This window comes from Chromohalobacter canadensis (genome assembly GCF_029544075.1).
Classification (GTDB): domain Bacteria; phylum Pseudomonadota; class Gammaproteobacteria; order Pseudomonadales; family Halomonadaceae; genus Chromohalobacter; species Chromohalobacter canadensis_A.
Genome location: NZ_JAJQJH010000002.1, coordinates 228,881 through 286,254, shown reverse-complemented (window position 1 = coordinate 286,254; position 57,374 = coordinate 228,881). Strand labels below are relative to the sequence as shown.

The 57,374-nt window shown below is 60.2% G+C and carries 54 protein-coding genes (2 of these 54 running past the window's edge); 36 read left to right on the top strand and 18 right to left on the bottom strand.

Going from position 1 to position 57,374, the window contains the following annotated elements:
- The 3 genes from glyS to gmhB form a co-directional block, all read left to right on the top strand.
- A protein-coding gene (glyS, locus tag LUN51_RS04950; RefSeq protein ID WP_277810375.1) for a glycine--tRNA ligase subunit beta crosses the window boundary here: on the top strand, positions 1-619 show its end. It extends 1,448 nt beyond the left edge of the window; the window shows 619 of its 2,067 coding nt (coding positions 1,449-2,067); its start codon lies off the left edge, out of view; the stop codon is at positions 617-619.
- Positions 620-1,066: 447 nt separating this feature from the next.
- The gene (locus LUN51_RS04945; RefSeq protein WP_277810374.1) at positions 1,067-2,107 is read left to right on the top strand and encodes an SDR family oxidoreductase; all 1,041 of its coding nucleotides are present in this window, start codon (positions 1,067-1,069) and stop codon (positions 2,105-2,107) included.
- A gap of 138 nt (positions 2,108-2,245) precedes the next feature.
- A complete protein-coding gene (gene gmhB / locus LUN51_RS04940) occupies positions 2,246-2,800 on the top strand; it encodes a D-glycero-beta-D-manno-heptose 1,7-bisphosphate 7-phosphatase (protein ID WP_277810373.1) in 555 nt (184 codons plus the stop codon).
- Positions 2,801-2,955: 155 nt separating this feature from the next.
- Here the strand turns inward: gmhB and gyrB are convergent, their stop codons facing one another.
- The 4 genes from gyrB to dnaA all read right to left on the bottom strand — a co-directional run bounded on the left by gyrB (position 2,956) and on the right by dnaA (position 9,220).
- A complete protein-coding gene (gene gyrB / locus LUN51_RS04935) occupies positions 2,956-5,373 on the bottom strand; it encodes a DNA topoisomerase (ATP-hydrolyzing) subunit B (protein WP_277810372.1) in 2,418 nt (805 codons plus the stop codon).
- 19 nt (positions 5,374-5,392) lie between these two features.
- A complete protein-coding gene (gene recF, locus LUN51_RS04930; protein ID WP_277810371.1) occupies positions 5,393-6,478 on the bottom strand; it encodes a DNA replication/repair protein RecF in 1,086 nt (361 codons plus the stop codon).
- A 101-nt stretch (positions 6,479-6,579) separates the two neighbouring features.
- Positions 6,580-7,683 carry a DNA polymerase III subunit beta gene (gene dnaN, locus LUN51_RS04925; RefSeq protein WP_277810370.1) on the bottom strand — a complete coding sequence of 368 codons (1,104 nt, stop codon included), beginning with the start codon at positions 7,681-7,683 and terminating at the stop codon, positions 6,580-6,582.
- 49 nt (positions 7,684-7,732) lie between these two features.
- Complete coding sequence (gene dnaA, locus LUN51_RS04920; protein ID WP_277810369.1) at positions 7,733-9,220, bottom strand: chromosomal replication initiator protein DnaA; 1,488 nt, start codon at positions 9,218-9,220, stop codon at positions 7,733-7,735.
- A gap of 590 nt (positions 9,221-9,810) precedes the next feature.
- Here dnaA and rpmH point away from each other — a divergent pair.
- The 8 genes from rpmH (at position 9,811) to efeO (LUN51_RS04880) (ending at position 18,070) form a co-directional block, all read left to right on the top strand.
- Positions 9,811-9,945 carry a 50S ribosomal protein L34 gene (gene rpmH, locus LUN51_RS04915; RefSeq protein WP_040240205.1) on the top strand — a complete coding sequence of 45 codons (135 nt, stop codon included), beginning with the start codon at positions 9,811-9,813 and terminating at the stop codon, positions 9,943-9,945.
- A gap of 11 nt (positions 9,946-9,956) precedes the next feature.
- A complete protein-coding gene (gene rnpA / locus LUN51_RS04910) occupies positions 9,957-10,343 on the top strand; it encodes a ribonuclease P protein component (protein ID WP_277810368.1) in 387 nt (128 codons plus the stop codon).
- 83 nt (positions 10,344-10,426) lie between these two features.
- Positions 10,427-12,124: a membrane protein insertase YidC gene (gene yidC / locus LUN51_RS04905; RefSeq protein ID WP_277810367.1), complete on the top strand. Its 1,698-nt coding sequence runs from the start codon at positions 10,427-10,429 to the stop codon at positions 12,122-12,124.
- A gap of 100 nt (positions 12,125-12,224) precedes the next feature.
- Entirely contained in the window at positions 12,225-13,601 is a 1,377-nt protein-coding gene (gene mnmE, locus LUN51_RS04900) for a tRNA uridine-5-carboxymethylaminomethyl(34) synthesis GTPase MnmE (RefSeq protein ID WP_246894723.1), read from the top strand.
- 188 nt (positions 13,602-13,789) lie between these two features.
- Complete coding sequence (gene efeU, locus LUN51_RS04895) at positions 13,790-14,629, top strand: iron uptake transporter permease EfeU (protein ID WP_040240214.1); 840 nt, start codon at positions 13,790-13,792, stop codon at positions 14,627-14,629.
- A gap of 14 nt (positions 14,630-14,643) precedes the next feature.
- A complete protein-coding gene (gene efeO, locus LUN51_RS04890; RefSeq protein ID WP_277810366.1) occupies positions 14,644-15,795 on the top strand; it encodes an iron uptake system protein EfeO in 1,152 nt (383 codons plus the stop codon).
- A gap of 35 nt (positions 15,796-15,830) precedes the next feature.
- Positions 15,831-17,147, top strand: a complete 1,317-nt coding sequence (efeB, locus tag LUN51_RS04885) for an iron uptake transporter deferrochelatase/peroxidase subunit (RefSeq protein WP_277810365.1) — start codon at positions 15,831-15,833, stop codon at positions 17,145-17,147.
- Positions 17,148-17,233: 86 nt separating this feature from the next.
- A complete protein-coding gene (gene efeO, locus LUN51_RS04880; RefSeq protein ID WP_277810364.1) occupies positions 17,234-18,070 on the top strand; it encodes an iron uptake system protein EfeO in 837 nt (278 codons plus the stop codon).
- A 65-nt stretch (positions 18,071-18,135) separates the two neighbouring features.
- On the opposite strand, the gene LUN51_RS04875 is transcribed toward efeO (LUN51_RS04880), so the two are convergent.
- From LUN51_RS04875 to rdgB, 4 genes are all read right to left on the bottom strand, one after another.
- Positions 18,136-18,981: a 23S rRNA (adenine(2030)-N(6))-methyltransferase RlmJ gene (locus LUN51_RS04875; RefSeq protein WP_277810363.1), complete on the bottom strand. Its 846-nt coding sequence runs from the start codon at positions 18,979-18,981 to the stop codon at positions 18,136-18,138.
- A 108-nt stretch (positions 18,982-19,089) separates the two neighbouring features.
- The gene (locus tag LUN51_RS04870) at positions 19,090-19,770 is read right to left on the bottom strand and encodes an OmpA family protein (protein ID WP_277810362.1); all 681 of its coding nucleotides are present in this window, start codon (positions 19,768-19,770) and stop codon (positions 19,090-19,092) included.
- A 69-nt stretch (positions 19,771-19,839) separates the two neighbouring features.
- Positions 19,840-21,009, bottom strand: a complete 1,170-nt coding sequence (gene hemW / locus LUN51_RS04865; protein WP_277810361.1) for a radical SAM family heme chaperone HemW — start codon at positions 21,007-21,009, stop codon at positions 19,840-19,842.
- Positions 21,006-21,611: an RdgB/HAM1 family non-canonical purine NTP pyrophosphatase gene (gene rdgB / locus LUN51_RS04860; RefSeq protein WP_277810540.1), complete on the bottom strand. Its 606-nt coding sequence runs from the start codon at positions 21,609-21,611 to the stop codon at positions 21,006-21,008. Before rdgB ends, hemW begins: the two co-directional genes overlap by 4 nt.
- A gap of 430 nt (positions 21,612-22,041) precedes the next feature.
- On the opposite strand from rdgB, the gene LUN51_RS04855 reads away from it, so the two are divergent.
- Positions 22,042-22,725 (top strand): LuxR C-terminal-related transcriptional regulator, encoded by a 684-nt coding sequence (locus LUN51_RS04855; protein ID WP_075368550.1) that lies wholly within the window; start codon positions 22,042-22,044, stop codon positions 22,723-22,725.
- A gap of 171 nt (positions 22,726-22,896) precedes the next feature.
- On the opposite strand, the gene LUN51_RS04850 is transcribed toward LUN51_RS04855, so the two are convergent.
- From LUN51_RS04850 to LUN51_RS04825, 6 genes are all read right to left on the bottom strand, one after another.
- Positions 22,897-24,462 (bottom strand): AAA family ATPase, encoded by a 1,566-nt coding sequence (locus tag LUN51_RS04850; protein WP_277810360.1) that lies wholly within the window; start codon positions 24,460-24,462, stop codon positions 22,897-22,899.
- Positions 24,463-24,512: 50 nt separating this feature from the next.
- Entirely contained in the window at positions 24,513-25,802 is a 1,290-nt protein-coding gene (gene hemL, locus LUN51_RS04845) for a glutamate-1-semialdehyde 2,1-aminomutase (RefSeq protein WP_277810359.1), read from the bottom strand.
- 103 nt (positions 25,803-25,905) lie between these two features.
- The gene (thiE, locus tag LUN51_RS04840) at positions 25,906-26,562 is read right to left on the bottom strand and encodes a thiamine phosphate synthase (RefSeq protein WP_277810358.1); all 657 of its coding nucleotides are present in this window, start codon (positions 26,560-26,562) and stop codon (positions 25,906-25,908) included.
- A complete protein-coding gene (gene thiD, locus LUN51_RS04835; protein WP_277810357.1) occupies positions 26,559-27,383 on the bottom strand; it encodes a bifunctional hydroxymethylpyrimidine kinase/phosphomethylpyrimidine kinase in 825 nt (274 codons plus the stop codon). Before thiD ends, thiE begins: the two co-directional genes overlap by 4 nt.
- Positions 27,383-27,814, bottom strand: coding sequence for a CopD family protein (locus tag LUN51_RS04830; RefSeq protein ID WP_277810356.1), 432 nt, complete (start codon positions 27,812-27,814; stop codon positions 27,383-27,385). Before LUN51_RS04830 ends, thiD begins: the two co-directional genes overlap by 1 nt.
- Positions 27,815-27,874: 60 nt before the next feature.
- Complete coding sequence (locus LUN51_RS04825) at positions 27,875-29,590, bottom strand: chloride channel protein (RefSeq protein ID WP_277810355.1); 1,716 nt, start codon at positions 29,588-29,590, stop codon at positions 27,875-27,877.
- Between the two features lie 262 nt (positions 29,591-29,852).
- Here LUN51_RS04825 and erpA point away from each other — a divergent pair, with 262 nt between their 5' ends.
- The 21 genes from erpA to hemB all read left to right on the top strand — a co-directional run bounded on the left by erpA (position 29,853) and on the right by hemB (position 50,412).
- Positions 29,853-30,206 (top strand): iron-sulfur cluster insertion protein ErpA, encoded by a 354-nt coding sequence (erpA, locus tag LUN51_RS04820; protein ID WP_040240244.1) that lies wholly within the window; start codon positions 29,853-29,855, stop codon positions 30,204-30,206.
- A 140-nt stretch (positions 30,207-30,346) separates the two neighbouring features.
- Entirely contained in the window at positions 30,347-31,111 is a 765-nt protein-coding gene (locus LUN51_RS04815; protein ID WP_277810354.1) for a transporter substrate-binding domain-containing protein, read from the top strand.
- A gap of 124 nt (positions 31,112-31,235) precedes the next feature.
- Positions 31,236-31,907 (top strand): amino acid ABC transporter permease, encoded by a 672-nt coding sequence (locus LUN51_RS04810; RefSeq protein ID WP_040240248.1) that lies wholly within the window; start codon positions 31,236-31,238, stop codon positions 31,905-31,907.
- A gap of 10 nt (positions 31,908-31,917) precedes the next feature.
- Complete coding sequence (locus tag LUN51_RS04805; protein ID WP_040240249.1) at positions 31,918-32,688, top strand: amino acid ABC transporter ATP-binding protein; 771 nt, start codon at positions 31,918-31,920, stop codon at positions 32,686-32,688.
- Positions 32,689-33,293: 605 nt separating this feature from the next.
- On the top strand, positions 33,294-35,189 hold the full coding sequence (gene mnmG, locus LUN51_RS04800; protein ID WP_277810353.1) for a tRNA uridine-5-carboxymethylaminomethyl(34) synthesis enzyme MnmG: 1,896 nt from the start codon (positions 33,294-33,296) through the stop codon (positions 35,187-35,189).
- Complete coding sequence (gene rsmG, locus LUN51_RS04795; protein ID WP_277810352.1) at positions 35,186-35,818, top strand: 16S rRNA (guanine(527)-N(7))-methyltransferase RsmG; 633 nt, start codon at positions 35,186-35,188, stop codon at positions 35,816-35,818. Before mnmG ends, rsmG begins: the two co-directional genes overlap by 4 nt.
- A gap of 50 nt (positions 35,819-35,868) precedes the next feature.
- Complete coding sequence (locus tag LUN51_RS04790; protein WP_277810351.1) at positions 35,869-36,636, top strand: ParA family protein; 768 nt, start codon at positions 35,869-35,871, stop codon at positions 36,634-36,636.
- 40 nt (positions 36,637-36,676) lie between these two features.
- Entirely contained in the window at positions 36,677-37,603 is a 927-nt protein-coding gene (locus LUN51_RS04785) for a ParB/RepB/Spo0J family partition protein (protein ID WP_277810350.1), read from the top strand.
- A gap of 228 nt (positions 37,604-37,831) precedes the next feature.
- Positions 37,832-38,230: an ATP synthase subunit I gene (locus LUN51_RS04780; RefSeq protein ID WP_040240260.1), complete on the top strand. Its 399-nt coding sequence runs from the start codon at positions 37,832-37,834 to the stop codon at positions 38,228-38,230.
- Positions 38,231-38,246: 16 nt separating this feature from the next.
- On the top strand, positions 38,247-39,110 hold the full coding sequence (atpB, locus tag LUN51_RS04775; RefSeq protein ID WP_246941500.1) for a F0F1 ATP synthase subunit A: 864 nt from the start codon (positions 38,247-38,249) through the stop codon (positions 39,108-39,110).
- Between the two features lie 52 nt (positions 39,111-39,162).
- Positions 39,163-39,411: a F0F1 ATP synthase subunit C gene (gene atpE / locus LUN51_RS04770; protein WP_011508579.1), complete on the top strand. Its 249-nt coding sequence runs from the start codon at positions 39,163-39,165 to the stop codon at positions 39,409-39,411.
- A gap of 66 nt (positions 39,412-39,477) precedes the next feature.
- Positions 39,478-39,948, top strand: a complete 471-nt coding sequence (locus LUN51_RS04765) for a F0F1 ATP synthase subunit B (protein ID WP_040240267.1) — start codon at positions 39,478-39,480, stop codon at positions 39,946-39,948.
- An 11-nt stretch (positions 39,949-39,959) separates the two neighbouring features.
- On the top strand, positions 39,960-40,496 hold the full coding sequence (locus tag LUN51_RS04760) for a F0F1 ATP synthase subunit delta (RefSeq protein ID WP_040240270.1): 537 nt from the start codon (positions 39,960-39,962) through the stop codon (positions 40,494-40,496).
- A gap of 16 nt (positions 40,497-40,512) precedes the next feature.
- On the top strand, positions 40,513-42,057 hold the full coding sequence (gene atpA / locus LUN51_RS04755; protein WP_097021491.1) for a F0F1 ATP synthase subunit alpha: 1,545 nt from the start codon (positions 40,513-40,515) through the stop codon (positions 42,055-42,057).
- A gap of 65 nt (positions 42,058-42,122) precedes the next feature.
- Entirely contained in the window at positions 42,123-43,001 is an 879-nt protein-coding gene (gene atpG / locus LUN51_RS04750) for a F0F1 ATP synthase subunit gamma (RefSeq protein ID WP_277810349.1), read from the top strand.
- 87 nt (positions 43,002-43,088) lie between these two features.
- Positions 43,089-44,465, top strand: a complete 1,377-nt coding sequence (gene atpD, locus LUN51_RS04745; RefSeq protein WP_277810348.1) for a F0F1 ATP synthase subunit beta — start codon at positions 43,089-43,091, stop codon at positions 44,463-44,465.
- A 78-nt stretch (positions 44,466-44,543) separates the two neighbouring features.
- The gene (locus LUN51_RS04740) at positions 44,544-44,969 is read left to right on the top strand and encodes a F0F1 ATP synthase subunit epsilon (protein WP_277810347.1); all 426 of its coding nucleotides are present in this window, start codon (positions 44,544-44,546) and stop codon (positions 44,967-44,969) included.
- A 188-nt stretch (positions 44,970-45,157) separates the two neighbouring features.
- Entirely contained in the window at positions 45,158-46,519 is a 1,362-nt protein-coding gene (glmU, locus tag LUN51_RS04735; RefSeq protein WP_277810346.1) for a bifunctional UDP-N-acetylglucosamine diphosphorylase/glucosamine-1-phosphate N-acetyltransferase GlmU, read from the top strand.
- A 179-nt stretch (positions 46,520-46,698) separates the two neighbouring features.
- Positions 46,699-47,484 carry a DeoR/GlpR family DNA-binding transcription regulator gene (locus tag LUN51_RS04730; protein ID WP_246894868.1) on the top strand — a complete coding sequence of 262 codons (786 nt, stop codon included), beginning with the start codon at positions 46,699-46,701 and terminating at the stop codon, positions 47,482-47,484.
- A gap of 16 nt (positions 47,485-47,500) precedes the next feature.
- Complete coding sequence (glmS, locus tag LUN51_RS04725; protein ID WP_277810345.1) at positions 47,501-49,333, top strand: glutamine--fructose-6-phosphate transaminase (isomerizing); 1,833 nt, start codon at positions 47,501-47,503, stop codon at positions 49,331-49,333.
- A 104-nt stretch (positions 49,334-49,437) separates the two neighbouring features.
- A complete protein-coding gene (hemB, locus tag LUN51_RS04720; protein ID WP_277810344.1) occupies positions 49,438-50,412 on the top strand; it encodes a porphobilinogen synthase in 975 nt (324 codons plus the stop codon).
- A 13-nt stretch (positions 50,413-50,425) separates the two neighbouring features.
- Here the strand turns inward: hemB and LUN51_RS04715 are convergent, their stop codons facing one another.
- The 3 genes from LUN51_RS04715 to LUN51_RS04705 all read right to left on the bottom strand — a co-directional run bounded on the left by LUN51_RS04715 (position 50,426) and on the right by LUN51_RS04705 (position 53,301).
- Entirely contained in the window at positions 50,426-51,346 is a 921-nt protein-coding gene (locus LUN51_RS04715; RefSeq protein ID WP_277810343.1) for an oxidoreductase, read from the bottom strand.
- A 31-nt stretch (positions 51,347-51,377) separates the two neighbouring features.
- Positions 51,378-52,490 carry a murein transglycosylase A gene (gene mltA / locus LUN51_RS04710; RefSeq protein ID WP_277810342.1) on the bottom strand — a complete coding sequence of 371 codons (1,113 nt, stop codon included), beginning with the start codon at positions 52,488-52,490 and terminating at the stop codon, positions 51,378-51,380.
- Between the two features lie 115 nt (positions 52,491-52,605).
- Positions 52,606-53,301, bottom strand: a complete 696-nt coding sequence (locus tag LUN51_RS04705; protein ID WP_277810341.1) for a YitT family protein — start codon at positions 53,299-53,301, stop codon at positions 52,606-52,608.
- A 216-nt stretch (positions 53,302-53,517) separates the two neighbouring features.
- Here LUN51_RS04705 and LUN51_RS04700 point away from each other — a divergent pair, with 216 nt between their 5' ends.
- The gene (locus tag LUN51_RS04700) at positions 53,518-54,348 is read left to right on the top strand and encodes a DUF72 domain-containing protein (protein WP_277810539.1); all 831 of its coding nucleotides are present in this window, start codon (positions 53,518-53,520) and stop codon (positions 54,346-54,348) included.
- Positions 54,349-54,686: 338 nt separating this feature from the next.
- Positions 54,687-56,054, top strand: coding sequence for a sodium-dependent transporter (locus LUN51_RS04695; protein WP_040240298.1), 1,368 nt, complete (start codon positions 54,687-54,689; stop codon positions 56,052-56,054).
- 98 nt (positions 56,055-56,152) lie between these two features.
- Here LUN51_RS04695 and LUN51_RS04690 read toward each other — a convergent pair whose 3' ends face one another.
- Positions 56,153-56,347, bottom strand: a complete 195-nt coding sequence (locus LUN51_RS04690) for a PA3496 family putative envelope integrity protein (RefSeq protein ID WP_277810340.1) — start codon at positions 56,345-56,347, stop codon at positions 56,153-56,155.
- 201 nt (positions 56,348-56,548) lie between these two features.
- Here LUN51_RS04690 and hexR point away from each other — a divergent pair, with 201 nt between their 5' ends.
- Positions 56,549-57,374, top strand: partial view of a transcriptional regulator HexR gene (gene hexR / locus LUN51_RS04685; protein ID WP_097021478.1) — the 5' portion only. It continues 41 nt past the right edge of the window; the window shows 826 of its 867 coding nt (coding positions 1-826); its start codon is at positions 56,549-56,551; its stop codon lies off the right edge, out of view.

Sequence of the window (57,374 nt, the reverse complement as noted above, 5' to 3'; positions counted from 1 at the left end):
TGGCGTTCTCAACATCCTGATCAAGGGTGAGCTCGATCTCGACTTGCGTGAACTTCTCGAACTCGCCGCCGCTCAGCATGACGAACTACCCAAGGCTGACGGCCTGATCGATGATGTGCTGGGTTACATGCTCGACCGCTTCCGCGCCTGGACCCAGGACGAAGGCATCGCCGTCGAGGTCTATCTGTCGGTGCGCTCTCGCCCGGTCAAACGACCGCTCGATTTCGCACGTCGGATCCGTGCCGTGCATGCCTTCAGTCAGCGGGAAGAAGCGGCAGCGCTAGCGTCAGCCAACAAGCGCGTCTCGAACATCCTCGCCAAACAGCAGCACGATGGCTCTACCACCGTGGATACCTCGCTGCTGCAAGCCGAAGCCGAGACGACGTTGAGTGAAGCGCTCGAGCAATGCCATCAAGCGGTACGCCCACTACTCGATGCCGCACGCTATTCCGAGGCGCTGGATGTACTGGCCCAGCTTCGTGGCCCCGTCGACGCCTTCTTCGACGATGTCATGGTCATGGCTGAAGACGAGGCGGTACGCCGCAACCGCCTCGCTTTGTTGGCCAACCTCCAGGCCCTGTTCCTGGAAGTCGCGGATATCGCCCAATTGCAGCAATAACCCACACACGCGTTGCAACTGAAAAGGGTGGCCTAACCGGCCACCCTTTTTTGTTTCACGTGGAACATAATGTTTAGCGATATTGTGCTTCTTCACTAGACCAGCCAGACCTTCCTTGCGTACCAACTATAAAATGTTTCACGTGAAACACTGCGCGCCCGGATTTGACATCGAGGTCCTCCTCTTCCCTCTTCCTCGTAGCTCGTAGCTCGTAGCTCGTAGCTCGTAGCTCGTAGCTCGTAGCTCAAGGATTGTTCCACGTGAAACATCACGCTCAGGAGGGAGGACCGTGATGCGATGGCCGTTGGAACTGAAGCCACGGCGAGACTAGATTGACCGACGACTATATCCATTATTTTAGTGCTAGATGTAGACGGCAGCGACAAGGATCGCTTGAGCAAAATATCGTACGAAGCGGATGTGTCACGTAAAACAGGGAGGAAGCACATGAAAGCATTAATCGCAGGCGCCAGTGGCATCATCGGTCACGGTGCGCACGATGCACTGAAGAAGCATGGCGCCGAGGTAAAGGGACTGGGTCGACGCTCCATCGAAGGTATCGACACCGTTACGGTGGACCTGACCGACGCCGAAGCAACCGAGAACACGATTCGCGATCAGGCGGCGGATACTACACACCTGTTCTATGCTGCCTTAGCGCCGGATACCGATCTGTCGACCGAAGCGAAACGCAACGCCCAGATGCTGGATAATCTACTCGATGCACTGGAGCAGGCCAATGCCCCACTGACGCGAGTCGTCATCTATCAGGGGTTCAAGATTTACGGCATACATCTCGGCACCCAAGTGCCAACCCCGGCGCGAGAGTCTGATCCCAGCCATATGCCACCGAACATTTATCAGGCCCAAGAAGCAATGCTTGCCAAGCGCGCAAAAAGCGCCGAGTGGGATTACGTCGCCTTGCGCCCCGATGTCGTCGTCAGCGGCAATATCAACGGAAACCCCATGAATATTGCAGCCGTCATCGGCGCCTTCGCGGCTATTTCCCGCGAGCTCGGCGTGCCACTACGTTATCCGGGTAGCGAGGCCGCTTACCATGTACTGATGCAGACTACCGATGCGGCACTGCTGGGAGAGGCCAGCCTCTGGGCCGCCGAAACCGAGGGTATCGGTGGTGAAGCTTTCAATGTCACCAATGGTGACATTTTCCGCTGGGAGCGCCTATGGCAGGATATCGCCGCTTACTTCGACTTGCCCAGCGCTAGTCCTGTCCCGCTTGATCTCGAGCAGCACATGGCCGATAAGCAACCGGTCTGGGAGCACATCGTGGAGAAACACGGTCTCGCGGAAAAACGCCTCGAGCGTGTGGTCCAATGGGGCTTCGGCAACTTCGTGTTCAATACCGAGACCGACGTCATTTCGGATGTTAACAAAATCTACCGTCATGGGTTCACTCGCCGCTGTGATTCCCGTGAATCGCTATTCGCAGCTTTCGATCGATTGCGCGAGAGGAACATTCTTCCGTAAGCGACTCTCCGCCACACCTCCCATGCCCCATTGTCACTAAAAACGACACCCCATGTTTCACGTGAAACATGGGGTGTTTTGCAGCCGGCGTACTTAGCCATGATAATTGGTATCAGTTTTCCTGCTGGCCGAGACTCCATGACTCAACTCGTCATCCTCGATCGAGACGGCGTCATCAACCGAGATTCCGATGACTACGTAAAATCGCTCGATGAATTTCTCCCCTACCCTCAGGCCATCGAGGCCATTGCGCGTCTATCGCAAGCCGGCTGGACAGTGGCGGTTGCCACCAATCAATCGGGCATCGCACGCGGCTATTTCGATGTAGCCACCCTTGAGGCGATGCATGCCAAGATGCAAGAGCTGGTGAATGCCGCTGGGGGTGAAATCGTCTACACCGCCTATTGTCCGCACGGGCCGGACGATGGCTGTTGTTGCCGCAAGCCTTTACCAGGACTGCTGGAGCGCATACGCGATGCACTCGGGTTAGAAACGCTCGAAGGCAGTTGGATGGTGGGCGATAGCCTGCGCGACCTGCAGGCCGGCGACGCTGTGGGATGTCAAAGCGCTCTGGTGCGTACCGGCAAGGGAAAGCGCACCGAGCTAAAAGGCACAGGCCTCGATGACGCATTCATCTTTGACGACCTTGCCGCCTTCACTGATTGGCTTCTCGGCCACAAAGCCGCTTCTTGATACTTGCTTGCCTTGGCACAGCGGCTTACGGTTCGTCATCACACCACAAAAAAGGCTGGCAACGCGATGACGTTACCAGCCTCTTTCTATCGCACTGTAGAGCAGTACTTCACCGCAGATGTTCCACGTGAAACATCCCCTGCCCGTGTGCCCTGCTAGATATCCAGATTGGCGACCAGTGCATTGCGCTCGATGAAGTCACGACGCGGCTCGACTTCGTCACCCATCAAGGTGTTGAACATCATGTCGGATGCCACGGCATCTTCGATGGAAACGCGCAGCATCCGGCGAGAATTGGGGTCCATGGTCGTTTCCCATAGCTGATCGGGATTCATCTCGCCCAAGCCCTTATAGCGCTGCACACTCAAACCACGCTGAGCTTCGCTCATCAACCACTCGAGCGCTTCATAGAAGGTATCCACCTTACGCTGACGCTCACCGCGGGCTACGTAGGAGCCTTCTTCGAGCAGCCCATCGAGCGTCTCGCCCAATGCAGTCATGGCGCGATAATCGGCGCTACGGAAGAAATCGACGCCCCACACGTAGTCAGTCGTCACCCCATGCGCCGTCAATGCTACGCAGGGCAGGTAAACACCACGCTCGGTATCTTCCTGTAGATGGAAGGTATAACGTGGACCGCCCTCGTAGGCGATGAGATCGTCCATTTCGCGCTGCAGATGGTCGATCCAATGCTGCATGGTCTCACGGTCCTTGAGGCTATCGCTCTCAAGCCTTGCAGTATGCACGATCTTGCGCAGCACGAGGTTGGGATAAACCCGCGAAAGACGGTCGATACGCCGCATGACATCGCGATACTCATTGACCAGGGTCTCGAGATGCTCGTTGGCAATGCCCGGCGCATCGGCATTGACGTAGAGGCGAGCGCCATCCAACGCCGTCGTGGTCAAATAATCCGTCAGCGCCTGTTCATCCTTGAGATAGGTTTCCTGCTTGCCGCGCTTGATCTTATAAAGTGGCGGCTGAGCGATGAACACATGGCCACGTTCGATCAGTTCCGGCATCTGCCGGAAGAAGAACGTCAATAGCAGCGTGCGGATGTGCGATCCGTCAACGTCGGCATCCGTCATGATGATGATCGAATGATAGCGCAGCTTATCGGGATTGAACTCCTCGCGCCCGATGCCACACCCCAACGCCGTGATCAGCGTGCCTACTTCAGCCGAAGACAGCATCTTGTCGAAGCGCGCCTTCTCGACGTTCAAGATCTTGCCCTTGAGCGGCAGGATCGCCTGGGTGCGTCGATCACGTCCTTGCTTAGCGCTGCCGCCTGCCGAGTCGCCCTCGACCAGATAAAGCTCCGACAGGCTCGGGTCTTTCTCCTGACAATCGGCCAACTTGCCTGGTAGCCCAGCGATATCCAATGCACCCTTACGGCGCGTCATATCGCGCGCCTTACGCGCTGCCTCGCGAGCACGTGCAGCGTCGAGCATCTTGTTGACGATGGCCTTGGCATCATTGGGCCGCTCCACCAGATAATCGCCCAGCTGACGCCCCATCTCCTGCTCGACTGCCGTCTTGACCTCGGACGACACCAGCTTTTCCTTGGTCTGCGACGAAAACTTGGGATCGGGCACCTTGACCGACACGATCGCCGTCAACCCTTCCCGCGCATCGTCACCGGCCGTGTTGACCTTGGCCTTTTTCAGCAGCCCTTCGGTTTCGATGTAGTGATTGAGCGTACGCGTCAAGGCTGCCCTGAAACCGGCTAGGTGCGTGCCGCCATCGTGCTGGGGAATATTATTGGTGTAGCAGAAGATATTCTCGGAGAAGGTGTCGTTCCACTGCATCGCCACCTCGACCCCGATGCCATCTTCGCGTTGCGTTTCGAAATGGAAAACGGGGTTCAACGTTGCTTTGTTGGTATTCAGGTGATCGACGAAGGCCCGTAGCCCGCCTTCATAGTGAAACAGTTCTTCCGCACCCGAGCGCTCGTCGAGCAAGCGAATCGCGACACCGGAGTTGAGGAACGACAGCTCACGCAAGCGCTTTGCCAGAATATCGTAGTGAAACTCGATATTGGCGAAGGTTTCGGTCGACGGCTTGAAATTGACCTGGGTACCGCTCTTCTCAGTCTTTCCCACCACATCCAGGGGTGAATCAGGCACGCCATGATGATAGATCTGTTCATAAACCTGACCGGCGCGCCACACCGTGAGCTTGAGCTCTTCAGAAAGCGCGTTAACGACGGAAACACCAACGCCGTGAAGTCCGCCCGAGACCTTATAGGAGTTGTCATCGAACTTGCCGCCGGCATGCAGCACCGTCATGATGACTTCTGCCGCCGAGACGTTTTCCTCCGAATGCATATCAGTTGGAATGCCACGCCCATTGTCACTGACGGTGACGGACTCATCGGGGTGGATCACCACGCGAATCTCGCTACAGTGTCCCGCGAGCGCTTCGTCGATGGAGTTATCCACCAACTCGAAGACCATATGATGCAGGCCCGTGCCATCATCGGTATCGCCGATGTACATGCCGGGGCGCTTGCGTACTGCATCCAGGCCCTTGAGAACCTTGATGCTCGATGAGTCGTAAGCTTGTTCGCTCATTGCCTACTCCGTCGTGAAGTCATTCCGTGAGCAGTCGCCCGTGTTCCACGTGAAACATCGCGACATCCGTTTCCGACTGCCATGCATTCTCGAGCGCACTGCGCTCGACTCCGGTAATAAAGACCTGGCAGTGCAAGCGCTCCAGCCAATGACAAAAGATCTGCCGATGCGAAACATCAAGCTCGGCAGCCAGGTCATCGATCAGGTAAACGCAGGTACGCCCCGTCAGTTCTTCCAGCAAGCGCCCTTGGGCTAATTTCAGCGCACTCACTACCAACTTTTGCTGCCCGCGCGATAGCTCTTCCACGGCAGCGCGCTTGCCAATGCGTAAGCGCAAATCGGCACGTTGCGGCCCCTGCTGGGTAAAGCCCATTTGCCGATCGGTATCCCGACCGTTTTCGAGCACGTCTAGCAACCCACGCTGTTTGTCCCATCCGCGATAATAACGGAGAGACAAACCGGAAAGCGGCAACAACTCATGCAATGTCGCTTCGAATGTCTTGGCGAATTGCGCCATGTAGTCGCTGCGCAAGAGGTCGAGTTGCTCACTCCAATGTGCCAACTCTTGCTCCCAGACACGCATCGATCTTAGGTCGATTCTATCATGTCTGAGCAGGGCATTCCGATGTTTCAGGGCGCGCCGTACGCGCCGCCATGCCTCGAAAAATTCGTGTTTCACGTGAAACACTCCCCAGTCTAGGAACTCACGCCGAGCCGCAGGCGCACCTTCCAGCAGACGGAATGCATCGGGGTTGATCAGCTGCAGGGGGAGCGTTTCCGCCAAGCGCGCCACACGGATACCGCGTTCGCCATCGAGACGAATTTCCAGCTCAGCGGCATCGCGTGACCGACGAACGCCCAACGATACCGGCGGATCACCTGCCAGACGACCGTGCAAGGTGACGGCATCGGCATCGTGGGTGATTGCGTGCTTGAGCTTCTGAGTGCGGAACGAGCGCGCCATCCCCAACATGTGCACGCCTTCCAGCAAACTGGTCTTGCCACTGCCATTGGCACCGGTCACCAGGTTGATCCCCGGCGCGGGTCGCATATCGAGTGCTGCCAGGTTACGCAAACCTAGGAAATTGAGACGTTCGAGGGGCATAAGGGGATCGGAGGCAGCATGCCACCTCGGACGCGGTTAGTAATGTCGGCTTGAACCGACCGCGCCCGAGACGTACATGGGTTAAAAAGCAGCGCAGGCGATCAGAGGCGCATCGGCATGACCACATACATGGCATCGCCACCGCCCGGTTCTTCCAGCAGTGCGCTGCTGTTGGGGTCGGAAAGCGTCATTTGCACGCGGTCGGCATCAAGCACGCCGAGCACATCCACGAGATAGCCGACATTGAACCCCACTTCCAAGGTGTCGCCCTCATACTCGATGGCCACGTTTTCCTCGGCTTCTTCCTGCTCGGGGTTGTTGGCCGTCACACGCAGGTTGTGCTCTTCGAGATTGAGCCGCACTCCACGATACTTCTCGTTAGAGAGAATCGCGGTACGCGACAACACCTGACGCAACTCACCACGCTCGGCGATAATGACCTTATCGCCGCCCCGCGGGACCACTCGCTCGTAATCGGGGAACTTGCCGTCGACCAGCTTGGAAGTAAAGGTGAAATCCCCGGTTTGTGCGCGCAGATGGGTGCCGCCGATGGTGAGCTCCACCGGCTCATCGCTGCCATCCAGCAAGCGCGCCAATTCGAGAATGCCCTTACGCGGTACGATGAGCTTCTGCGACGGCTCCACTTCGACCTCGGCGCTACGCGCACACACCGCCAAACGGTGACCGTCGGTCGCCACCGTACGCACCAGATGATGGCCGAACTCGAGCAGCATACCGTTCAGATAGTAACGCACATCCTGCTGCGCCATGGCGAAAGAGGTCGCATCGATCAAGTGCTTGAGTGTGCCACGCGTCAAGGTCAAGGTCGTATCGCTTTGACTTCCCTCGATATTCGGGAATTCCGCCACCGGCAATGTTGACAAGGTGAAGCGTGAACGCCCCGCACGTAGCACCGCACGCCCTTCTTCGAGCGTAAAGGTGATATCGGTCCGTTCGGGCAACGACTTGCAGATATCCATTAGCTTGCGCGCCGGCACCGTCGCCGAGCCCGGCTCGTCGACATGATGCGGGGCCGTGCGACCGATCAGTTCGACTTCGAGGTCCGTACCGGTCAGCGCCAGTTGCGTGTCGCGTACCTCGAGCAGCACGTTGGACAGCACCGGCAGGGTCTGGCGACGTTCGACGACGCCGGCGACCAGCGACAGTGGACGCAAAAGGTCTTCGCGGGTGATGGTAAATCTCATGGGCTCCACTCTCGTCCTGGGGTCCAAGGGAATATTCTGGCCGCTATGCTCAACTGGTCAGCAGCCGCAACAAGTTCTTGTAATCCTCGCGGATATCCGCGCTTTCTTCCTTGAGTGTCTGCACCTTTCGGCAGGCATGCAGCACCGTGGTGTGATCGCGCCCCCCGAAGGCATCGCCGATCTCGGGCAGGCTATGGTTGGTCAATTCCTTGGCCAAGGCCATGGCAACTTGGCGTGGACGTGCGACCGAACGCGAACGGCGCTTGGAGAGAAGATCCGCTAACTTGATCTTATAATACTCCGCCACCGTGCGCTGAATGTTGTCGACGCCGACCTGCTTGTCCTGCAGAGCCAGCAGATCCTTGAGCGATTCACGGATGAAATCCTGGGTGATCGGCTTGCCCATGAAGTGCGAGTCGGCGATGACCTTTTTCAATGCCCCTTCCAGCTCGCGCACGTTGGAACGAATCTTCTGTGCGATGAAGAACGCTGCATCGTGCGGCAGGTCGACCTTGGCTTGGTCAGCCTTTTTCATCAGGATCGCCACGCGGGTTTCCAGCTCGGGCGGCTCGATGGCCACCGTGAGCCCCCAGCCGAAGCGCGATTTGAGGCGTTCTTCCACCCCACTGATTTCCTTGGGGTAGCGATCCGAGGTAAGGATCATCTGCTGGCCGCCCTCAAGCAACGCATTGAACGTATGGAAAAATTCTTCCTGCGAGCGCTCCTTGCCGGCGAAAAACTGGATGTCGTCGATCAGCAGTGCATCCACGCTGCGGTAGAAACGCTTGAAATCGTTGATGGCGTTGAGCTGCAGTGCCTTGACCATGTCAGCCACGAAACGCTCTGAATGCAGGTAAACCACCTTGGCGTTTTCCCGCTGGCCAGCCAGATGATTGCCTACTGCATGCATGAGGTGCGTCTTACCCAAGCCGACACCACCGTACAGGAACAGCGGGTTATAGGCACCACCGGGGTTTTCGGAAACCTGGCGCGAAGCAGCACGCGCGAGCTGGTTCGATTTACCCTCGACGAAGGTCTCGAAGGTAAAATTGGGATTGAGTCCACTCTGGTGCTTGAGACTCCCTTCCACCTGCACCTGACGCTCGCCACTACTCCGGCGCGAGGAATCCTCACGCTCACGCATGCGATCGATTTCCTGCTCATCCGCATAATCGCCCCGAGCTCGCGGTGCATGTACGGCGGGCGGTGTCTCGGGGGGGCGCGAGGTATTCATTGCCGCCGCCGATACAGGTGACCCTAGATCACGCGGCGACGACATGGCCACGTTGCGACGGCTGCCAACCGTCAGCTGCACCTTGGGCGGCTTGCTGGATGCAAGCTCCCTCAGCAACTCATTGATACGCTTCAGGTATTTATCATTGACCCAGTCACGCACGAAGCGATTGGGCGCCAGCAGACACAGCTCGTTGGCGTCACCGTCCTCCGCCTGCAAGGGGCGAATCCAGGTGTTGAACTGCTGAGAGCTCAGCTCATCCTGAAGAAAGTTGAGGCATTGCTGCCAGAGAGCGACCGACACACGACCTCACCTAGCGTTGATGAATGGCCGACTATTGTATCGTTCGGCGCCCGGGTTATCCACATGGGCACCAAGTCTCTTTTCCTGTGGAAAACCCTATCCATAACTCAGCGCACAACGTGTCCTCTCAACGTGGAGATGTCTCAGGGTGTGGAGAAATCGCCACTTACCCACAATGCTACCGACAGTTTACCCACCGCTTTCACGCCTTTTCTCCACATATTCAAGAACATGGCATCTCTTTGTTAATAAAGGTATAAAATTGGTTATCCACAAACAATATCCCCACTATTAATAACAACATCAGTTAGTATAACTTCAATAATGATAATTGCTTTATCGTTTCACTCAGGGACGGGACGACAAGCGGTGAGCGTCCAAACGAGTATTCGCTTGGGCGGACCGCCTCGGCACATGCCGAACCCTCGGCGCCGTAACAAAACAGGTGTGGATAAAAACGCCGGAAAAATTGCACCTGCCCCAGGGATTCACTAGAATTGCCGGTCTTGAGCCGAATACCGCCTGGTGCGAGCGTACCAGGCTCTTCAGTTTCAAATCGTTTCCAAACAACCACGTGAGAATTCGCAGCTATGAAGCGCACTTTTCAACCGAGCGTCCTAAAGCGCAAGCGCGTGCACGGCTTCCGTGCTCGCATGGCCACCCAGAACGGCCGCCAGGTGCTGGCGCGTCGTCGTGCCAAAGGTCGCAAGCGTCTGAGCGCCTGACTGGACAACGAATGTCCGATCAGGGCTTTCCCCGGCGGCGGCGACTGCTAACTGCCGGGGACTATCAGCACGTCTTCGCTCACGCGGCCTTCAAGGTGCACGGCAAGGGCCTTTTGATGCTTGCGCGTCCCAATACTCTCGGTGAACCGCGAGTGGGGCTCGTGTTTAGCAAGAAGAACGTACGTCGTGCTGTCGACCGTAACCGTCTGAAACGCCTCGTCCGTGAATCCTTTCGTCTCCAGCAGCATCATCTACCCGCCGTGGATATCATCTTTCTCGCTCGGCGTGGAGCTCATGAGCTGGATAACGATACCTTGCATCGCCAATTGCACGGCATGTGGCGACGCCTGGAAAAAGACGTACGCAAGCAGTCGGTCTCGTCCACGCCATCTCCTTGATCGGCATTTCTTCGCCACGTTCCACCGTGGCCGCAGTGCCGGTCGGGACGTGACGTCAGAATGTATCACCGGGCAGAATCCTTATGGACGTAAAACGACTCCTACTTGTCATCCCGCTCGCGGTACTCGCCTATCTACTGGTCATTCAGTGGAACGCGGATTATGGGCAAAACAGCGTCGAACAACGCGCACCTGAAAGCGTTACCCAGGATACGTCCGATAGTAACGCCGGCAACGACAGCCTCTCGGTTCCCACGTCCAACAGCAGCGGTAACAGTGCCTCATCGCAAGAGGCCGCCGACATGCCTGGTGCGGACGGGCAAACCGACTCGGACGGCTTGATCGAGGTACGCACCGGCACACTGGATATTCGCATCGATCCGCGTGGCGGCGATGTCGTCTATGCTGCTCTACCCAAGCACAAAGAGTCCTTGAATAGCGAGCAACCCTTCGTTCTCCTCAGCGACAACAACGTGCGCAGCTACGTTGCCAAGTCGGGGCTGCAATTGGAGGGCCATGATGGGCGCATCGATTTCTCTTCCGAGCAAATGCAATATTCGCTCGGCGACGAGCAAGATAGCCTAAGCGTCGACCTCACGGCCGAGGTCAATGGCGTGGACGTCATCAAGCGTTATACCTTCGATCGCGACAGTTACGCGGTCAATGTCGAGTACCTACTCGACAACCAGAGCGAAACGCCTGTCTCCGCACGTTTCGTCGGTCAGCTTGCTCGCGACAATAGCGCCGATCCCAGCCAGGGTGGCGGTCCTATGAGCATGAAGTCATTCCTCGGCGCGACCTTCTCCACGGAAGAAAGCAATTACGAGAAGATCGACTTCGATGACATTCGTGAAGGCAACTTCAAAAATGTCAACTCCGAGGGCGGCTGGGTCGCCATGATCCAGCACTACTTCACTTCAGCATGGGTTCCGGTGCAGAGCCAAGAGAATCTTTATTACGCCAATATCGATTCTCGTGATCGCAATGTCGCTGCATTTGCCGGCCCCTCCCAGCAGATCCAGCCCGGCAGTGAAGCCACTCTGGCCGCGACGCTCTACATGGGCCCCAAGATTCAGGACCGTCTGGAAGACATCGCGCCGCACCTGGAGCTGACCGTCGACTTCGGTTGGCTGTGGTTCATCGCCAACCCGCTGTTCTGGCTGCTGGCGAAGATCCATGGCCTAATCGGCAACTGGGGTTGGTCGATCGTGCTGCTCACGGTCGTCGTGAAGCTCGTGCTCTTCCCGCTCTCTGCCAAGGCGTACAAGTCAATGGCGAAGATGCGCAAGATGGGCCCGGAGATGAAGCGCATCAAGGAGCAGTACGGCGACGACCGACAGAAGATGTCGCAGGAGATGATGAAGTTCTACCAGAAGGAGAAGATCAATCCTCTGGGGGGCTGCTTGCCCATCGTCGTGCAGATGCCGGTCTTCATCGCCTTGTACTGGATGTTGCTGGAATCAGTGGAACTGCGTCATGCGCCCTTCATGTTGTGGATCAATGACCTTTCGGCCCAGGACCCCTACTTCATCCTGCCGATCATCATGGGTGCTTCGATGTTCGTTCAGCAGTTGCTGAACCCGACACCGCCGGATCCCATGCAGGCCAAGATCATGAAGATGCTGCCTGTAGTCTTCACGTTCTTCTTCCTGTGGTTCCCGGCCGGCCTGGTGATCTACTGGATCTGCAACAACGTCATTTCGATCCTTCAGCAGTGGGTTATCACGCGCAAGATCGAAAGTGACGGCGAAACGGGAAAGACGAGTAAAGCCAAGAGCTAACGGCTTCTCGATTTCCACTAGATCAGACCCCCGCTTCGGCGGGGGTCTGGCGTTTTGGGCCTGCCACCCGGACAATACCGGCAACGAGTCGGAGAATGACATGACTGCCACGCCTCTCTATCGCCAAGACACCATCGCTGCCATCGCCACGCCCCCCGGACGGGGAGGAGTAGGCATCGTACGCATCTCCGGGCCCGCCAGCCGCACCTTGGCCGAAGGCATACTCGGTCATTGCCCGGCGGCGCGTCACGCGTATTACGGTCCCTTCCACAACGCCAACGGCGATGTCATCGACGAAGGGATCGCGATCTTCTTCCCCGGCCCCCACTCCTTTACCGGCGAGGATGTTCTCGAACTACAAGGGCATGGCGGACCGGTGATCATGGACCTGCTCCTCGAACGCTGTGTCACGCTAGGCGCCCGTCTGGCGCGTCCCGGCGAGTTCTCCGAGCGCGCTTTCCTCAACGACAAGCTCGACCTGGCCCAAGCCGAGGCCATCGCCGATCTGATCGATGCCAGTTCCCGCGCCGCCGCCGAGAACGCCCTGCGCTCGCTGCAGGGAGAATTCTCGACGCGCGTCGCAGCGCTCGTCGATAAACTGATCGAGTTACGCATGTTCGTCGAAGCCGCCATCGACTTTCCCGAGGAGGAGATCGACTTCCTCGCCGACGGCAAGGTAGCGGCGATGCTTAACGACGTGCACACCATGCTCGGCGAGGTACGCGCCGCCGCCGGTCAGGGGGCGTTGATGCGCGAAGGCATGAACGTGGTCATCGCCGGGCGCCCCAATGCCGGTAAGTCGAGCCTACTCAACGCCCTGACGGAACGCGACAGTGCCATCGTCACCGACATCGAAGGCACCACCCGCGACGTACTGCGCGAATACATTCATCTGGATGGCATGCCGCTACACATCATCGACACCGCTGGGTTGCGCGACACACCGGATGCCATCGAGAAAATCGGGGTCGCCCGCGCTTGGGAAGAAATCGAGAAGGCTGACCGCGTGCTGCTATTGGTCGATGCGGCGACCACGACTCAGACCGACCCCATGCAACTCTGGCCCGAATTCGTCGCGCGCCTCCCCCATCCCGAGCGCCTGACGCTGGTGCGCAACAAGATCGACGAAAGCGGTGAGGACGCCGTAAGTGATTTATCCACAACTCCACCACTGGTGCGCATGTCCGCCATTACCGGAGTGGGTGTGGATAACTTGAAGAACCATCTCAAGACGGTGATGGGCTTCGATGCCACCACCGAGGGACGTTTCTCTGCACGCCGGCGACATCTTGATGCCCTCGACCGCGCCGGTCAGGCGCTCGACAACGGCATCGCCCAACTACAGGGTCACGGCGCCGGTGAACTCCTCGCCGAGGATCTTCGTGAAGCGCAGCACGCGCTCGCCGAAATCACCGGCGAATTCACCGCCGACGACCTGCTCGGCGAAATCTTCGGCAGCTTCTGCATCGGGAAGTAAGGCCGCACGCCCCCTTCCTGGCGATCGTCACCGCGCGCTATCGCCAGGAACCTATTCCATCAGTGAAGACGAATTGATTTAGGAATTGGCTTGCCACGACCTTGGGGCAGGCGTAACCTACAAATAACAACGAATCTCATTATCTTTCGAGATCGTATCCTCTTATCCCGCTTCACCAGGACACCAACGTGCTTGTCCCTTTTCTCATCATGCTACGCGAGGGGCTCGAGGCCGCCCTGATCGTCGGCATCATCGCCAGCTATCTTCGCCAGACCGGGCGTGGCGCCTGGATGCCCGCAGTATGGATCGGCGTTTTCCTTGCTGTCGCCTTGGCCCTGAGTGTCGGCGCAGGCCTACAGTTCGCCAGCGCCGAGTTCCCCCAACGTCAGCAGGAGCTGTTCGAGGCACTCGTCGGATTGATCGCCGTGGGTGTGTTGACCTGGATGGTGTTCTGGATGCGCCGTGCCGCCCATAGTGTACGCCGTTCGCTGACCGGTGCCCTCGACGACGCCTTCGAAAGCGGTCATCGCCAGACCCTGGCGCTGATCGGCATGGTATTCCTGGCGGTGGCCCGCGAGGGGCTGGAATCGGTTTTCTTCCTGCTCGCGGTGTTCCAGCAAAGCACCGACCAGGCTGCTCCATTAGGGGCTTTGCTGGGTATTCTCGCCGCACTCTTGGTGGGCCTGGCTCTCTATCGCGGTAGCCTGCGCCTCAACCTCGCGCATTTCTTCCGTCTGACTGGATTCTTCATCCTGCTGGTGGCCGCTGGCCTGCTGGCTGGTTCAGTGCGTGCCTTGCATGAAGCCGGCGTCTGGAACCATGCCCAGCAGGTCCTTTTCAACCTCGGCGACCGGTTGCCGCTGGATTCACCGCTCGGCGCCGTGTTCGCCGGTGTGCTCGGCTACCAGCCGGCCCCGACCGTGAGCGAGGCGGTGGTGTATGTCAGCTATCTACTGGCGACGCTACTGCTGTTCTTTCGCCCCGCTCGCACCGCGCGATCGGCCGTCCCACGCACCAACGCTCGCTGATCGGAGAGAGTTCCATGCCCCCGTCTTCCCCTCCCTCCGCACGGCTGCTCAAGCTCGGCATATTGGCATCGGCCGTGCTGATGCTCGCCGCCTTGGGCCTGTTCGCGCTATCGCTTAACGGTCGCGACCATGGCGACGGCGATGTCCGGCTCGTGGTCACCGCTCAGGGCTGCGAACCCCGTGAACTCAGCGTGCCCGCCGGTGAGACGCGCTTCAGCATCGTCAACGACTCCCAGCGAGCCATCGAATGGGAGATTCTGGATGGCGTGATGGTGCTCGAAGAGCGCGAGAACATCGCCCCCGGCCTGCACCAGCCGCTGACCGCGACTCTGGCGGAGGGCGACTACGCCATGACCTGCGGGTTATTGAGCAATCCCCATGGCACCCTCCACGTCACGGCCAACGACGATGCACCAGCGGTCGCCTTGTCGCGCCAGGATTTCATCGCTCCGCTGGCCGAATACAAGGTCTACCTGACCCTACAGACGCGTCGCCTGATCGAAGCCACCGAGACCTTGCACCAGGCCATTACTGCCGGAGAACTGGACACGGCACGCATGGCCTACCGCGAGGCACGCCTCATCGATCAACGCTTGGCGATGGCCACCGGGCTCTATAGCGATCTCGACGAACGCCTCAATGCCCGCGCCGACTACTTCGCCGAGCGCGAGCAGGATCCAGAATTCGTCGGCTTTCATCGTCTGGCCCAAGGCTTGTTCGAGACTGGGAGCACCGACGGCCTGATTCCGATCGCAACGCAACTGCTCGAAGATACTCGGACACTCGGCGAACGCCTCAGACACCAGGCGATTCCGCCGTCTCAACTGGCCAACGGCAGCGCCCGGGTACTCAAGGCTTGGCACGCCCACGCCATCGACAGCAAGACACTGAACGCACATGAACTGCTCGACTTACAAGGCCTGACCGCAGGCGCCGAGAAGATCGTCACGCTACTCGCGCCGCTACTCGAACGTCAGGCACCGGACGCCCTGGAAGGCCTGCAAGCGCAGCTCGCCAGACTCCAGCAGGACTTGCCGGAGAAGAGCAACATAGCGCCGGGAGCGAAACGCAGCAGCGCTGTCGACCGCGACGCCTTGCTGACCGACACCCACGCCCTGGCCGACACCCTGGACAAGCTCGACCGCACGTTGGCCCTGAATGGCTGATCATCGTCCCTCTTGCATCATCACGGCTTATCGACATGAGTGATCGACCCGACAATACCTCACGCTGCCCCTTTACATTGGATCGACGTCGCTTTCTACAGGGGCTGGGGGCGGCCGGTGCCGCCGCCGGGCTGGGCGGTTCGGCCTGGGCCGGATCGCGCGACGATGCCGCCGGTGCCCACGCCGTTACCGGCGCACCGGTCAGTACCACCACCCAGCAGTCTCATCCCTTTCACGGCCGTCACCAGCAGGGCATTCTCACCCCGCGTCCGGCCACCGGCATGGTCGTTGTCTGCGACGTGCTGGCCCGTGACCGCGCCGGACTGGAGCGGCTTTTGCGCATCCTCACCGAGCGTATCGCCTTTCTTACCCAAGGCGGCACCTATCCTAAACGCGACCCAAGTTATCCACCGGCGGATTCCGGCATCCTCGGGCCGACCATCGCCCCGGACGCGCTGACCGTCACCGTCTCGTTGGGTGCCTCGGTGTTCGACGAGCGTTTCGGCCTGGCGAACGCCAAGCCCAAGCATCTGCAACGCATGACGGGATTCCCCAACGACGCTCTGGAGCCGGCACGTTGCCACGGCGACCTGTCTTTGCAGATCTGCGCCAATACGCACGATACGACCATTCACGCCCTGCGCGACATCATCAAGTACACGCCCGGCCTTCTCATGGTGCGCTGGAAACAAGAAGGCACGGTGCCGGTGATGCCACCCAGTCCTGATCTCCCCGCGCCCAGCGCGCGCAATTACCTGGGCTTTCGCGACGGCACCGCCACCCCGAACACCGACGACGACGCTCTGATGAACGCATTGGTGTGGACCGGCGCCGATCCCGACGAACCCGACTGGACCCACGGCGGTAGCTATCAGGTAGTACGCATCATTCGCAACTTCGTCGAACGCTGGGATCGCGCGCAGTTGGCCGAACAAGAAGCGATCTTCGGGCGGCGCAAGGAAAGCGGCGCGCCACTGTCTGGCGGCAGCGAATACGACAAGCCCGACTACGCCAACGACGTGGATGGCCAGATCACCCCGCTGGACGCGCATATTCGGCTGGCCAACCCGCGTACCCCAGGCTTCGAGAAGCACCGTATCCTGCGTCGACCGTTCAACTATTCCAACGGCGTCGAGGCCAATGGCCAGCTCGACATGGGGCTGCTATTCATCGTCTACCAAGCCGATCTCGAGGCCGGTTTCATCACCGTTCAGAACCGCCTCAACGGCGAGCCGCTGGAGGAATACATCAAACCGGTAGGCGGCGGATACTTCTTCACGCTACCGGGCGCCATCGATGAACACGACGTTCTCGGTCGTTCCCTGCTGGAAGCGACCGCGCCCCATGCTTGATCACAACGACAGGCGCTCCCCAGGTGCCGATAGCCATGACCGAACTGGCCCACGAACAACTCGATCCCCACTCAAGGAGTCATCGCATGTCACCGCGTGCACTGTTTTTTGCCGCTAGCGTCTTCGGCCTCATGGCCCTGCAGACACCGGCCCAGGCGGACGTCGATCCCGAGGCGCTGGTCGAACCGATAGCCGAGTACAAACTTTACGTGCTCGATAATCTCGATCAATTCGTCAGCCATACCGAGAAATTTACCCAGGCCATCGAGGCCGGCGATCTGGAACGCGCCCAAGCGCTCTACGCCCCGACACGGGTCTACTACGAACGCATCGAGCCGATCGCCGAGCTGTTCGCCGATCTAGATGCCAGCATCGACGCCCGAGAGGACGACTACGAACACGGAGTCGAGGATCCCGACTTCACCGGTTTCCATCGTCTCGAATACGGCCTCTTCAAGGAACAGACCACCCAAGGGTTTACGCCCTACGCCAAACAGTTGATGACGGACGTCAATGACCTCGAATCACGCGTACAGGATTTGACCTTTCCGCCCGCGCAGGTCGTTGGCGGCGCTGCAGCACTGATGGAAGAAGTCGCCGCAACCAAGGTCAGCGGTGAGGAAGACCGCTATAGCCACACCGACCTGTGGGATTTCCAGGGTAATGTCGACGGCTCGCAGAAGATCTTCGAGCTTTTCAAGCCGCTAGTCGCCGAGGAAGACCCGGCCTTCGTCGACCGTGTCGAGAAAAACTTCGCCGCCGTTGAAGACACACTCGCCCACTACCGGCACGAAACCAACAATCCCGAGTCCGGTTTCGTCAGCTACGAAAAGGTCAGCGAGACGGACCGGCGCGCCTTCGTCGGGCCGGTCACCGTGCTTGCCGAGGATCTCGCGACCCTGCGCGGCAAGCTAGGTCTATAAAGACCCGGTGCGATCACGCAACGGCATCAGCAACCCCCTGCTGGTGCCATTGTCGTTTTGTTGTCTCACTCCGGCGCCCACCATTGCGATGAATGTGTCGCGTCGCCCCCCAGGCAGCGTACGACACGCGCCAGGCTGTCATCGAGCTGCGTATCCACGCCCCAGGGCGGGTTGAAGATCAGCATGCCGCTACCGTACATGCCATGCGTGGCATCGCCGGGCGGATGCAGCAGCAGCTCGCTGCGCCAGACCTTGCGTACCCCACTGCGCTGGACGGCATCGAGCAATTCGTGATGGCGCCCGCTGGGCAATAACGGATACCAGATCAAGACGATGGCGTGACGCACCTTCGCGGACACGGCCTGCAACGTCGTAGCGACGTCGACATATTCCTGCTTGATCTCGTAACTGGGGTCGATGAGCACACAAAGGCGGGGCGTCGTAGGCGGCAAAGAGGCACGCAGGCCGGCCAGCCCGTCCGCGTAGAAGCGTCGTGCCTGATCGGGCAATGCTTGGGCCTCGAGATGGCTCGCCTCGCCCGGATGAAGCTCGTACAGGTCGAGCTGATCCTGCACCCGACATGCCTGGGACAACCACCAGGGCGACCCCGGATAGTGGCTGAGCCGAGGTGATGCCTGCACTGTGCCGAGACACTCGCACCATGGGCCCAGCAACGGATCGTCGGCAAGGCACTCGCGCGCCGCCCAGAGACTCGCCACACCGTGGCGATATTCCTTGAGGCGCTGTGTTTCCTCGGCATCGAGGGAATACAGTCCGCGTCCGGCATGTGTATCCACATACGTAACAGGGGAAGGTTTACGTAATAGATGACGCAGAACGGCGAACACAGAGAGATGTTTGTGAACGTCGGCAAAATTACCGGCGTGGTAGGCGTGCTGATAGGCGAGCATGAAAGGTTCCGAAACGACGTGAAGCGCGGAGGAAGCCCACGTCAGGGGCGCTGATGAACCTGGCAGGCCAGGCCGGCGTGAACCGGCCTGGCACGCTGCCGTGGTCGCTTAGCTCTGCTGAGTGACAGGCGTCAGCGTGATTTCGACACGACGGTTCTGGGCACGGCCGCTTTCAGTATCATTGCTGGCGACGGGTTGGCTTTCACCGTAGCCGACCGTAGCGATACGATTGCCAGCGATGCCTCCCTGACCGAGATAATCAGCCACGGACTGCGCGCGACGCTCCGACAGGCGCTGGTTGTAGTCGGCGCTACCGGTGCTGTCGGTGTAGCCTGCCACGTTGATCCGTGTCTTGGGATACTCGCGCATGACGGCGGTGGCATCGTTGAGTGCCTGACGAGCGGGCGTCCGTAGCTCGCTGGAGTCAACATCGAAGGTCACGCTGCTGGGCATGTTGAGGACGATATTGTCGCCCTGACGGTCGACCCCGATGCCGGTCCCGTCGAGATCCTTGCGCAGCTTTTCTTCTTGAGCATCCATGTAGGCGCCCACACCGCCGCCGATGGCTGCCCCGGCAGTCGCCCCGATCAACGCACGGTCACGCCGGCTGGTGCTGCCGTCCCCGGTCAGCGCCCCGGCAATTGCGCCCACTGCAGCACCAATGCCCGCACCACCTAAGGTCTTGCCGTGGTCACTCTGTTGGCCGCCGGTTTGCGCATCGTTGCTTGCACAACCCGTGACACCAATCGCCAGAGCCAGCGGAATCGCCATCCATATCGAGCGTTGCATGCGTCCTTTCTCCTTAGCTGTAAATACGCTTCGAAAAACGTTCTAGCGTTCCTGTTATCGAAGCATTTGTCACTGCTCATCACAAAGCGCGAGCAGGTCATTCAAGAATAACAGCCCGTGAGGCGATGCTTGTAGGCGCCGTGCCGGATCGCACAGCAATCCTTTAGCCTGAGCCTCTTCCAGTCGGGCGTCGAGCAGTGTATCAGGCAGGCCGCTCCGCTCGCGCCAATAATGTCGCGGAACGCCCTCGGTGAGACGCAGGGCGTTCATCAAAAACTCCAGCGGCAGATCCTGCGTCTCGAGAGCGCGACGCCCGGCGACGAAACCGCGCGGATCCTGTGCACGCCGCAAATAGGCTTCCGGCTGACGCACCTTCCAACGCCTTTCGATGGCCAGGCTGCCGTCGGGCTGCCAAGCACTCAACTTGCCGTGCGCCCCGGCCCCGATGCCGAGATAGTCGCCGAAGGTCCAGTAGTTGAGGTTGTGGCGCGCCTGGTGATCGGGACGTGTATAGGCGGAAATCTCGTAGCGGTAATAGCCCGCGGCCTCGAGCCGCGCGTGTCCAGCCTCCTGGATATCGCACAGGATGTCTTCATCGGGCAAGCGCGGGGGCTGTGAGTAGAACTCGGTATTGGGCTCGAGCGTGAGCTGATACCAGGAAATATGTTCAGGCGCCAATGCCAGCGCCCGATCGATATCTGCCAGGGCATCTTCCACGCCCTGCTCGGGAAGCCCGTGCATTAGATCGAGGTTGATGTTATCGAACCCCGCCGCGCGCGCGTTGCGCAATGCCTGGGCGGCTTCATCGCCGTCATGAATGCGCCCCAGGAGCTCGAGCTGGCGAGACTGGAAACTCTGCACCCCCAACGATAGGCGGTTGATGCCGGCCTCGCGATAGGCCGCAAAGCGGTCGTGTTCCACGGCTCCGGGATTGGCTTCCAGGGTGATCTCGATATCCGAGGCGAACGGTAAGCGTGCCTCTATCGCCTGTAAAAGACGACGATACGCCGCGCCGCTCAGCAGGCTGGGGGTACCGCCGCCGATGAAGATACTCACCAGCTCGCGATCACAGGCCAACGCCAACTCCGCATCCAGATCGTCGAGCAGGGCGTCGACATAGGCGCGTTCGGGAAGCGTTCGGTCATGCCCCACGCCATGCGAGTTGAAATCGCAATACGGGCATTTGCGCACGCACCAGGGCACGTGTACATAGAGTGACAAGGGAGGCAGAGTCGTCATGAGTCGGCGGACAATTGGGCGAGCAGCGCAGTCATGGCACGGCCCCGATGGCTGACCCGGTTCTTGTCCTCGGCGGGCAGCTCCGCAGCGCTCATGCCACGTTCCGGCACCCAGAAGAGTGAATCGTAGCCGAAGCCGCCCTCGCCCCGTGGGTGCGCCAGAATTTCCCCTTCCCAGGCGCACTGCACGATATGCGGCACCGGGTCCTCGGCATGGCGCAAGTACACCAGTACACACCAGAACCGCGCGGTGCGTTGCCCCTCCGGCACCGCGTCAAGCGCTTCCAGGAGTTTGCGATTGTTGGCGCCATCATCCTTGGGCTCGCCTGCGAAACGCGCCGAGTAAATCCCCGGGGCGCCATGCAAGGCGTCGACATCCAGCCCCGAATCGTCGGCAAGAGCAGGACATCCACTTACCCGCGAGGCTTCGCGGGCCTTGAGCAGGGCGTTCTCGACGAAGGTCAGGCCGGTTTCCTCGACCTCGACCACAGCGAAGTCGTGCTGGGGGCGCACCTCAAGGCCCAAGGGACCCAGCAAGTGTTGGAACTCGCGCAACTTGCCAGTATTGCCACTGGCTAGCACCAGGGTCTTTCGATCCGCCATCATGCTTCCTCCTTATCGCTCGGCCACTCATTCTACGGGCCGCACTACGGTCGGGGAACCACTCTGACCATTAATTAATATATGTTTAAAAACAATGCTTTAGTGGCTTAAATGACATTTCTCATACTTTTAAACCAAAATTTGACTAATATAAATTAGCGACATGCCTGAAATTTCTTTTCCTCCACCCACGCTGCGCTCATCGAGATACCTGCGAGCCTCGCCCAACCACCTGATGTGACTGTAAAATTAACAAAGGGTATAAAAACATGTAGATTATATTCCTTTAAGTTTTAAGGTGTTGGGGTTACTGTCTATTTACAAAGGACGTATCTCGGACAAGGCTTGAGGGCAATTCGGCATGAAACCGACCATGAGAAAGTCGGGAGATGCCACTGATAATGTCTCACACAACACCGGGATGAAACGCATGAGCATGGAAAACACAAGGGTCCTGATGGTCACCGACTGCAATCCGCAGTCGCAGCTGTTCATCGATTACATTCGCCAGCAACTCGATTGTCAGGTCTCGGCGCTGAGCACTCAGGAAAGCTTCGAGCCGCCCACGGATTGCAAGGTCGTGGTATTGCTGGATGCCGACCATGTCGACGAAAACTGCATGCATCTATGGAACAGCCGCGCCAGCGAAAGCCCGGAAATGATCCTCGCAGCCTTCAACCTACGTGACGATGAGCATGCGGCGGAGCTTCTGATCAGCCTGCATCTACAGGGCGTCTTCTATCGTCAGGACAACCTGCTGCTGATCTGCAAGGGTATCGCCAAGCTGCTCGAGGGCGATCTGTGGATGTCGCGCAACCTCATGACACGTCTGATCGACTTCTATCGCCGCCAACAGCTCAATGCGTATCGTCCGGTATGCGGGTTGACCCACCGCGAGCTGGAGATCATCGGCCTACTGGGCACCGGCGCTTCCAACACCGAAATCGCCGATCAACTCTTCGTCAGCGAGCATACCGTCAAGTCGCATCTCTACAATATCTTCCGCAAGATCAAGGTTCACAACCGCATTCAGGCCATGAACTGGGCGCGTCAGAATCTCGGTGCGCCGCCCATGGTCTCGCTGCGCAGTCCTCGCAAAGCGCGCACGTCATGACCCCGGCGGTACCAACAAAAAAAGCGCCGCTCCCAAAAGAGCGGCGCAATGTCACGAGATTCACGTTGCCTACACGCCATGCGGCAACGTGACGACCCTAACCACTCCTTTAGCATAAAAGGGACACATGACAGGCCCATGACGCAGCCGCGACATGACGATGACGGCGCCTCAATTGAGTTGGATACGCTCCTGAATCATCGACACCAGGGTACGATTGGCATCCGGTGCTGTGGTATCGAGATGGACCAGATGGCTCAATTCATCGTCGGCGAAGGGTTCGAAACGTGCCAGCTGGCGTTCAAGTACCTCGAGCCCCGCCTCGGAGGGGTCGCCACCACGCTGGGCACGTCTTTCGATGCGCGCGCGCAGGGTCGCGTGATCCGCTTCGAAACTCACCAGCAGTACCGGCAGCCCACGACGTTCGGCTTCGAAGCACAGTTGCGTGCGCTGAGCGCGCGTCAGGCAGGTGGCATCGACACAGGCCGGCAGCCCTGATTCCAGCAAAATACCCGCCAGTTCGGCGAGACGATCATAGGTACGTGCAGTGGCCTGAGACGTATAGATATCGGCACCATCGGCGGTACTGGCCTGGGCCTCGAAGCCATACAGCCGCTTGCGTTCGATATCGGAGCGCACCCGCACGCCGCCCAGCCGCTGCACCATATCGCCAGTAAAACGGCTCTTTCCGCTGCCCGAGACCCCTACGCCGACGATCAGATACGGGAAGCGAAACTCGCTGTAACGCTCTGCCAAAGCAATGTAGTGCTGGTATTCCGCATACACTTCCTGGCGTTCGTCCGCCGTCAATTGCGGTTGGTGGTAATGCAGCATCGCCACCTTGGCCCGCACCAGCGCCCGATAAAGCTTGTAATAGGCAAGCAGGCGCACCAGCTCATAATCGCCGGAGAGCTCCAGATAGCGATTGAGCACATGGTTGGCGAAGGCCTGTTCGCCGCGCGCCTCGAGATCCATCAACAAGAACGCCAGCTCGCAGCCGACATCGTTCCAGCGCAGTTCAGCGTTGAACTCCAGGCCGTCGAAGAGTAGCGCGCGGCCCTCGAAATGCACCGCATTGCCAAGATGAATGTCACCGTGGATCTCACGCACGTAACCTTCGCGCCAGCGTCGCTCGAATTCGTGTTCTAGGCGCGCGAAGCTGTCCAGGCTCCAGGTTTCGAGCCGCGAAAGCCGCTCGCGTGCCTGGGGATCGTCGAGCCGCGCCTCGATCAAACGGAACTCACGGTCCAGCGTGCGGCGTACGGTGTCCGGCGATCCCAGCGAGCTATCGCCACTGATGCGCGGCGCGTCTTCGTGGAACGCCACCAGTTGATCGACGAGGTCGTCGAGCAACTCCACCGAAAGCTCGCCACTCACCTGCAAGGTGCTGAACAAGTGACGGTTGCTGAACTGGCGCATCTTGACGGCATACTCGAACGGCGTGCCACTGCCATCCAGCCGCGGTGCCTCGGGCGTACCACTGATCGGCACCGTCTCCAGATACAACGCCGGAGCGAGCCGCCGATTGAGGCGCACTTCCTGCTCGCAGAGCCGGCGCCGCTTTTCGAGGGTGGAAAAGTCCAGAAAACTGCCAAAATCCAGCGGTTTCTTGATCTTGTAGGCATAGTCGCCAGTAAGGATGACCCAGGAAATATGGGTCTCGAACACCTCGATCTCGCCGACCGGGTGCCCAAACTCCTGGCCTTGGCGCAATGCCTCGATCAATACCTGGCTCACTGAGCGTTCTCCCGCATCCTGTCGTTGCATTGCATCGTTCACTCGCCGTATCAGGCCTGTCCCAGTGTTGCCAGTACCCGCTCAGCGGCGTCCAGCGTCGTCTGGATATCGGCCGCCGTATGTGCACTCGACATGAAACCCGCCTCGAACGGCGAAGGTGCCAGATACACGCCCTCCTCGAGCATACCCAAGAAGAAGCGCCGGAAGGTATCAGCATCGCAGGCAGTGGCCTGGGCGAAATTATCGACGCGCCGCTGGGCCGTGAAGAAGACGCCGAACATGCCGCCCGCACGCTGGGTGATCAGATCCACACCGGCCGCCTCTGCGCGGGCTTCCAAGCCATCGCACAGCGTCGCCACGCGTTCGCCGAGCGCATCGTGGAAGCCCGGTTCGCGAATCTTCTCGAGCAACGCGATCCCCGCCGCCATGGCCAGAGGATTGCCGGCCAGCGTACCCGCCTGATAGATCGGCCCTAAAGGTGAGACTTGCTCCATCAGCTCACGCGTACCACCGAAGGCACCAACCGGCATGCCACCGCCGACGATCTTGCCCAGGCATGTCAGATCGGGCGTCACGCCGAAATGCGCCTGCGCACCGCCCAGCGCCACGCGAAAGCCGGTCATCACCTCATCGAAGATCAGCACGCTGCCATGCTCATCGCAGATCTCGCGCAGGCCCTTGAGGAAATCGGACTGCGGCGGGATGCAATTCATGTTGCCCGCTACCGGCTCGACGATGATGCCGGCAATCTCGTCCCCTAGCTCGGTGAAACACGCACGTACCGCATCCAGATCGTTGTAGGGCAGCGTCACGGTATGTTCGGCCAGGGACGCCGGCACGCCAGGCGAACTCGGCTCGCCGTGAGTCAACGCGCCGGACCCGGCCTTGACCAGCAGCGAGTCGGAATGCCCGTGGTAGTTGCCCTCGAACTTGACGATCTTGTCGCGCCCGGTATGGCCACGTGCCAGGCGAATCGCCGACATGGTGGCCTCGGTGCCCGAGTTGACCATGCGCACCATGTCGATGGACGGCATGATCTCGCAGATCAGATCCGCCATGCGCGTTTCGATGGCGGTCGGGGTGCCGAAGGACAACCCGTCGTCGAGTCGCGCGCGTACCGCGCCCAGCACGTCGGGATCGGCGTGACCGGTGATCAACGGCCCCCAGGAGCCGACATAATCGATATAGCGCTGCCCTTCGACATCGTAGAGATAGGCGCCCTGGGCGCGCTCCACGAACACCGGCGCGCGTTCCATGCCCTTGAAGGCACGCACGGGTGAATTCACACCGCCGGGGATGTGACGGCAAGCCTGCTCGAAGAGTTGTGCGGACGTGGTCATGACTTCCTCTGGCTGTGTGTGGCTAAGATAACGTGTCGCTAAAGAAGCTGTGGATAACTCTCTGGACAGGTCGAACAACATGCCGCTCAAACCTGTGGATAATTCAGTGCCGCGCCGCCTCGCCGAGACTCGCCTGCAAGCCTCTGACGGCAACGGCGGGATCGTCGGCACCAAAGACGGCATGTACCGTGGCCAGCAACTCCGCACCGGCCTCGCGGGCTAGACGCATAGTGTGGACGTCGAGTCCCCCGATCGCCACACGCGGTAAGCCGAAACGCGCTGCGTCGCCGAGCAGCGACAAGGGCGCCGGTGGTGCCTCCGGCTTGGTGTGTGAGGCGAAGAAGCGGCCGAAGGCCAGGTAACTGGCCCCTTCGGCCGTCGCGCGCTCGGCCAAGTCGAGACGCGCATGACAGGTCGCGCCGATGATCGCCGAGGGCCCCAAGGCCTCGCGCGCGGCGTCCAGCGCGCCATCCTGCTGCCCCAGGTGCACCCCGATAGTAGTGCCGAAACGCGCGCCCAGCCGCACCGCCAAGGCGGTATCATCGTTGACGATCAGCGGGACCCCGGCATCGTGGCAATACCCAGCCAAGGTCGTGGCCTGGCGCCAGCGTTTATCGGCATCCGCCGACTTGTCACGATACTGCAGCAGCGCCGGACCCGCGCTCAAAACGCGCTCGCAAGCCGAGAACAAGCGTTCATCGTCCGGCAGCAGCGTCGCATCGGTAATGGCGTAAATGCCTCGCGTCCAATCCGCCGTCATGTTGCCTCGCTCTCGAAGGGCGGCAATCGCCACAGGCGATCGGGTAACGCCTGACCGTGCCCGGGACGTTGCGCATGCAGCAAGCTATCCCACGCCACTCGTTGGGCCTGGCTGCATGCTTCGATCAAGGATTCACCACACGCCAGACGCGCGGCCAGCGAAGCCGCCAGGGTACATCCCGACCCATGGTAATCACCCGCCAGCCGCGGCCAGCGCCATTGACGACTATTGTCGGGGGTATGCAGGGTGTGGACAACCTCATCACGCATGAATGTCTCTTCATCCCAGGCATCGGCACCGGTGACAAGAATCGCCTGCGCGCCCAGCGACATCAGCTCCACCACCCGATCCACCTCGCTGCCGAAAGCCCCGCTCAGACGCGCCAACTCCTGGCGATTGGGCGTTAAGATATCCACTAGCGAGAGCAGGCGTTCGCGGTAAATCGCCACGTTGTCATCGGGCGCCAGTGCGCTGCCGCCACCGGCGCGCATCACCGGGTCGACGATCAACGGTAAATGGGGATGCGCGCTCACCACAGCGATGACCGCCTCGAGGGACGCACGGTCGGCGATCAATCCCACTTTGATGGCACTAATCTCGATATCCGCGAACAAGGCCTCGCAAGCGCTTTCGATGCTCTCGCGCGAACACGGCATGACGCGCTTTACGTCACGCGTGGTTTGCACCGTCAGCGCGGTGGGCACGGTCAACGGCCAGCCACCGCAGGCACGGATGGCTTCGGCATCGGCGGTCAGCCCCGCCCCACCAGTGGGATCGTGTCCAGCAAGCACCAGCACCGCCGGCAATCTTGGCGTCGCCATCAAAACGGCTGAAACACGACGAGCAGGATGATGGCAAACAGCAGCAGGACGGGAATGCCATTGAAGACACGCAGGAATTTCAGACTCTTCTGGCAACGCCCCGCCGCGAACTGCTTGAGATAGGCCAGACACACATGATGGTAGCCGATCAAGAAGGCGACCAGCAGCAGCTTGACATGAAACGAGCCATTACTCATGACGCTCGGCACTAGATAGATCAGCAGCCCACCCAAAACGATCACCGCGATCATCGCCGGCAGCATGATGCCCTTGTAGAGGCGCCGTTCCATGAGCTGGAAGTAGCCCATCGCCTGTTCATCGCCATGATCGCGCGCCTGGGCATGATAGACGAACAATCGGGGGATAAAGAAAAGTGCCGCGAACCAGGTCATGACGGCAACTAGATGCAGCGATAAGATCCAATGATACATGGCGAGTCCTTAATGCTAGTTCTACGTTCTTTCAGAAAATGCCTCGGAGCCGTGCCGGAGTCATTTGTTACGGTAGTAGTTCTCGATGGCGTCGCGGGTGATGATACCCGAAATCTTGCGGATCAGCGGCGCCGTGGTGTGCTCGACATACAGCACATCGACCCCCTGTTTGTTGAGCTGTTCGAAGGCTTCGGAAAGCGTCGCCTGCAAGGCGATCGGCGCCATGTCGACCCGCTGGCCGGGAATCTCCAGTAGGTCGAAACGCGTCTCGCCCTGCCACTGCTCGTCGAGCATGAGCCGTGCCAGCCCGGCGGCCTTGAGTCCTACCGGTGGTTTGTCGTTCTCGCGCGAGACCACCAGCCAAGTGGGTTTGCCGGCCAGCAGTTCCTGAGCTTGGGCGCGCGTCAGTATGCGCGGCGCCCGGGCCACGCTGCGCTCCATGACGGCAGGCACCGCGACCCGTGACAAGGCTTGCATCAAGGGGCGCTGCAAGGGATGCAGGCCCTGGCTATCGAGCGTGGAGATGAAAAAACCTGAGCAGTGATACCCCTGTCGCGCCACCAGCACTGCAATGACCACCGCCAACATGCCTGGCAGCAGGATGCTCGAATTGTGGGTCAATTCCAAAAGCGCCATCAATGCCGCCAGGGGCGCCTGCAGGACGGCACCCATCATGGCGGCCATGCCCAGCAGCGAGAACACCACCGGTGACGAAGCTAGCTCCGGCATCAGCGTGGCCCACAACAGTCCGCACAACGTGCCCAGGGCCGCCCCCGACACCAGAATCGGCCCAATGATGCTCACCGGAACCCCGAAGGCGATGGCCAATGCCGTCAGCGCCAGCTTGCCGAGCGCCACGGCGATCAGCACATCCAGCGCCGGCTGACCGACGAGCATGCGCTCTAGCGAGTCATAGCCCATCCCCTGGACCTGAGGGTACCACCAGGCCAGTGCCGCCACCGCGACACCCACCGCCAGGAATCGACCCCACATGGGCAGGCGTGTCTGCCACACGGCAGGCCTGGCAAGACGCACGAAGCCACCGGCCACCAGCCCGATCAACAAGGCCGTAACAGCGATCCAAGGAAAGTCGAACAACGAAGCCAACTGCACGCTGGGCACCGAGAAGGCGGGCTGGGAACCGTAGACCAACTGCGAGACAACGGCACCGGTAGTCGAGGCTAGAATGACCGGCATGAAACCGGTAATGGTGTACTCCATCATCACCACTTCCATGGCGAAGATGACACCGGCAATTGGCGTATTGAACGACGCGGCGATGCCCGCCGCAGTGCCGCACCCCACCAATACGCGCAGGCTGTTGTGGGGCAACCGCATGGTTTGGCCGATCCAGCTCGATGCCGCCGCACCAAGGTGAATGGCGGGCCCCTCGCGCCCTGCTGAAAGACCGCCCAATAGGGCCACGAGCCCTACCCACCACTGGGTGATCCAGTTGCGTAGCGGCATCTTGCCCTGGTGATAAGTCAACCGTTCGATGACATGACCGATGCCGATCTTGCCGACGCTCGTCGGCATACGCCATAGCCACAGACCGATCAGCGCCACAGCGATCAACGGCAATACCACGCGAAGAGGGACTGCGAGTCGCTCGAAGGCCTCGGGGTCGCCATCGGGCATGAAAGCCAGCGCCCCAAACTCCAGTGCGCCGCGAAACACGACCATTAGACCACCGGTCAGAAGCCCCGAGAGGACCCCCAGCACACATAACTGCGGCAACGCATCGACACTTGCCAAGCGGCGACGAAAAGCGTCCATACTGGGCCGCTTGAGCGGTGGTCGAAACCGACGCGAAGGCACACCATATCTCCCCATGAACGGATAATTCTACCGAGGACATGGCGCGCGGCATGGCCACGCCCCGGCGTCGCCATGTCAACCTGACATAGCGTATTTTCTATCATACACCTTAGCGAAGGACGGTAGGCAGCACTCCAGAGCAATACAAAGTTGACCGTTTTGCTTGGTTTTCACGATAATGGTAAGCCATATGCCACACGATGGATTAAGGAGGTCACCCATGAGCGGGGCTGAATCGTTCGTCCCGGTGCCCATGTACTTGACCGATGCCGCAGCCCAGCGTCTGGGCGTATTGGTCGAGGAAGAGGGCAAGCCGGGTCTCAAACTGCGTGTCTACGTCACCGGTGGAGGCTGTTCGGGCTTCCAGTACGGTTTCGATTTCGCCGAAAACGTCGGCGATGAGGATACCGTCATCGAACATGGTGGCGCGTCGATGATCATTGACGCCCTCTCGTATCAATACCTGGTTGGCTCCACGGTAGATTTCGAGGAAGGCCTCGCCGGAGCGCGCTTCATCATCAAGAACCCCAACGCCACATCTACCTGCGGCTGCGGTGCCTCGTTCGCCGTCTGAGCGGTCATGCAGCGCCTCGGGCGTCCGCCACGCGGATGCCCCTTCTCTTCTTTCGCGTTCCCCCTGCCTCCACTTGACGCCCCCACCGGGACTCGTCAATGTAGAACCGGTCCCATCAACAACAGCAAACGGGGAACACCATGAAAAACTTGCCACTACGTCTTTCCGCCCTGGCTCTGGCACTGGGTGCCAGCGGTGCCGCTCTCGCCCAGGATACGCCCACGCTCGCCGTGGCTACCGACCCCAGCTTCGTGCCTTTCGAAATGATGGACGAAGATAGCGGCGAAATGGTCGGTTTCGACATCGACATCATCAACACCATCGCCGACCGAGCCGGCTTCGAAATCGATCTCAACACCATGGATTTCAACGGCATTATCCCCGCTGTGCAGACCGGCAACGTCGATATCGCCATCGCCGGCATCACGATTACCGACGAGCGCAGCGAGATTGTCGATTTCTCCGATCCGTACTACGACAGCGGTCTACGCATCCTGGTCCCCAGTAACAACGACGACGTCGAAGAACTCGACGACCTCGAAGGCATGCGTATCGGCACCAAGATCGGTTCCACCAGCTACGACTACCTTCAGGAAGAGCTTGGTGACGACGCCGAAATCACCCCGTATCCCGGCAGTTCCGACATGTACATGGCCCTCATGGGCGGCAGTGTCGATGCCGTCTTCTACGATGCGCCCAACGTTGGCTACTTCGCCGAGACCAAAGGCAAAGGTAAAGCCAAGGTGGTCGGGCCACTGTACGAAGGTCAGCAATACGGCATCGCCTTCGTCAAGGGCAGCGAATGGGTAGAGCCCGCCAACCAAGCGCTCAGCGAGATGCGTGAAGACGGCACCTACGACGATATCTATGAAAAGTGGTTCGGCAAGGCGCCTGACGCCGAATAAAGACGACGATCCTTCAGGGGCCGGGTGACCATGCACCCGGCCCCTTTTCATGGCTCATCATCCACCCTGAGCGTCGTCGCCTCAGCGCGCACGTACGCCGAGACACGACCCTGGAGATACCTTCGTGGACGTCACTTTCCAGTTCGACTGGCAGGCGGCCATCGCCTCCCTCCCGCATCTTCTCACTGGTATTCCCTGGACCTTGCTGATCTCCTTCGGTGGCCTCGCCATCGGCTTTCTGATCGGCATCGTCTTCGGCCTACTACGCATCAGTCCGCTGCGCTTACTACGCTGGCCGGCCGCTATCTACATTGAGATATTCCGCGGCACACCGGTGCTCGTGCAGGTACTGTTCATCTTCTATGGCTTGCCGCAACTCCTCGGTGGCCCGATCAACGCCATCGTTGCCGGTATCGCCGCCATCGCCCTCAATGCGGGTGCCTATATTTCGGAAATCGTGCGTGGCGGCGTGCAATCCATCGAAAAGGGTCAGCGCGAGGCCGGCCTTTCGTTGGGCCTGTCGCGGACCGATACCTTCCGCTACATCATCTGGCCCCAGGCGCTACGTCGCATGATCCCAGCGCTTGGCAATCAGGGCATCGTCAGCATCAAGGATACCTCGCTGTTCTCGGTCATCGGCGTGGGCGAGCTTGTGCGTCAGGGCCAGGTCTATATCGCGACCACCTTCACCGCGCTCGAGGTCTACTTGATGGTCGCCTTGCTCTATCTGGCGATCACCCTGAGTCTCTCTTTCGCCTTGCGCCTGCTCGAGCGCAAGGGCCTGGTCGGACAATGAGGCGCCTATCATGAATGACAGTCAGCAAGATTCCACCACTCCGATCGTCACGCTGGAGAAGGTCAACAAGTATTTCGGTAGCCTGCACGTGATGCAGGATATCGATCTCGAGATCGCCGCTGGCGAGGTGGTCGTCATCGTCGGTGCCAGCGGTTCCGGCAAGTCGACGCTCATTCGCTGCGTCAACGGCCTCGAGGAGTTTCAGTCAGGACGCATCGTCGTCGATGGCAACGAGCTCACACCTTACGGCAAGGGCGGAAAATCGTTGCAGACCATCCGCACCGAGGTCGGCATGGTTTTTCAACAATTCAATCTGTTTCCCCATTTGTCGGTGCATGCCAACGTGACCCTGGCCCCGGAGAAAGTACGTGGGCTCAATAACACCAAAGCCCGGGAAATCGCCGATCGACTGCTCGAACGCGTGGGTATCACCGATCAAGCCGACAAGTATCCCAGCCAGCTCTCCGGGGGCCAGCAGCAGCGAGTCGCCTTGGCCCGCGCATTGGCGATGGAACCCCGCCTGATGCTGTTCGACGAGCCCACCTCGGCTCTCGACCCGGAAATGATCGGCGAAGTACTCGACGCCATGCGGGAACTGGCCAATGAAGGCATGACGATGATGATCGTGACCCACGAGATGGGTTTTGCACGCGAGGTCGCCGACCGCGTCATCTTCGTGCACGGTGGCCGCATCGTCGAACAAGGCACGCCACAAGAAGTTTTCGATCGTCCCCAACATGAACGCACCCAAGCTTTCCTCTCCCGCGTTCTCAAGCACTAGCTTTTGTTCTCAAACACCAGGTAGCGCTCCCACCTCACGATCACGCGGTGACCTCCAAGGGTCGCCGCGCTTCATTTCTGTCTTCACAAGGCAATTTTTTGCCTGTGCATAACATTGATGTCACGAACCGCTCATTCTCGCTACCAGCCCCGTCATGCGGGGGTTAAGAGGCAAAACCGCCAAATGTTAACCACTATGGGCGGGGCCCTGGTATACGCCTGGGGACAAGTGGTGCACGATCTGGCGTGTGGATAAGCCCCCCTTCCATCCACAGGCCATCCCCCGCTCCCGCGCAGGCTATTTGCGCTTTTTCCTATCAGCGATGAACAGTGTAAAACCCTGATGAAACTTGTTTTTTTACACTTATCCCCAGATTTAGTCGATACCAGTAATAACAACAACAACAGAACTTCTTTTAAATTCTATATTGTTATTAATAAGAGACCCTATGACGGGCCAACCCACTGGCAATCCATGTGTGGAAAACCCTGACGGTTACTCACAAGGGGTTTATACTGTCCGGCTATTTACCAAGCTTCATCGCCTGACGATGAGGCTTGCCGACATGCACGACCGCAGCCATACGCTGCGATTCGAGGTGTAACGTGGATTATCCAGACCGCTTTGATGTCATCGTCATCGGCGGGGGCCATGCGGGAACCGAAGCCGCACTGGCTGCTGCTCGCATGGGCTGTCAGACGCTATTGCTGACGCATAACATCGAGACTCTTGGCCAGATGTCCTGCAATCCCGCCATCGGCGGGATCGGCAAGAGCCACCTGGTCAAGGAAATCGATGCCTTAGGCGGCGCCATGGCGCATGCCACCGATCTCGGCGGCATTCAGTTCCGTGTACTCAATGCCCGCAAGGGGCCCGCCGTGCGTGCCACTCGGGCCCAAGCCGATCGCGTCCGTTACAAAGCCGCGATCCGCAGCCAACTGGAAAACCAGTCTCATTTGACGCTCTTCCAACAGGCTGCCGACGACCTGATCGTCGACGGCAACACGGTGCGCGGCGTCGTCACACAGACGGGTATCCGGGTCTATGGCGAGAGCGTGGTGCTGTGCACCGGGACCTTCCTCGGCGGCGTTATCCACATCGGGTTGGACAATCACTCCGGCGGGCGTGCCGGGGATCCGTCCTCCAATGCCTTGGCGCAACGCCTGCGTGCCCTGCCGTTCAACGTCGATCGGCTCAAGACCGGTACGCCGCCGCGACTGGATGCCAAAAGCGTGGATTTCTCGGTACTCGAGACCCAACCTGGCGATACGCCGACCCCGGTGATGTCATATCTCGGCAACCGCGAGCAGCATCCACGTCAGATGAACTGTCACATTGCGCATACCAACACCCGTACCCACGAGATCATTCACGCCAATCTCGAACGCTCTCCGATGTATTCTGGTGTCATCGGGGGTGTCGGGCCGCGCTACTGCCCGTCCATCGAAGACAAGGTGAATCGCTTCGCGGACAAGTCGAGTCACCAAATCTTCGTTGAGCCCGAAGGCCTCGATACTCACGAGCTCTATCCCAACGGGATTTCAACCTCGCTGCCCTTCGACGTGCAGTTCCAGGTGGTACGTTCGATCAAAGGCTTCGAGAACGCGCACATCACGCGTCCCGGTTATGCCATCGAGTATGATTTCTTCGATCCGCGCGATCTGCGTCACTCGCTGGAAACAAAATTTATCCACAACCTGTTCTTCGCCGGTCAGATCAACGGCACTACCGGCTACGAGGAAGCTGCCGCCCAGGGCTTGCTGGCCGGGCTCAACGCTGCACGGCGTGCCCAGGGCCAGGATGCCTGGGCGCCGCGTCGCGACGAGGCCTATCTCGGGGTGCTGGTCGATGATCTGATCACCATGGGTACCCAGGAGCCGTACCGCATGTTCACGTCGCGGGCCGAGCATCGCCTGCTGCTGCGCGAGGACAACGCTGACTTGCGTCTCACCGAGATTGGTCGGGAACTCGGGCTCGTCGATGACGAGCGCTGGCAGTGTTTTTCCACCAAGCGCGAAGCCATCGCCCGCGAATCCGAACGCCTGCGGGATACCTGGGTACAGCCCCAGAGTGAGCTGGCCCAGCGCCTTTCAAGCAAGCTCGACAAGCCCTTGGCCCGCGAATATCGTCTTGCGGATCTACTCAAGCGGCCCGAACTGACGCATGCCGACCTCGACGACGAGGCGCCTGCGCTCGATCCCAGCGTCGCCGACCAGGTTCAGATCCAGGCTAAGTACCAGGGATACATCGCACGCCAGCAAGACGAGATCGAGCGTCTGCGCCGCCATGAGACACTGCGTCTGCCCGAGGATCTGGACTACGCACGCATCGACGGCCTGTCCCACGAGATCCGTCAGAAGCTCGAGGCCGCGCGTCCTGAGACGCTGGCGCAGGCAGGACGCATCTCCGGGGTCACCCCGGCGGCCGTATCGCTGCTGCTGGTGCATCTCAAGAAGCGTCGCCTGATCGATGAGCAGTCTATCCAGGCGGCCAACGCATGACCCCAGCTTGTGAAACGCGTCTCGATACCGGCCTCGCAGCGCTCGGCGTCGAAGTCGATGCCACTGCCCGTGAGCGTCTACTGGCGTTGCTCGCGTTGTTGCACAAGTGGAACCGCGCCTATAACCTCACCGCGGTACGCGATCCTGAGCAGATGGTCACCCGCCATCTGCTCGATAGCGCCAGCATCGCGGCCGCCGTGCGCGGTCCGACGTTGCTCGATGTCGGCGCGGGCGCCGGGTTGCCTGGCCTGGTATTGGCGATACTCGATCCTTGCCTGGCGGTAACCATGCTCGACGGCAATGGCAAAAAAGTACGCTTTCAGCGCCAGGCCGTTCTAGAGTTGGGGCTGGATAACGTCACGCCGGTGCAAGCGCGGGTGGAAACCTTCGAGCACGAGCACGGCGGTTTCGACCAGATCGTATCGCGGGCCTTCGCTCAGTTGGCGACCTTCGTCGAGCTCACGCGCCCGCTGTTGGCCGAAGGAGGCGAGTGGCTGGCGATGAAGGGACGCGACGCCGCGTCCGAGCTCGCCGAGTTGCCGCCGGACGTGGCACTGGTCGAGCGCCGTGACCTGGAGATACCCGGCGATGAGGCGCAACGTGTGCTCGTGCGCTTGCGATGTAGTTGAATGCCACCAGCGCTGCCGTTTTCGGGCGTTGTCGATAATGGGAGTCGATCGTGACCAAGATAATCGCCTTGACCAATCAGAAAGGTGGCGTTGGTAAGACCACCACCGCGGTCAATCTCGCGGCCTGTCTCGCCGCGTTGGACAGGCGTGTTCTATTGGTCGATCTTGATCCTCAAGGACATGCCACCATGGGCAGTGGTGTCGACAAGCATGAGCTCGAGGGTAGTGTGCTCGAGGTGCTACTGGAAGGACGTCGCGCCAGCGAGGTGATTCTCGATTGCCCCGACGCCGGTTATGCTCTGCTGCCCGGCAATGGCGACCTGACCGCCGCCGAAGTCGATCTCCTCGATCGTGACGGACGCGAGCGCTGCCTGGGCGATGCTTTGGGAAGCGTGGCTGCAAGTTACGACGTGGTGATCATCGATTGTCCCCCTTCGCTCAACATGCTGACCGTCAACGCCTTGACTGCCGCGGATGGGGTATTAATTCCCCTGCAATGCGAATTCTATGCGCTGGAAGGGCTCTCAGCGCTTCTGGATACCGTTGAGCAGATCCAGGCCAACGTGAATCCCGATCTAAGCATTTTCGGCATCGTGCGAACCATGTACGACGCGCGCAACAGCCTGACGCGCGACGTCAGCAAACAGTTGAGCCAATATTTCGGTGACACCCTGCTCAAGACGACCATTCCGCGCAACGTACGCGTCGCCGAGGCGCCGAGTCATGGCCTGCCGGTCACCAAGTACGCCCGCTTGTCGCGGGGTAGCCAGGCCCATCGGGTGTTGGCCAAGGAACTGATCCGCCGCCTGGCGCTATGATGCGTCCCTGGCGAGTAGGAGACGAATTGAGGGAATACCTATGACGCGCAAACGCGCACTGGGACGCGGCCTGGATGCCTTGATCGGTGCAGGCGCGCGTCAACGCGATACACTCGGCGATGACGCTATCGACGGCGACGTCGTGCTGGAACCCGCTCAGGCCCCGGCTGCCGATGAGGAGCAGGAGCGCTTGATGCGCTTGCCGCTGGGACAATTGAGTCGGGGCAAGTATCAACCACGGCGCGACATTCAGCCTGAGTCGCTTGAGGAACTGGCCGATTCGATTCGTGCCCAGGGCGTCATGCAGCCTATCGTGGTTCGACCGATGGGCGAGGCTCGCTACGAGATCATCGCCGGCGAACGACGCTGGCGGGCCGCTCAGCTGGCGGAACTCGACGTCATCCCCGCGGTAGTGCGCGAGGTCAGCGACGAGGCCGCCCTAGCCTTGGCGCTGATCGAGAATATCCAGCGCGAAAATCTCAACCCGGTAGAAGAAGCCATGGCGCTGAAGCGCCTGCTCGACGACTTCGAGCTCACGCAACAGCAGGTGGCCGATGCAGTAGGCAAATCGCGCGCACAAGTGGCGAACCTGCTGCGCCTGTTGAGTCTCGACGAGGAAGTGCAGACATTGCTCGAACGCGGCGACCTGGACATGGGGCATGCGCGTGCTCTTTTGACCCTGCCCGCCGCGCGCCAGCGCAGCATTGCGCGTGAGGTCGTCGAGCGCGATCTGACCGTGCGCCAGACCGAAGCGCTGGCCAAGCAGAATGCCAGCGGCAACAAGGGGGCCGCCAAGTCCACGCCGAGCGCGTCGGGCAATACCGATGTGGCACGGCTCGAAACGCGTCTCGCCGAACTGCTGGGCGCGCCGGTCAAGATCCAGCATGGGGCCTCCGGCAAGGGGCGTGTCACCATTCGCTATACCAGCCTCGACGAACTGGACGGCATCCTGGGGCATATTCAATGATGGGATGGCGTCGCGCGATATACTGGTTAGTGTGACAAAATGCCGCAGTCAACGTTTAGCGCGTTAACGTTATTTATCGTCTTTTCGTGCCCCTTTAGTGGTAAGGAACTGCCAGATCGCGCTAAATCGGTCCATGTTCTGTTGAAGGCCACTAGGCCCTCCCCTATAATCCGCCAAGATTTGTCCGGGTGACGACACCAGCAACGAGAGGACGGCAAGACCGACGCCATGCATAAAGCGGCACCGGCCAGGCTCAAGGGCCCACGACTGTTTCCCTTGCTGATGTTGCAGTTGTGCATGGCACTAGGAATGACGGCACCCACGTTGATCTGGCATACGCCTGAAGCGGCGTTATCGACATTGTTAGGCGGCCTAGTTGCCTGGCTGCCCAACGTTTTTTTTGCTTGGCAAACCTTTCGTCATCAGGGGGCGTCGCAAGCGCGCAACATCGTAAACAGTTTCTACCGAGCCGAGGCCGGTAAGTTCGGTTTGACGGCGGCATTGTTCATAGCGGTATTCGTAGCCGTGCCTCCCTCAAACCCCGCTTTCTTCTTTGGCGCTTACGTGGTGACGCAGTTGGCGCACTGGCTGGGACCCTGGCTGTTGCATCGACCGTCGCGCACTTGAACTCGAGGCTTACTCAATGGCAGGCAACAACCCGACGTCTTCGGAGTACATCCAGCACCACCTGCAAAACATGACCTTCGGGTTGCACCCGGAGCATGGGCTGGGGCTGGCACATTCCGCGCAGGAGGCCCAGGAAATGGGCTTCTGGGCCATTCACCTGGACACCATGGGCTGGTCGATCGGCCTGGGGATCTTGTTCCTGTGGGTGTTCCGCATGGTCGCCAAGACCGCGACCACCGGCGTGCCGAGCGGCCTGCAGAACTTCGTCGAGATGATGGTCGAGTTCGTCGATAATTCGGTACGCGAAACGTTTCACGGCAAGAGCAAGTTGATTGCGCCGCTGTCGCTGACGATCTTCTGCTGGATCTTCCTGATGAACCTAATGGATCTGGTGCCGGTGGACTTTCTGCCGATGCTGGCGCAGAAGATCGGTGCCTGGTTCGGGGCTGATCCCGCGCATGTCTACTTCAAGGTCGTGCCGACCACCGACGTTAACGCCACGCTGGGCATGTCGCTGGCGGTCTTTGCCCTGATCATCTTCTACAGTATCCGCGAAAAGGGCTTCTCCGGCTTCGTGGCCGAGTTGACGCTGCACCCCTTCAACGCCTCCAATCCGTTCGTCCAAGCCTTGCTGATTCCCGCCAACTTCCTGCTGGAAGCGGTGACGCTGCTGGCCAAGCCCGTGTCGCTGGCATTGCGGCTGTTCGGTAACCTCTACGCAGGCGAGCTGATCTTCATTCTGATCGCCATGATTGGCTTGTGGCAGTTGCCCCTGCATTTCGCGTGGGCGACTTTCCACCTTCTGATCATCACGCTACAGGCGTTCATCTTCATGATGCTGACGATCGTCTACCTGAGCATGGCGACGGAAAAGCATTAACCGGTTTTCTCAACCCCAACCCCTTAAACCTTGAAATAAACTGGAGTCAATCATGGAAGCACAAGTTCTGGGCATGACCGCTATCGCCGTCTCCCTGCTGATCGGCCTGGGTGCATTGGGCACTGCCATCGGCTTCGGCATCCTCGGCGGTAAGTTCCTCGAAGGTGCGGCACGCCAACCGGAAATGATTCCGCAACTGCAGGTGAAAATGTTCATCGTCGCTGGTCTGCTCGACGCCGTGACCATGATCGGTGTGGGTATCGCGCTGTTCTTCACCTTCGCCAATCCGTTTGTCGGTTAACTTTGCCGTTCGGCCCATGGGCCACGGTGACATTAACCCCAAACTTGTGATGCGAGAGGTGCTGGCGTGAATCTGAACCTAACCCTGATCGGTCAGGCCATAGCCTTCGCGGTCTTCGTCTGGTTCTGCATGAAGTTTGTATGGCCGCCGGTCATGCAGGCGTTGCAGGAGCGGCAAAAAAAGATCGCTGATGGCCTGGATGCGGCCAGCCGTGCGACTCGCGACCTTGAGCTGGCTCAGGAGCAAGCAGCCGAGCAACTCAAGGAGAGCAAGGAGCAGGCGGCCGAGATCATCGAGCAGGCCCATAAACGGGCCAACCAGATGATCGAGGAAGCGCGTGATAACGCTCGTCTCGAAGGGGAGCGCATGATCGAAAGCGCTCGCGGCGAGATCGAGCAGGAGACGCAGCGTGCGAAGGAAGAGTTGCGGACCCAGGTGGCGACACTCGCCATTCAGGGGGCCGAGCGCATCCTCGACTCCTCCATTGATGAAGCCAAGCATCGTGAGCTGGTCGACAAGCTCGCGGCTGAGCTCTGAGGAGGTGAGGCATGGCTGAAACGTCTACCGTAGCTCGTCCGTACGCCAAGGCGGCGTTCGAATATGCGCGCGATCAAAAGGCGCTTGAAGCCTGGTCCGGACACCTGGCCTCGGCGGCGCAAGCGGTGGTTGACACCGATTTCAACGCCAAGGTGGTGGGCAACCCGAAACTGTCCCGAGGACAGAAGACCGAGTTGTTGCTCGAGGTTTGCGGAGAACTCGATGAGTCTCTTCGCAACTTCCTCCGTACCGTTGGCTCGCGGGGGCGGTTTGCCGCCCTCCCGGCGATCGCCGAGCAGTTCGAGGCATTGCGCGCTCGAGAAGAGAAGCGGGTGGATGTGACCATCGTCTCCGCCTTCGATCTGGATGCCGCACAGCAGGACAAGCTCGCGACTGCGCTGAAAAAGCGTCTCAACCGCGAAATCTCCATTACCACTCAGGTGGACCGTGCGCTGATGGGCGGCGTGATCCTGCGTGCCGGCGATACCGTTATCGACGGTTCGGTACGCGGTCGATTGAACCGTCTACGCGACGCACTTTCCGCTTGAGTTCGAGGGACATGGCATGCAGCAACTGAATCCTTCCGAGATCAGCGACATCATCAAACAGCGTATCGAAAAGCTGGATGTCGCATCCGAAGCCCGCAACGAAGGTACCGTGGTCAGCGTTTCCGACGGTATCGTGAAGATCCACGGTCTCGCCGACGCGATGTTCGGCGAAATGATCGAGTTCCCCGGCAGCATCTTCGGCATGGTGCTCAACCTCGAGCGTGACAGCGTCGGCGCCGTGGTGCTCGGCGACTATCTGCAGCTCGAAGAGGGCATGACCGCGCAGTGTACCGGTCGTATCCTCGAGGTGCCGGTGGGTCCGGAATTGATTGGCCGTGTGGTCGATGCGCTGGGTAACCCCATCGATGGCAAGGGCGAGCTCGACACCAAGATGACCGACGCGGTGGAAAAGGTCGCACCGGGCGTCATTACCCGTCAGTCCGTCGACGAGCCGATCCAGACCGGTCTCAAGTCCATCGACGCCATGGTGCCGATCGGCCGCGGTCAGCGTGAGCTGATCATCGGTGACCGTCAGATCGGTAAGTCGGCGATCGCCATCGACACCATCATCAACCAGAAAGACAAGGGCGTTACCTGCGTCTACGTCGCTATCGGCCAGAAGCAGTCGACCATTGCCAACATGGTGCGCAAGCTCGAAGAGCATGGGGCCATGGAGCACACCATCATCGTCGCTGCCGGCGCCGCTGACCCGGCACCGATGCAGTTCCTGGCGGCGTACTCCGGCTGCACCATGGGCGAGTATTTCCGCGACCGTGGCGAAGACGCTCTCATCGTCTACGACGATCTCTCCAAGCAGGCCGTGGCCTATCGCCAGGTCTCGCTGCTGCTGCGCCGTCCACCGGGCCGCGAAGCCTATCCGGGCGACGTTTTCTATCTCCACTCGCGTCTCCTCGAGCGTGCCGCGCGTATCAACGCCGATCATGTCGAGAAGCTCACCAACGGTGAGGTCAAAGGCAAGACCGGCTCGCTGACCGCGTTGCCGATCATCGAGACTCAGGGCGGCGACGTCTCGGCGTTCGTGCCGACCAACGTGATCTCGATCACCGACGGTCAGATCTTCCTCGAGACGAACCTCTTCAACTCTGGGGTACGTCCGGCGATCAACGCGGGTCTGTCGGTATCGCGTGTGGGTGGCTCGGCACAGACCAAGATCATCAAGAAACTGGGCGGGACCGTGCGTCTGGCCTTGGCGCAGTATCGTGAACTGGCTGCTTTCTCACAGTTCGCCTCGGATCTCGACGAAGCGACCCGGAAGCAGCTTGAGCATGGGCAGCGCGTCACCGAGCTGATGAAGCAGAATCAGTATTCGCCGATGTCGGTGGCCGAAATGGCGGTGACGCTGTACGCCGCCAACGAAGGTTTCCTGGAAGATATCGAGGTCAAAAAGGTGCTGGATTTCGAGAAAGCGCTGCAGGCGTATATGAAATCCGAGCATGCCGAGCTGATCGACAAGATCAATCAGACCGGCAATTACGACGACGATATCAAGCAGGGCCTCAAGTCCGGCCTCGAGACGTTCAAGTCCACTCAGACCTGGTAATGCAAGGCCCGGTGATACCGGGCCGGCAATCCTAGCTGAGCGGCTCGCAAGAGGGTGAGATCGAGATGGCAGCTGCAAAAGAGATTCGCACCCAGATCGGGAGCATCAAGAACACGCAGAAGATCACCAGTGCCATGGAAATGGTCGCTGCGTCGAAGATGCGCAAGGCCCAGGAACGCATGACGGCCAGCCAGCCGTACGCGAAGCTGATCCGTCGCGTGGTGAGTCACATTGCCAAGGCCAACCCCGAGTATCGTCATGAGTACATGATCGAGCGCGAAATCAAGCGCGTGGGGTATATCGTGGTCTCCAGTGACCGTGGTCTGGCCGGCGGCCTGAACGTCAACGTGTTCAAGGCCGTGACGCGCGAAGCCAAGTATTGGCATGAACAGGACGTCGAGGTCGATTACGCGGCCATCGGCTCCAAGGCCAATGTGTTCTTTCGCAACCATGGCGGCAATCTGGTGGCGAGCAAGAGCGGACTGGGCGAAGCCCCGGCCGTCGAAGACCTGATCGGGAGCGTCAGCGTCATGCTGAAGGCCTTCGATGAGGGACAACTGGATCGGCTTTACGTGGTGCATAACGAGTTCGTCAACACCATGACCCAGAAGCCGGTCGTACGTCAGTTGCTCCCCTTGGAAGCCGAGGCGGATGATGACGATGAAGAAGAGACACGTGCCAGCGGCAGCTGGGACTACCTGTATGAGCCGGACGCCAAGACCCTGCTCGATCATTTGCTAGTGCGCTATGTGGAATCGCAGGTGTACCAGGCTGTGGTCGAGAATGCGGCCTGCGAACAGGCGGCACGGATGATCGCAATGAAGAGCGCGACCGACAATGCCGGCAATCTGATCGATGACCTGGAGCTGGTCTATAACAAGGCCCGTCAGGCCGCGATCACCCAGGAGATTTCGGAGATCGTCGGCGGCGCCGCCGCCGTATGACGACGCAGGTCCCACCGAGGTCCCAGCGCGGGCAACCTCGGGGCCCAGGCGAAGCAGGTTTCATTTGCAGGTATTAGAGGAACCAACATGAGCGGACGTATCGTACAAATCATCGGCGCGGTGATTGACGTAGAGTTTCCGCGGGACGATGTGCCCAAGGTCTACGACGCGCTGAAGGTCTCCGACACCGAGACCATTCTGGAAGTACAGCAACAGCTGGGTGACGGCGTCGTGCGCGCCATCGCCATGGGTACCACCGAAGGCCTCAAGCGTGGTCTCGATGTCGCCAACACCGGGGCAGCGATTTCGGTGCCGGTGGGTAAGGCCACGCTGGGACGCATCATGGACGTCCTTGGCAATCCCATCGACGAAGCCGGCGAAATCGGCGAAGACGAACGCATGCCGATCCACCGCAAGGCGCCGGGCTACGCGGATCAAGCAACGTCCAACGAGCTCTTGGAAACTGGCATCAAGGTCATCGACCTGGTGTGCCCGTTCGCCAAGGGCGGCAAGGTTGGCCTGTTCGGCGGCGCCGGTGTCGGCAAGACCGTCAACATGATGGAGTTGATCCGCAACATCGCTACCGAGCACAGCGGTTATTCCGTCTTCGCCGGGGTGGGGGAGCGTACCCGTGAGGGTAACGACTTCTACCACGAGATGAAGGACTCCAACGTTCTCGACAAGGTGTCGCTGGTCTATGGCCAGATGAACGAACCGCCCGGGAACCGCCTGCGCGTGGCCCTGACCGGTCTGACCATCGCTGAGAAGTTCCGTGACGATGGGCGTGACGTGCTGTTGTTCGTCGACAACATCTACCGTTATACCCTGGCGGGCACCGAGGTCTCGGCGCTGCTGGGCCGCATGCCCTCTGCGGTGGGCTATCAGCCGACCCTGGCCGAGGAAATGGGCGTCTTGCAGGAGCGCATCACCTCGACCAAGACGGGCTCCATCACCTCCGTTCAGGCGGTTTACGTCCCGGCGGACGATTTGACCGACCCGTCACCGGCGACCACCTTCTCGCACTTGGACGCCACCGTGGTACTGGCGCGTTCCATCGCCGAGTTGGGCATCTACCCGGCGATCGATCCGCTGGACTCCACCTCGCGCCAGCTCGATCCGCTGACCGTCGGCGAAGAGCACTACAACACCGCACGCGGTGTGCAGGGCGTGTTGCAGCGCTACAAGGAGCTCAAGGACATCATCGCCATCCTGGGGATGGACGAGTTGGCCGACGAAGACAAACTGACCGTGGCACGGGCGCGCAAGATCCAGCGTTTCCTGTCACAGCCGTTCTTCGTCGCCGAGGTCTTCACTGGGGCGCCTGGCAAGTACGTCTCTCTCAGGGAGACCATCCGCGGCTTCCAGGGTATCCTCGACGGGGAATACGACGAACTGCCCGAACAAGCCTTCTACATGGTTGGTACCATCGACGAAGCCGTCGAAAAAGCCAATAACATGAAGTAAGGCCATGCCCATTCGGGAGTAGTAAGGACGGCGCCGTTGCGCGTCGTGCCCGACGCTTCCATGAACGAGGAGATAGCGATGGCTAGCTTCCAATGCGACATCGTCAGCGCCGAGAAGGCCATCTTCTCCGGCAACGCCGAGCAGCTAGTGGCGGCCGGCGTGTCGGGCGATCTGGGTATTCTGCGTGGTCACGCACCGCTGCTCACCGAGCTCAAGCCGGGACCGATACGCGTGACACGCGAAGATGGCGAGGAAGAAGTGTACTTCGTCACCGGCGGTTTCCTGGAGGTCCAGCCGGAGGTGGTCTCGGTGCTGGCCGATACGGCCACACGGGCGCACGATCTCAATGAGGCTGCCGCCGAAGAGGCGCGTCAGGAGGCCTTGCGGTCCATGGGCGACAAGCAGTCCGATCTCGACTACACCCGGGCAGCCGCCGAGTTGGCGGAAGCCGTGGCTCAGTTGCGGACCATTCAGCAACTGCGCGAGAAGGGTAGTCGACGCTAGTCGCCGCACGCGATGCTACTGTCATTAAGGCGACCCACGGGTCGCCTTTTTAGTGGGCGCGTACCGAGACGCCTGCTTTACGGGCGTTCACGTATCATGTCCAGAGATGACGCATGTCGCTTGGTGGCGCCTTCCGCCCGCCGTAGAATACGCTCATCTTCTTCGAGAGATGCATAGGGACGACAGCGATGACGTTAGACGTGGTGATACTCGCCGCCGGCCAGGGAACGCGGATGCGTTCGGCCAAGCCCAAGGTCCTGCATTCGTTGGCGGGCAAGCCAATGGTGACGCATGTGCTGGATACCGCCGAGCAATTGGGTGCGACACGCACGCACGTGGTGATCGGCCATGGCGCCGAGCAGGTCGAGACCGAGCTCGGCGGGCGCGAAGTGCGTTTCGCCCTGCAGGCGGAACAGAAGGGAACCGGTCATGCCGTGGCCCAGGCATTGGAGAGCATGGGCGACGGCAAGGTGCTTATCCTTTACGGCGATGTCCCGCTGATCCGCGCCGAGACCTTAGCGGCGTTGCTTGCCGAAGTGGATGAGACCCGCTTGGGGCTTTTGACCGTGGAACTGCCCGATCCCAGCGGTTATGGGCGAATCGTGCGTGATACCGACGGCCGCGTTACGGGCATTGTCGAACACAAGGAAGCCAGCGAGGCCCAGCGCGCTATCACTGAATGCAACACGGGTATCGTTGCCGCCACCGGGGCGCAGCTCAAGCGCTGGTTGCCCCGGCTCTCCGCCGAGAACGTTCAGGGCGAGTATTATTTGACCGACATCTTCGCCATGGCGGCGGCCGAGGGCATCGATATCGCCACGGCTGCGCCTGCCTCGGCGCTGGAAGTCGAAGGCGTCAACAATCGTTCCCAGATGGCGGCCCTTGAGCGTTCTTATCAGCGGGACCGGGCCGAGCGTCTGCTGACCGAGGGCGTGGCACTTGCCGACCCCGCGCGTTTCGATGTGCGTGGTCACCTCGATTGTGGGCATGATGTCTTCATCGACGTGGGCTGCGTGTTCGAGGGCGAGGTGACGCTTGGCGATGGCGTCAGCGTGGGCCCCTATACGCTGATCCGCGACAGCCATATTGCGGCGGAGACGGTGATCGAGGCGCACAGCGTCATCGACGGCGCCGAGGTAGCTGCGCGCGCGCACATCGGGCCCTTTGCACGTTTGCGTCCCGGTACGCGTCTGGCGTGCGACAGCAAGGTCGGCAACTTCGTCGAGACCAAGAACGCCGAGGTTGGCGAAGGCAGCAAGATTAATCACTTGAGCTACGTAGGCGATGCCCGGCTGGGACGCGGCGTCAATGTTGGTGCGGGCACCATTACCTGCAATTACGACGGCGTCAATAAACACCTCACCGAGATCGGTGACGATGTCTTCGTGGGCTCCAATACGGCCTTGGTGGCGCCGGTATCGCTAGGCGATGGGGCGACGGTCGGAGCCGGCTCGACCATCAACAAGAATGTCGACGCCGGGGCGTTGGCGGTGGCGCGCCCCCGCCAGACCACGCGGGCGGGATGGCAGCGTCCCCGTAAGTCTTCGTGAATGACAAAGGGCGGCCCTCAGCGGTCGTCCTCTAACGATCCCCTCCCGCTATCTCTTGGGGAATGAGATTTCTCCTCTGCCGTGCGCTATTTTTCTTCCTCATGCTGGGCGGTGCTTGACCGAAGATGTCGAATCGCGTTTGATACGCGTATTGTTTCGTTTCGGAAGATATATCTTTCGTGAATAAGGATGATATGCCCAAACGCGATACTGCCCAGCGCCGCCATGCCATGCTGGCCTATGTGAATGAGCAGGGCGAAACCAGCGTCGATACGCTTGCCCGCCACTTCGCAACCTCCGAAGTCACCGTACGCAAGGATCTAGCCACTCTGGAGAAGAGTGGTTTGTTGTTGCGTCGCTTCGGCGGCGCCGTGCCGTTGCCCAGCGAGATACTGACGGAAGCCAATACGCCGCTTTCGACTCGAAAGATAGCGATCGCGCGGGCGGCGAGTACGCGTATCCGTGCCCACAATCGCATCATTATCGACAGCGGCACTACCACCTCGGCGATGATTCCCGAATTGGGCGGGCGCGAAGGACTGGTGGTAATGACCAACGCGCTGTCGGTGGCCAATGCCTTGCGCGAGATGGAGCCCGAGCCGGCGATCCTGATGACCGGTGGCACCTGGGACCCGCACTCCGAATCCTTCCAGGGGCAGGTCGCCGAGCAGGTGCTGCGTTTCTACGATTTCGATCAATTGTTCATCGGTGCCGATGGCATCGACCTGGCGCGCGGGACCACCACCTACAACGAATTGCTGGGGCTATCGCGGGTGATGGCCGAGGTCGCACGCGAAGTCGTGGTGCTTGCCGAATCCGACAAGATAGGCCGGCGCATCCCCAATCTGGAACTGCCGTGGGAACGCATTCATACCCTGATCACCGACGAGGGGCTCGATGCTGATGCCTGTCGACGGATCGAGGCACAGGGCATTGTCGTCATCCGCGCCGCGGTCAACGAATGAAGACGAGGAGTTCAATATGTGTGGAATCGTAGGAGCCGTCGCCGAGCGTCACGTGCAGGAAATCCTTCTTGAAGGCTTACGCCGTCTCGAGTATCGCGGCTACGACTCGGCGGGCATGTCCGTGCTTTCCGACGATGCGCGACTCAATCGTCAGCGTGCGGTGGGCAAGGTGGCGGCTCTAGAAGAGAAGCTCGCCGACACGGCGCTCAAGGGCACCCTGGGTATCGCCCACACGCGTTGGGCCACGCACGGTCGCCCCAGCGAGCAAAATGCGCATCCGCATCAATCCGGCGATAGCCTGGCGGTGGTGCATAACGGCATCATCGAGAACCACGAGGCGCTCAAGGGCGAGCTCGAAGCCCAGGGCTACGTCTTTACGTCCGAAACCGATACCGAAGTGGTCGCGCACTTGTTGTCGCGCGAGTTCACTCTTTCTCAAGATCTGCTCCAGGCCGTGCAACGCAGCGTGGCCTTGCTGGAAGGCGCCTACGCCCTGGCCGTGGTGCACCGTGCGGAGCCCGATGCGATCATCGGTGCGCGCAAGGGTAGTCCGCTGGTGGTAGGCGTGGGCATCGGTGAGGCGTTCCTGGCGTCCGACCCGCTGGCGCTATTGCAGGTCACCGATCGCTTCATCTACATGATGGAAGGCGATGTGGTACGCCTGGCCCGGGGCGGTGAAATCGAGCTCTTCGAGACGAGCGGGGAGCGCGTCGAGCGTCCGGTGAGCATCTTCGAGCATGGCGACGGCGTAACCAGCAAAGGCGGCTATCGCCACTTCATGCTCAAGGAAATCCATGAGCAGTCCCAGGTGATCGCAGCCACGCTGGAAGGACGTCTCGGCGATCATCAGGTGCTGGTCAACAGTTTCGGAGCGGATGCCGCGTCGTTGTTCGAGGGCGTGCGGCAGGTGCATATCATCGCCTGTGGTACTAGTTACCATGCGGGTATGGTGGCGCGCTACTGGATCGAAAAACTGGCCGGCGTACCCACTCAGGTCGAGGTGGCCTCGGAATATCGCTACCGCGAAGTAGTCGTGCCCGAGGGCACTTTGTTCGTGACGCTATCGCAGTCTGGTGAGACCGCCGATACGTTGGCGGCGCTGCGCTTCGCCAATCAGCGCAATTATCTCGGCAGTCTGGCGATCTGCAACGTGCCAGGCAGCTCGCTGGTGCGTGAATCGGATCTAACCTTGATGACGCAGGCTGGCCCCGAGATTGGCGTTGCCTCGACCAAGGCGTTCACCACCCAACTGGTGGCGTTGCTGCTGCTGGCTCTGGCGTTGGGCCGCGTGCGGGGCGCCAATGGCGAGCATGCGCCGCTTGTACAAGGCCTCCGGGAGCTGCCCGGAGTCATCAACCAGGTGCTGGCTCTGGATGGCGAGATCGAGCAGTTGTCGATGGCGTTCGCCGAGAAGCATCATGCCTTGTTCCTGGGGCGCGGTGCGCATTTCCCAATCGCCCTGGAAGGCGCGCTCAAGCTCAAGGAAATCTCCTATATTCATGCCGAGGCCTATCCGGCGGGCGAGTTGAAACACGGTCCCCTGGCCCTGGTCGACAGCGAAATGCCGGTGATCGCCGTAGCACCTAACGATGAACTGCTCGAGAAGCTGAAATCCAATCTTCAGGAAGTGCGTGCCCGCGGCGGCGAGTTGTTCGTGTTTGCCGACGAGAGCATTCGTATGGAGACCAACGAGCACCTGCACGTGCTACGCGTGCCGGCGGTCAGCGAGGCGTTGGCACCCATCGTCTACACCATTCCGCTGCAATTGCTGGCCTATCATGTCGCCGTGCTCAAGGGCACGGATGTCGACCAGCCGCGCAACTTGGCCAAGTCGGTGACGGTGGAATGATGCGACATTTTGTCGGCTGGGTTGTTTTGTTAGCGTGCTATAAAATACATTCCGGTTCTTAACGCCGGGCGCCGCCGCGCCCGGCGGCGATCAAGGAGTCTTACATGCCTGCTCAGTTTCCCCAGGCCCGTCTGCGACGCCTGCGGCGCACATCATCGCTGCGTGACATCGTGCGTGAAACCTCGCTGCGTCCGGAGCATTTGGTGTATCCGATCTTCGTGGAAGAAGACGCGGACGATTTTGTCCCCATCGAGGGGATGCCGGGGCAGTATCGCGTGCCGGAAAGCCAACTGGCGGAGGAAGTGAAACGCCTCAGCGCGCTGGGCCTCAAGGGCATCATGCCGTTCGGCATTTCGCATCACAAGGATGCCGACGGCAGCGATGCCATGGACGAAAACGGCCTGGTGTCGCGCATGGTGCGCATCATCAAGGCGGCCGATCCCGAGATGGTGGTGATTCCGGATATCTGCTTCTGTGAGTACACCACGCACGGGCACTGCGGCATCCTCAAGGGCAATACCGTCGACAACGACCTGACCATTCGCAATCTTGGCGTCCAGGCGGTCGCGGCCGCCCGGGCGGGGGCCGACATCATCGCGCCCTCGGCGGCCCAGGACGGTCAGGTGGCGACGATTCGCGCGGCCCTAGACGAGGCCGGTTTCGAGGATATTCCCATCATGGCGTATTCCACCAAGCTGGCGTCGGCGCTGTACGGCCCCTTCCGCGAAGCGGCGGGCACCGAACTCCAGGGGGATCGCAAGACCTATCAGATGGACCCCATGAACCGCCGCGAGGCGCTGCGCGAGTCGCTGGCAGACGAAGCCGAGGGCGCCGATTTCCTGATGGTCAAGCCGGCGCTGGCGTATCTCGACATCATGGCGGACATCCGTCGCAACAGCCTGTTGCCGCTGGTGGCGTACCAGGTCAGCGGCGAATACGCGATGATTCGCCTGGCGGCGCAACAGGGCGTGATCGATGAAGCGGCGGTGATCCGCGAAACACTGGGCTCGATGCGCCGCGCCGGTGCCGATCTGATCATGACCTACTTCGCCCCGCAATTGCTCGAGGAAGGCCTGTAGAGGCTGGTAGTGCCTACGCGGGGTGTGTCGTTTCCCAGCGCGCCCCCGTGAGCTCGCACGAAACCTCCCACAGGCGCGCCTCGACCGCCGGGTCACGCGTGTTACGAGCGCGGTGGGCCAGTTTGGGTGCGCCACGTGTCTCGCCGAGACCGTCAGGCCCGATGTAATCGCCGGGACCGACGTGATCGCTGAGCGCGGCATGCAGCGTGGGGCGGGCGCCCTCGGCAGCGGACTGGCTGATCAGCGGTAGGGTCAGCTTGAAGACACTGCCGATGACCGGGCGGCTTTTCACGCCGTCGTCGAACAGCGCGGTGCGAGACAGCCCGGGATGGGCGGCAAGGCTCATGAGCCCCCACTGCCGGGCGTCGCTTTGTTTCTGCAGCGCCTGGGCGAACAACAGCATGGCGAGCTTGGATTGCCGGTAGGCTCGCCAGGGATCGTAGAGCGTCTCGCCGTTAAGGTCGTCGAAGGCGATGCGGCCGCCACGATGAGCGAGGCTCGAAAGTTGTACTACGCGGGGCGCCGTCGCGGCGGTGAGCAGTGGTAGCAACTCGCTGGTGAGAAGAAAATGCCCGAGGTAGTTGATACCCAACTGACGCTCGAAGCCATCTTGGGTGCGTTCGAGGCGTGGCAGGGCCATGATTCCGGCATTGTTAATCAAACGGGCCAGCGAGGATTCGTCCCGGTTCAGGCGTGCGGCGAAGTCGCGTACCGAGGCGAGGCTGTCGAGGTCGAGCGCTTCGTGACGGACTGTGACGCGCGGGGCATGGGTACGAATGGCATGGCAGGCCAGCTCGCCTCTTTCCACGTTGCGTGCGGTGATGATTACACGATAACCCTGCGCGGCAAGGCCCTTGGCGGTCTCGAGACCGAGCCCGGCGGTAGCGCCGGTGACCACGGCCAACGGGGCCGTGGCGTGGCGATCCTCACTCATGCGTCTCTTCCCTCTTTGCCCGATGATTGGCTCATTTCGGTATCAGTACCCACAGGCGACCGTCCTGCTTCATACGTCTGGCGCGCTCGCCAGCGGTGTCGCCGTGTCCCCAGTAGAAATCCGCACGCACGGTTCCCTTGATGGCACTGCCGGTGTCCTGAGCGACCATCAGGCGCTGCAAGGGTTCTTTCGAGAGCGGCTGTGTGGTCGATAAGAAAATCGGTGCGCCCAGCGGAATGCGCGAGGGATCCACGGCCAGGCTGCGTTCCGCGGTCAAAGGCACGCCGAGGGCACCGATCGGTCCTTGGGTAGTGCTGTGATCGCTATCCAACTCACGGAAGAACACCATGCGCGGATTTATGGTGAGCATTTCCTTGACTCGCCCGGGATGGCGCTTGGCCCAGGCGCGCACGCCGGGCAGCGTGGCCTCGGAGGCATCGATCTCGCCACGTTCGATCAAGGCACGATTGAACGAGCGGAAGGGTTGATTATTGGACCCCGCGAAGGCCACACGCATGGTACCGCCGTCGTCTAACCGAACACGCCCCGAGCCCTGAATCTGCAGGAAGGCGGCCTCGACGGGGTCATCGACCCAGACCAGTTCCTGACCGCGCAGGGCACCGCTTTCCAGCAATGTGCGCTGCTCGGCACGTACACGATGCGGTGCCGCTTGCCAGGCGTTGGGAAAGCGATAGAGCGGCGTCTGGTACGGCCCGTGCCGGTCACGCGAGCCATTCAGAATGGGCTCGTAATAGCCAGTGATCGTGCCCGTGGTGGAGCCATCGTCGTTGGTGAGGCGGTAAGGCTGAAAGCGAGTCTCGAAAAAGCGCGTAATACCGCTTTCATCGAGCGGGTCGACATGTTCGGCATCATCGCAGACCGATGTCCAGCGGGGCTTCTTGGCAAGCTGCGGACAACTGGCGAGAAACGCACTCCAGGCGGCGATGACGTGATCGTCACGCCAGCCGGGCAGTGCCTGCCATTCCATGGGCTGCATACGCTCGGACTCTGCCGGCGATGGCGTGCTCGGGGCGGGAGGCTGAGAACTGCAAGCCCCCAGCACCAGCAGCGGCAACAACCACGCCGTGCGTGCCAGTTGGCGCAGGGTGTGGGTGGCGTCGATGATCGGTCGCGGCAATGGCATGAACAAGCAAGGCACCTCGGCGGTCGACTCCCGGAATGAGTATCGCCAGCGATGATGCCTTGCCGGGGCGAGTCGTGCCAGTGGCATCTCGCCTAAGGCGCTTTTCAGGCGAGGCCTAGCCTTCCTCGTTGAGAGGCCGCAAGCGCGCGATCGAAGCGCGATGGGGAGACAGGGCGCCCTTGCGACGCGGAATGCGCGCCGTCTCGTCATCGTCGTCAATGGGTTGGTGACGCTGGCCACTGGCCTTGCGATGATAACGGCCGAGCACCGCGCTCAAGGTGAGAAATGCCAAGGCCGAGCCCGCCACCTGCGTCCATGGGTAGACGATGACGGCCAACAACAACAACAGCAGATCGCAGCACAGCGTGGTGCGACCGGCATGCCATCCCACGCGGCGTTCCAGATAAAGGGCGAGAATGTTGAGACCTCCCAACGAGGCGTTGGCTCGAAACAGCAACGCAAGCCCGAGGCCGATCAACAGCCCCGCCGCGATGGCGCACACCACAGGGTGCGTGTTGCCCAAGGGAAGTGTGGCGGTGAGGGTGTCGCTGAGTACCGAAAGCAAGGTCACGCTCAAGAGTGTGCGTAGCGTGAAATCGCGCCCCAATTGCTTGAACGCGAGCCCGTAAAAGGGCAGGTTGATGACGAAGAAAGTGATGCCGAAACTCACCGGCAACAGATCGCTGATCAGCAAACTCAACCCTGCGGTACCGCTGACCAGTAGATCGGCGGATTGCAGAAGCCGCACGCCAAGTGCCACCAACAGGCAGCCTTCGAACAGCGTCAGCCAGGAACGCCAGGAAACCTTCATGTTGTCTCTCCCGTGGGTGTGGAAGATGAATCGATGCCAAGGATGGTCGGCGAACCGCTTCAGGCTTGTGGCCGGAAGCCGGGAGCATGACACGATGCAAAAAGCGTACCCGGTGAGGCGGCTTCGTGCAGCGCATCATAGCCGCGGGATACCCGCGATACAATTGCGAGGCGCATCGTGACGGGGAATCACCCACGTTTGTTCCTGGGCTTGCCGATGTGGGCGAATGGAGAATGGCGTGGCAGTCTCTATGCTCGACACGCGCGCCAAGAGGGCATGCTGCACGATTATGGTGCCGTGTTCAGTAGCGTGGAAGGCAACACAACCTTCTACAGCGGGCCGCCTAAGGCGGCGACCATCGCCCAGTGGGCGCGCCAGGCGCCGCCGAATTTTCGTTTTTGTTTCAAGTTACCGGCGCGGCTCACGCATGAAAAACGCCTGGTGGGCATTGCGGATGAAATCGAGACGTTCTTTGCAGCGCTAGCGCCGTTACATGACCGGCTAGGGCCGACGATGGTGCAGTTGCCGCGTGATTTCGGGGCCCCGGAACTGCCAGCGTTGGAGGCATTATTGAAACACTGGCCGTCGGCAATACCCTGTGCCGTGGAGGTGCGTCATAGTGAATTTTTCCACAAAGGGGCGGCGGAACAGCAATTGAACCGCTTGTTGATAACTTATGGCGTGGATCGGGTCATGCTCGATGTCAGGCCGCTTTTTGCGACCCCTGCGGGAGACGACGCGCGCTTGATCAAGGCGCAGGGCGAAAAGCCGAAACGCCCGTTACACGTGATTTCCACGGCAAATATGCCTATCGTGCGTTTCATCGGGCATTGTGATATGGACATTAACGATCGACTTTTTACGCCTTGGTGTGAGCGCCTGATTCTGTGGATAAAACAGGGGAAAACCCCTTTTTTGTTTGTGCATACGCCGGATAACCGACAAGCACCGCAATTGGCCCGACGCTTCTATGCACGCCTGGCCGAACGTGTCGATTTACCACCTCTCGAAGCCTTTCCCGGTGAGCACCAGAGTGCACTTTTCTAACGCAGTGATAACGCCATGGCGTCGTATGACTCGGTGTTGATGGCTTGACGCTATAACGCGAATGGTTTTGGCTAAAACTTGTCGCTAAAATGGCGCTTCTCTGTGGACGACGTCGAGGACAGTCGTCTCCTCAACCGGTGTTTATCGACACTCATACGGTGACTGACATCGCTGCGAGCGGTGCGGTCTCCTTGCTGATCGGTGGCTAGATCCCAGCGCTCGCAAGGACCTGTCATGCTCCATGTCGCGGTGTGCAATCCATGCCCAGGGGACGTGGCAACAACAATACAACGCCGTCATTTACATGCTTGATGGCGCCACGCAACTCAGGTGAAGCAATGTCTTACAAGTCTCATTCGCACGCGCAGTGGTCCTCCCGGATGGCTTTCGTGCTGGCCGCCGTCGGTTCGTCGGTCGGCCTGGGCAATATCTGGAAATTCCCCTACATGACCGGCGAAAGCGGTGGCGGTGCTTTCGTTCTGGTGTATCTGATCTGCATCTTCCTGGTCGGCTTGCCGATGTTGATGTCCGAATGGTTGCTCGGGCGATTGGGCCAGAAGAATCCTATCTCGACGATGGGCGACATCACGCGGCGCCTCAAGCGCAGCCGAGCTTGGGTGTTGATCGGCGTGGCCGGGATTCTCGGCGCGTATTTGATCCTCTCCTTCTACAGCGTGATCGGTGGCTGGGCGCTGGCGTACATTCAAATGGCGGTGGTCGACACCTTCAGCGGGCTGGATAACGATAGCGTTGGCACCTTGTTCGGCAATCTGCTGGCAAGCCCCGTGGAATTGCTGCTCTGGCATAGCCTGTTCATGATCATGACGATCGGTGTCGTGGTGGGTGGCGTTGCCGGTGGCCTGGAGCGTGCGGCGAAGACCCTGATGCCGGCGCTGGCTGTGCTGCTGGTGTTGCTCGTGGGTTACGCTGCGACCACTGGTGCTTTCGCCGAAGGGGCGGCTTACCTGTTTACGCCGGATTTCTCCAAGATCACCCGTGACGGCATTCTCGCCGCGCTGGGGCATGCCTTCTTCACCCTGAGTCTGGGCATGGGCATCATGATGGCGTATGGCTCGTATCTCTCCGATGACGTCAACATCGGTCGCTCGGCGCTCATCGTCGTGGTCATGGATACTGTCATTGCCCTGCTTGCCGGACTGGCCATTTTCCCCATCGTGTTCGCCAATGGATTGGATGCGGCCGCGGGTCCAGGCCTGATCTTCCAGACCCTACCGCTGGCGTTCGGCAACATGGCCGGTGGTTGGCTGTTCGGCCTGCTGTTCTTCGTATTGCTGGTGTTCGCGGCGTGGACCTCTGCGATCTCACTACTGGAACCACTGGTGGAATGGATCGAGGAGCGCTCACCGCTGTCGCGCGTGGGCTCGACCATCGTCGCGGGGTTGGCAACCTGGGCCCTGGGGCTGGCCACAGTGCTGTCGTTCAACATCTGGGGTGATTTTGCGCCACTGGGCATGTTCGACAAGTTCGCCGGCATGACCATCTTCGATTTGCTCGATTATGTCACCAGCAAGCTGCTGCTGCCGCTGACCGGCTTGGCGACTGTGCTGTTCGTGGGCTGGTTCATGGGGCGCGACGAACTGCGCTCGCAGCTCAACATGAGCGATGGCGCCTTCGCGCTATGGCGTGTGGCGGTACGTTTCATAGCGCCCATCGGCGTGGTGATCGTCTTCGTCAGCAGCCTCTGAGCGTTACCCGGCGTGGGCGCATATTGCCACGCCGGGTCTGGAACGCCCTTCCAGGAACCCGATGAACGAGGAGGCTTCTCCGTTCATCGGGTTCCTGCTTATTGCCAGTCGTCGTAATCGACGATATCGCGTTCCAGACGCTTGAATTCCTGATGCAACTCAATACCGCGCCGTGCTCGCAGGTAGCGTGTCGCGGCGTGTTTCTTGCGTTGTTCGTGCTCGATCATTTCCAGACTCATGTGGATGTCGAGAAGCTCGCTTTTCAAGGATTGAAGATGTTCGGCATCGCGCATATCGAATCTCCCAATCGTCCTCACAAACCGACTTATTGCCATTTAGCCGCGTTCCGCTTGACATAATTACTATAACGCACTTGACAGAATTGTGACGTCGAGGCTGAAACGGGCGTTTTTTCTCTTCTTCAATGCCTGCGGCATACTAGAATCGAATCTGTTTTTCACGTCGTTGCTGGTCAGCCAAGGAGTCGCGCCATCATGAGCAGTGCCCTGTTCGACGAGATGAGACGCCGCATGGAGCACTTTCGACGCTCCGAGCAGAAGGTGGCGCGTTTCGTGCTTCGCCATCCTGAGGATGTTATCCACATGCGCATCGTCGACCTGGCCACCGAGGCCAAGGTCAGCGAGCCCACCGTGGTGCGTTTCTGTCGCGCGCTGGGGTGCAACGGTTTCCAGGACTTCAAGCTCAAACTGGCGCAGATGCTGGCCACAGGGAGCCAGTTCGCGCAGTTCTCGATGAACGATAGTGACAGCGTCGCTGAATTTGCCCACAACATTTTCGACTCCACCGTGGGTACGCTGCTCTCGGTGCGCGATCGGCTCGATCATGCCGCGCTGGGCAAAGCGGTCAACGCCCTGGCCATGGCCAATCGTGTGGAGTTCTACGGCTTCGGGGCCTCGGGCGCGGTGGCTTTCGATGCTCAGCACAAGTTTTTCCGTTTGCAGATTTCCACTGCGGCTTATTCCGACCCGCACATGCAGAATATGTCGGCGGTAACGCTGACGCCTCGCGACGTGGTGGTCGCCATCTCCCAGACCGGACGCACACGGGCGCTGGTGGCCAGCGTGCGCTTGGCCCGTGAGACAGGAGCTACGGTGATCGGCTTATGTCCCAGCGATTCACCGCTGGCAAGCGAAGTCACTCTGCCGCTTTATATCGATGTGCACGAGGACACCGAAATCTACACTCCGATGAGCTCGCGCGTGGCGCATCTGGTGATCGTCGACGTGCTCGCCGTGGGCGTGGCCAAGACACGTGGGCCCAAGCTGGCAGAGCAACTCCAATCGGTGAAGAAAAGTCTGG

What these genes read in the sequence shown, in the direction of transcription:
- hemB (WP_277810344.1), top strand. Translation starts at nt 49,438, where the DNA reads ATGCCTGCTCAGTTTCCCCAGGCCCGTCTGCGACGCCTGCGGCGCACA.
- LUN51_RS04785 (WP_277810350.1), top strand. Translation starts at nt 36,677, where the DNA reads ATGACGCGCAAACGCGCACTGGGACGCGGCCTGGATGCCTTGATCGGT.
- LUN51_RS04825 (WP_277810355.1), bottom strand. Translation starts at nt 29,590, where the DNA reads ATGGACGCTTTTCGTCGCCGCTTGGCAAGTGTCGATGCGTTGCCGCAG.
- gyrB (WP_277810372.1), bottom strand. Translation starts at nt 5,373, where the DNA reads ATGAGCGAACAAGCTTACGACTCATCGAGCATCAAGGTTCTCAAGGGC.
- LUN51_RS04700 (WP_277810539.1), top strand. Translation starts at nt 53,518, where the DNA reads ATGTGGGCGAATGGAGAATGGCGTGGCAGTCTCTATGCTCGACACGCG.
- LUN51_RS04695 (WP_040240298.1), top strand. Translation starts at nt 54,687, where the DNA reads ATGTCTTACAAGTCTCATTCGCACGCGCAGTGGTCCTCCCGGATGGCT.
- atpA (WP_097021491.1), top strand. Translation starts at nt 40,513, where the DNA reads ATGCAGCAACTGAATCCTTCCGAGATCAGCGACATCATCAAACAGCGT.
- LUN51_RS04740 (WP_277810347.1), top strand. Translation starts at nt 44,544, where the DNA reads ATGGCTAGCTTCCAATGCGACATCGTCAGCGCCGAGAAGGCCATCTTC.
- atpG (WP_277810349.1), top strand. Translation starts at nt 42,123, where the DNA reads ATGGCAGCTGCAAAAGAGATTCGCACCCAGATCGGGAGCATCAAGAAC.
- dnaN (WP_277810370.1), bottom strand. Translation starts at nt 7,683, where the DNA reads ATGAGATTTACCATCACCCGCGAAGACCTTTTGCGTCCACTGTCGCTG.
- atpE (WP_011508579.1), top strand. Translation starts at nt 39,163, where the DNA reads ATGGAAGCACAAGTTCTGGGCATGACCGCTATCGCCGTCTCCCTGCTG.
- hemW (WP_277810361.1), bottom strand. Translation starts at nt 21,009, where the DNA reads ATGACGACTCTGCCTCCCTTGTCACTCTATGTACACGTGCCCTGGTGC.
- mltA (WP_277810342.1), bottom strand. Translation starts at nt 52,490, where the DNA reads ATGCCATTGCCGCGACCGATCATCGACGCCACCCACACCCTGCGCCAA.
- rsmG (WP_277810352.1), top strand. Translation starts at nt 35,186, where the DNA reads ATGACCCCAGCTTGTGAAACGCGTCTCGATACCGGCCTCGCAGCGCTC.
- atpD (WP_277810348.1), top strand. Translation starts at nt 43,089, where the DNA reads ATGAGCGGACGTATCGTACAAATCATCGGCGCGGTGATTGACGTAGAG.
- LUN51_RS04690 (WP_277810340.1), bottom strand. Translation starts at nt 56,347, where the DNA reads ATGCGCGATGCCGAACATCTTCAATCCTTGAAAAGCGAGCTTCTCGAC.
- gmhB (WP_277810373.1), top strand. Translation starts at nt 2,246, where the DNA reads ATGACTCAACTCGTCATCCTCGATCGAGACGGCGTCATCAACCGAGAT.
- LUN51_RS04870 (WP_277810362.1), bottom strand. Translation starts at nt 19,770, where the DNA reads ATGCAACGCTCGATATGGATGGCGATTCCGCTGGCTCTGGCGATTGGT.
- hemL (WP_277810359.1), bottom strand. Translation starts at nt 25,802, where the DNA reads ATGACCACGTCCGCACAACTCTTCGAGCAGGCTTGCCGTCACATCCCC.
- yidC (WP_277810367.1), top strand. Translation starts at nt 10,427, where the DNA reads ATGGACGTAAAACGACTCCTACTTGTCATCCCGCTCGCGGTACTCGCC.
- glmS (WP_277810345.1), top strand. Translation starts at nt 47,501, where the DNA reads ATGTGTGGAATCGTAGGAGCCGTCGCCGAGCGTCACGTGCAGGAAATC.
- erpA (WP_040240244.1), top strand. Translation starts at nt 29,853, where the DNA reads ATGAGCGGGGCTGAATCGTTCGTCCCGGTGCCCATGTACTTGACCGAT.
- LUN51_RS04805 (WP_040240249.1), top strand. Translation starts at nt 31,918, where the DNA reads ATGAATGACAGTCAGCAAGATTCCACCACTCCGATCGTCACGCTGGAG.
- mnmE (WP_246894723.1), top strand. Translation starts at nt 12,225, where the DNA reads ATGACTGCCACGCCTCTCTATCGCCAAGACACCATCGCTGCCATCGCC.
- atpB (WP_246941500.1), top strand. Translation starts at nt 38,247, where the DNA reads ATGGCAGGCAACAACCCGACGTCTTCGGAGTACATCCAGCACCACCTG.
- rdgB (WP_277810540.1), bottom strand. Translation starts at nt 21,611, where the DNA reads ATGGCGGATCGAAAGACCCTGGTGCTAGCCAGTGGCAATACTGGCAAG.
- glmU (WP_277810346.1), top strand. Translation starts at nt 45,158, where the DNA reads ATGACGTTAGACGTGGTGATACTCGCCGCCGGCCAGGGAACGCGGATG.
- rpmH (WP_040240205.1), top strand. Translation starts at nt 9,811, where the DNA reads ATGAAGCGCACTTTTCAACCGAGCGTCCTAAAGCGCAAGCGCGTGCAC.
- LUN51_RS04815 (WP_277810354.1), top strand. Translation starts at nt 30,347, where the DNA reads ATGAAAAACTTGCCACTACGTCTTTCCGCCCTGGCTCTGGCACTGGGT.
- LUN51_RS04715 (WP_277810343.1), bottom strand. Translation starts at nt 51,346, where the DNA reads ATGAGTGAGGATCGCCACGCCACGGCCCCGTTGGCCGTGGTCACCGGC.
- thiE (WP_277810358.1), bottom strand. Translation starts at nt 26,562, where the DNA reads ATGACGGCGGATTGGACGCGAGGCATTTACGCCATTACCGATGCGACG.
- LUN51_RS04875 (WP_277810363.1), bottom strand. Translation starts at nt 18,981, where the DNA reads ATGCTCGCCTATCAGCACGCCTACCACGCCGGTAATTTTGCCGACGTT.
- LUN51_RS04780 (WP_040240260.1), top strand. Translation starts at nt 37,832, where the DNA reads ATGCATAAAGCGGCACCGGCCAGGCTCAAGGGCCCACGACTGTTTCCC.
- LUN51_RS04760 (WP_040240270.1), top strand. Translation starts at nt 39,960, where the DNA reads ATGGCTGAAACGTCTACCGTAGCTCGTCCGTACGCCAAGGCGGCGTTC.
- efeO (WP_277810366.1), top strand. Translation starts at nt 14,644, where the DNA reads ATGCCCCCGTCTTCCCCTCCCTCCGCACGGCTGCTCAAGCTCGGCATA.
- rnpA (WP_277810368.1), top strand. Translation starts at nt 9,957, where the DNA reads ATGTCCGATCAGGGCTTTCCCCGGCGGCGGCGACTGCTAACTGCCGGG.
- recF (WP_277810371.1), bottom strand. Translation starts at nt 6,478, where the DNA reads ATGCCCCTCGAACGTCTCAATTTCCTAGGTTTGCGTAACCTGGCAGCA.
- LUN51_RS04855 (WP_075368550.1), top strand. Translation starts at nt 22,042, where the DNA reads ATGAGCATGGAAAACACAAGGGTCCTGATGGTCACCGACTGCAATCCG.
- LUN51_RS04945 (WP_277810374.1), top strand. Translation starts at nt 1,067, where the DNA reads ATGAAAGCATTAATCGCAGGCGCCAGTGGCATCATCGGTCACGGTGCG.
- efeB (WP_277810365.1), top strand. Translation starts at nt 15,831, where the DNA reads ATGAGTGATCGACCCGACAATACCTCACGCTGCCCCTTTACATTGGAT.
- LUN51_RS04830 (WP_277810356.1), bottom strand. Translation starts at nt 27,814, where the DNA reads ATGTATCATTGGATCTTATCGCTGCATCTAGTTGCCGTCATGACCTGG.
- thiD (WP_277810357.1), bottom strand. Translation starts at nt 27,383, where the DNA reads ATGGCGACGCCAAGATTGCCGGCGGTGCTGGTGCTTGCTGGACACGAT.
- LUN51_RS04705 (WP_277810341.1), bottom strand. Translation starts at nt 53,301, where the DNA reads ATGAAGGTTTCCTGGCGTTCCTGGCTGACGCTGTTCGAAGGCTGCCTG.
- efeO (WP_277810364.1), top strand. Translation starts at nt 17,234, where the DNA reads ATGTCACCGCGTGCACTGTTTTTTGCCGCTAGCGTCTTCGGCCTCATG.